Source organism: Vibrio sp. TRT 29B02, assembly GCF_050113655.1.
GTDB lineage: Bacteria > Pseudomonadota > Gammaproteobacteria > Enterobacterales > Vibrionaceae > Vibrio.
This window is the reverse complement of the sequence record NZ_JBNJOJ010000024.1, coordinates 1-57671: the sequence shown is the minus strand read 5'-3', so window position 1 is coordinate 57671 and position 57671 is coordinate 1. Positions and strand designations below refer to the sequence as shown.

58 protein-coding genes and 1 riboswitch (1 of these 59 running past the window's edge) are annotated in these 57671 nt (G+C 45.7%); of the genes, 20 read left to right on the top strand and 38 right to left on the bottom strand.

The window, feature by feature from the left end:
* The 13 genes from ACQEXT_RS15010 to ACQEXT_RS14950 form a co-directional block, all read right to left on the bottom strand.
* Positions 1–468, bottom strand: the 5' portion of a protein-coding gene (locus ACQEXT_RS15010) for a ParB/RepB/Spo0J family partition protein (protein ID WP_426952808.1). 414 nt of this gene lie to the left of the window's left edge; the window shows 468 of its 882 coding nt (coding positions 1–468); its start codon is at positions 466–468; the stop codon falls past the left edge of the window.
* A gap of 24 nt (positions 469–492) precedes the next feature.
* A complete protein-coding gene (locus tag ACQEXT_RS15005) occupies positions 493–1266 on the bottom strand; it encodes a ParA family protein (RefSeq protein ID WP_138972874.1) in 774 nt (257 codons plus the stop codon).
* Positions 1267–1280: 14 nt separating this feature from the next.
* Complete coding sequence (gene rsmG / locus ACQEXT_RS15000; RefSeq protein ID WP_426952805.1) at positions 1281–1913, bottom strand: 16S rRNA (guanine(527)-N(7))-methyltransferase RsmG; 633 nt, start codon at positions 1911–1913, stop codon at positions 1281–1283.
* Positions 1913–3808, bottom strand: a complete 1896-nt coding sequence (mnmG, locus tag ACQEXT_RS14995) for a tRNA uridine-5-carboxymethylaminomethyl(34) synthesis enzyme MnmG (RefSeq protein WP_331417313.1) — start codon at positions 3806–3808, stop codon at positions 1913–1915. Before mnmG ends, rsmG begins: the two co-directional genes overlap by 1 nt.
* Before the next feature lie 478 nt (positions 3809–4286).
* Complete coding sequence (gene mioC / locus ACQEXT_RS14990) at positions 4287–4721, bottom strand: FMN-binding protein MioC (protein WP_138972871.1); 435 nt, start codon at positions 4719–4721, stop codon at positions 4287–4289.
* Positions 4722–4773: 52 nt separating this feature from the next.
* Positions 4774–6135, bottom strand: coding sequence for a tRNA uridine-5-carboxymethylaminomethyl(34) synthesis GTPase MnmE (mnmE, locus tag ACQEXT_RS14985; protein ID WP_426952803.1), 1362 nt, complete (start codon positions 6133–6135; stop codon positions 4774–4776).
* 119 nt (positions 6136–6254) lie between these two features.
* On the bottom strand, positions 6255–7874 hold the full coding sequence (gene yidC, locus ACQEXT_RS14980) for a membrane protein insertase YidC (RefSeq protein WP_138972865.1): 1620 nt from the start codon (positions 7872–7874) through the stop codon (positions 6255–6257).
* A gap of 2 nt (positions 7875–7876) precedes the next feature.
* Positions 7877–8134, bottom strand: coding sequence for a membrane protein insertion efficiency factor YidD (gene yidD / locus ACQEXT_RS14975; RefSeq protein WP_138972864.1), 258 nt, complete (start codon positions 8132–8134; stop codon positions 7877–7879).
* A complete protein-coding gene (gene rnpA / locus ACQEXT_RS14970) occupies positions 8101–8424 on the bottom strand; it encodes a ribonuclease P protein component (protein ID WP_239928257.1) in 324 nt (107 codons plus the stop codon). The genes yidD and rnpA overlap by 34 nt, the downstream gene beginning before the upstream one ends.
* A 46-nt stretch (positions 8425–8470) precedes the next feature.
* Complete coding sequence (gene rpmH / locus ACQEXT_RS14965) at positions 8471–8605, bottom strand: 50S ribosomal protein L34 (protein WP_005378825.1); 135 nt, start codon at positions 8603–8605, stop codon at positions 8471–8473.
* Between the two features lie 230 nt (positions 8606–8835).
* Positions 8836–9573 carry an amino acid ABC transporter ATP-binding protein gene (locus tag ACQEXT_RS14960; protein WP_138972862.1) on the bottom strand — a complete coding sequence of 246 codons (738 nt, stop codon included), beginning with the start codon at positions 9571–9573 and terminating at the stop codon, positions 8836–8838.
* A complete protein-coding gene (locus ACQEXT_RS14955) occupies positions 9570–10241 on the bottom strand; it encodes an amino acid ABC transporter permease (protein WP_138972861.1) in 672 nt (223 codons plus the stop codon). Before ACQEXT_RS14955 ends, ACQEXT_RS14960 begins: the two co-directional genes overlap by 4 nt.
* Before the next feature lie 116 nt (positions 10242–10357).
* Entirely contained in the window at positions 10358–11104 is a 747-nt protein-coding gene (locus ACQEXT_RS14950; RefSeq protein WP_138972860.1) for an amino acid ABC transporter substrate-binding protein, read from the bottom strand.
* Between the two features lie 408 nt (positions 11105–11512).
* Here ACQEXT_RS14950 and dnaA point away from each other — a divergent pair, with 408 nt between their 5' ends.
* The 5 genes from dnaA to ACQEXT_RS14925 all read left to right on the top strand — a co-directional run bounded on the left by dnaA (position 11513) and on the right by ACQEXT_RS14925 (position 18385).
* Complete coding sequence (gene dnaA, locus ACQEXT_RS14945) at positions 11513–12919, top strand: chromosomal replication initiator protein DnaA (RefSeq protein WP_138972859.1); 1407 nt, start codon at positions 11513–11515, stop codon at positions 12917–12919.
* A 53-nt stretch (positions 12920–12972) separates the two neighbouring features.
* Positions 12973–14073: a DNA polymerase III subunit beta gene (gene dnaN / locus ACQEXT_RS14940; protein WP_138972858.1), complete on the top strand. Its 1101-nt coding sequence runs from the start codon at positions 12973–12975 to the stop codon at positions 14071–14073.
* A gap of 1 nt (position 14074) precedes the next feature.
* Complete coding sequence (gene recF, locus ACQEXT_RS14935; protein WP_426952797.1) at positions 14075–15157, top strand: DNA replication/repair protein RecF; 1083 nt, start codon at positions 14075–14077, stop codon at positions 15155–15157.
* Positions 15158–15170: 13 nt separating this feature from the next.
* Positions 15171–17588 carry a DNA topoisomerase (ATP-hydrolyzing) subunit B gene (gene gyrB, locus ACQEXT_RS14930; protein ID WP_426952795.1) on the top strand — a complete coding sequence of 806 codons (2418 nt, stop codon included), beginning with the start codon at positions 15171–15173 and terminating at the stop codon, positions 17586–17588.
* A gap of 362 nt (positions 17589–17950) precedes the next feature.
* The gene (locus ACQEXT_RS14925; protein WP_426952793.1) at positions 17951–18385 is read left to right on the top strand and encodes an Hsp20 family protein; all 435 of its coding nucleotides are present in this window, start codon (positions 17951–17953) and stop codon (positions 18383–18385) included.
* Between the two features lie 201 nt (positions 18386–18586).
* Here ACQEXT_RS14925 and ACQEXT_RS14920 read toward each other — a convergent pair whose 3' ends face one another.
* From ACQEXT_RS14920 to glyQ, 3 genes are all read right to left on the bottom strand, one after another.
* Complete coding sequence (locus ACQEXT_RS14920; RefSeq protein ID WP_426952792.1) at positions 18587–19837, bottom strand: valine--pyruvate transaminase; 1251 nt, start codon at positions 19835–19837, stop codon at positions 18587–18589.
* 290 nt (positions 19838–20127) lie between these two features.
* A complete protein-coding gene (gene glyS, locus ACQEXT_RS14915; RefSeq protein ID WP_426952790.1) occupies positions 20128–22194 on the bottom strand; it encodes a glycine--tRNA ligase subunit beta in 2067 nt (688 codons plus the stop codon).
* A 2-nt stretch (positions 22195–22196) separates the two neighbouring features.
* On the bottom strand, positions 22197–23120 hold the full coding sequence (glyQ, locus tag ACQEXT_RS14910) for a glycine--tRNA ligase subunit alpha (protein WP_138972852.1): 924 nt from the start codon (positions 23118–23120) through the stop codon (positions 22197–22199).
* A gap of 211 nt (positions 23121–23331) precedes the next feature.
* A riboswitch (yybP-ykoY riboswitch) is annotated at positions 23332–23470 on the top strand.
* 90 nt (positions 23471–23560) lie between these two features.
* Between glyQ and ACQEXT_RS14905 the strand changes: the two genes are divergently transcribed.
* Complete coding sequence (locus ACQEXT_RS14905; RefSeq protein WP_331427152.1) at positions 23561–24118, top strand: TMEM165/GDT1 family protein; 558 nt, start codon at positions 23561–23563, stop codon at positions 24116–24118.
* 158 nt (positions 24119–24276) lie between these two features.
* Positions 24277–24537 carry a hypothetical protein gene (locus ACQEXT_RS14900; RefSeq protein ID WP_138972850.1) on the top strand — a complete coding sequence of 87 codons (261 nt, stop codon included), beginning with the start codon at positions 24277–24279 and terminating at the stop codon, positions 24535–24537.
* Between the two features lie 55 nt (positions 24538–24592).
* On the opposite strand, the gene tusA is transcribed toward ACQEXT_RS14900, so the two are convergent.
* Entirely contained in the window at positions 24593–24841 is a 249-nt protein-coding gene (gene tusA, locus ACQEXT_RS14895; RefSeq protein WP_138972849.1) for a sulfurtransferase TusA, read from the bottom strand.
* A gap of 134 nt (positions 24842–24975) precedes the next feature.
* Between tusA and ACQEXT_RS14890 the strand changes: the two genes are divergently transcribed.
* Positions 24976–25167: a hypothetical protein gene (locus ACQEXT_RS14890; protein ID WP_426952787.1), complete on the top strand. Its 192-nt coding sequence runs from the start codon at positions 24976–24978 to the stop codon at positions 25165–25167.
* Positions 25168–25321: 154 nt separating this feature from the next.
* Positions 25322–26263 carry a LysR family transcriptional regulator gene (locus tag ACQEXT_RS14885; protein ID WP_269378283.1) on the top strand — a complete coding sequence of 314 codons (942 nt, stop codon included), beginning with the start codon at positions 25322–25324 and terminating at the stop codon, positions 26261–26263.
* Between the two features lie 59 nt (positions 26264–26322).
* Here the strand turns inward: ACQEXT_RS14885 and ACQEXT_RS14880 are convergent, their stop codons facing one another.
* The 6 genes from ACQEXT_RS14880 to ilvG all read right to left on the bottom strand — a co-directional run bounded on the left by ACQEXT_RS14880 (position 26323) and on the right by ilvG (position 33802).
* Positions 26323–27303: an MDR family oxidoreductase gene (locus tag ACQEXT_RS14880; RefSeq protein ID WP_331417326.1), complete on the bottom strand. Its 981-nt coding sequence runs from the start codon at positions 27301–27303 to the stop codon at positions 26323–26325.
* Positions 27304–27523: 220 nt separating this feature from the next.
* Positions 27524–29053, bottom strand: coding sequence for a threonine ammonia-lyase, biosynthetic (gene ilvA, locus ACQEXT_RS14875; protein ID WP_138972845.1), 1530 nt, complete (start codon positions 29051–29053; stop codon positions 27524–27526).
* A gap of 3 nt (positions 29054–29056) precedes the next feature.
* A complete protein-coding gene (ilvD, locus tag ACQEXT_RS14870; RefSeq protein WP_138972844.1) occupies positions 29057–30898 on the bottom strand; it encodes a dihydroxy-acid dehydratase in 1842 nt (613 codons plus the stop codon).
* 12 nt (positions 30899–30910) lie between these two features.
* Entirely contained in the window at positions 30911–31858 is a 948-nt protein-coding gene (gene ilvE, locus ACQEXT_RS14865) for a branched-chain-amino-acid transaminase (protein WP_426952785.1), read from the bottom strand.
* 11 nt (positions 31859–31869) lie between these two features.
* Positions 31870–32154 carry an acetolactate synthase 2 small subunit gene (gene ilvM / locus ACQEXT_RS14860; protein ID WP_138972842.1) on the bottom strand — a complete coding sequence of 95 codons (285 nt, stop codon included), beginning with the start codon at positions 32152–32154 and terminating at the stop codon, positions 31870–31872.
* Position 32155: 1 nt separating this feature from the next.
* Positions 32156–33802 carry an acetolactate synthase 2 catalytic subunit gene (gene ilvG / locus ACQEXT_RS14855; RefSeq protein WP_426952784.1) on the bottom strand — a complete coding sequence of 549 codons (1647 nt, stop codon included), beginning with the start codon at positions 33800–33802 and terminating at the stop codon, positions 32156–32158.
* 476 nt (positions 33803–34278) lie between these two features.
* On the opposite strand from ilvG, the gene ACQEXT_RS14850 reads away from it, so the two are divergent.
* A complete protein-coding gene (locus ACQEXT_RS14850) occupies positions 34279–35802 on the top strand; it encodes a YifB family Mg chelatase-like AAA ATPase (RefSeq protein ID WP_426952783.1) in 1524 nt (507 codons plus the stop codon).
* 45 nt (positions 35803–35847) lie between these two features.
* Here ACQEXT_RS14850 and ACQEXT_RS14845 read toward each other — a convergent pair whose 3' ends face one another.
* Positions 35848–36837, bottom strand: a complete 990-nt coding sequence (locus tag ACQEXT_RS14845) for a DUF2860 domain-containing protein (RefSeq protein ID WP_426952782.1) — start codon at positions 36835–36837, stop codon at positions 35848–35850.
* A 182-nt stretch (positions 36838–37019) separates the two neighbouring features.
* Here ACQEXT_RS14845 and ACQEXT_RS14840 point away from each other — a divergent pair, with 182 nt between their 5' ends.
* Entirely contained in the window at positions 37020–37904 is an 885-nt protein-coding gene (locus ACQEXT_RS14840; protein ID WP_138972838.1) for an acyltransferase, read from the top strand.
* 56 nt (positions 37905–37960) lie between these two features.
* Here ACQEXT_RS14840 and ACQEXT_RS14835 read toward each other — a convergent pair whose 3' ends face one another.
* The 5 genes from ACQEXT_RS14835 to ACQEXT_RS14815 form a co-directional block, all read right to left on the bottom strand.
* A complete protein-coding gene (locus ACQEXT_RS14835; protein ID WP_426952780.1) occupies positions 37961–38563 on the bottom strand; it encodes a thiol:disulfide interchange protein DsbA/DsbL in 603 nt (200 codons plus the stop codon).
* A 27-nt stretch (positions 38564–38590) separates the two neighbouring features.
* A complete protein-coding gene (locus ACQEXT_RS14830; protein ID WP_138972890.1) occupies positions 38591–39577 on the bottom strand; it encodes a serine/threonine protein kinase in 987 nt (328 codons plus the stop codon).
* A gap of 52 nt (positions 39578–39629) precedes the next feature.
* Entirely contained in the window at positions 39630–41048 is a 1419-nt protein-coding gene (ccoG, locus tag ACQEXT_RS14825; RefSeq protein WP_426952778.1) for a cytochrome c oxidase accessory protein CcoG, read from the bottom strand.
* Between the two features lie 254 nt (positions 41049–41302).
* Positions 41303–41569 carry a YihD family protein gene (locus tag ACQEXT_RS14820; RefSeq protein WP_138972833.1) on the bottom strand — a complete coding sequence of 89 codons (267 nt, stop codon included), beginning with the start codon at positions 41567–41569 and terminating at the stop codon, positions 41303–41305.
* Positions 41570–41667: 98 nt separating this feature from the next.
* Positions 41668–41835 carry a hypothetical protein gene (locus tag ACQEXT_RS14815; RefSeq protein ID WP_269378302.1) on the bottom strand — a complete coding sequence of 56 codons (168 nt, stop codon included), beginning with the start codon at positions 41833–41835 and terminating at the stop codon, positions 41668–41670.
* A gap of 293 nt (positions 41836–42128) precedes the next feature.
* On the opposite strand from ACQEXT_RS14815, the gene ACQEXT_RS14810 reads away from it, so the two are divergent.
* Together ACQEXT_RS14810 and trhA are read left to right on the top strand one after the other, a co-directional pair.
* Positions 42129–42926, top strand: coding sequence for a sporulation protein (locus tag ACQEXT_RS14810; protein ID WP_331417337.1), 798 nt, complete (start codon positions 42129–42131; stop codon positions 42924–42926).
* Between the two features lie 92 nt (positions 42927–43018).
* On the top strand, positions 43019–43672 hold the full coding sequence (gene trhA, locus ACQEXT_RS14805; protein ID WP_426952775.1) for a PAQR family membrane homeostasis protein TrhA: 654 nt from the start codon (positions 43019–43021) through the stop codon (positions 43670–43672).
* Here trhA and ACQEXT_RS14800 read toward each other — a convergent pair.
* The 6 genes from ACQEXT_RS14800 to def form a co-directional block, all read right to left on the bottom strand.
* A complete protein-coding gene (locus ACQEXT_RS14800; protein ID WP_426952774.1) occupies positions 43669–44220 on the bottom strand; it encodes a DUF3157 family protein in 552 nt (183 codons plus the stop codon). The genes trhA and ACQEXT_RS14800 overlap by 4 nt on opposite strands.
* Positions 44221–44229: 9 nt before the next feature.
* Positions 44230–45675 carry a TrkH family potassium uptake protein gene (locus ACQEXT_RS14795; protein WP_331417339.1) on the bottom strand — a complete coding sequence of 482 codons (1446 nt, stop codon included), beginning with the start codon at positions 45673–45675 and terminating at the stop codon, positions 44230–44232.
* Positions 45676–45684: 9 nt separating this feature from the next.
* A complete protein-coding gene (gene trkA / locus ACQEXT_RS14790; protein ID WP_331417340.1) occupies positions 45685–47061 on the bottom strand; it encodes a Trk system potassium transporter TrkA in 1377 nt (458 codons plus the stop codon).
* A gap of 56 nt (positions 47062–47117) precedes the next feature.
* On the bottom strand, positions 47118–48398 hold the full coding sequence (gene rsmB, locus ACQEXT_RS14785) for a 16S rRNA (cytosine(967)-C(5))-methyltransferase RsmB (RefSeq protein ID WP_426952772.1): 1281 nt from the start codon (positions 48396–48398) through the stop codon (positions 47118–47120).
* An 89-nt stretch (positions 48399–48487) separates the two neighbouring features.
* Complete coding sequence (gene fmt, locus ACQEXT_RS14780) at positions 48488–49435, bottom strand: methionyl-tRNA formyltransferase (RefSeq protein ID WP_426952770.1); 948 nt, start codon at positions 49433–49435, stop codon at positions 48488–48490.
* Positions 49436–49461: 26 nt separating this feature from the next.
* Positions 49462–49980 (bottom strand): peptide deformylase, encoded by a 519-nt coding sequence (gene def, locus ACQEXT_RS14775; RefSeq protein WP_138972826.1) that lies wholly within the window; start codon positions 49978–49980, stop codon positions 49462–49464.
* Positions 49981–50261: 281 nt separating this feature from the next.
* Between def and dprA the strand changes: the two genes are divergently transcribed.
* The 3 genes from dprA to ACQEXT_RS14760 are packed head-to-tail and all read left to right on the top strand — an operon-like array spanning position 50262 to position 52465.
* The gene (gene dprA / locus ACQEXT_RS14770; RefSeq protein WP_426952768.1) at positions 50262–51383 is read left to right on the top strand and encodes a DNA-processing protein DprA; all 1122 of its coding nucleotides are present in this window, start codon (positions 50262–50264) and stop codon (positions 51381–51383) included.
* 2 nt (positions 51384–51385) lie between these two features.
* A complete protein-coding gene (locus ACQEXT_RS14765) occupies positions 51386–51865 on the top strand; it encodes a DUF494 family protein (RefSeq protein ID WP_269378311.1) in 480 nt (159 codons plus the stop codon).
* Between the two features lie 15 nt (positions 51866–51880).
* Positions 51881–52465, top strand: coding sequence for a topoisomerase DNA-binding C4 zinc finger domain-containing protein (locus ACQEXT_RS14760; protein WP_426952766.1), 585 nt, complete (start codon positions 51881–51883; stop codon positions 52463–52465).
* Between the two features lie 38 nt (positions 52466–52503).
* On the opposite strand, the gene ACQEXT_RS14755 is transcribed toward ACQEXT_RS14760, so the two are convergent.
* Positions 52504–53637, bottom strand: a complete 1134-nt coding sequence (locus tag ACQEXT_RS14755; RefSeq protein WP_331427158.1) for a 5-(carboxyamino)imidazole ribonucleotide synthase — start codon at positions 53635–53637, stop codon at positions 52504–52506.
* 4 nt (positions 53638–53641) lie between these two features.
* A complete protein-coding gene (gene purE, locus ACQEXT_RS14750; RefSeq protein ID WP_138972821.1) occupies positions 53642–54127 on the bottom strand; it encodes a 5-(carboxyamino)imidazole ribonucleotide mutase in 486 nt (161 codons plus the stop codon).
* Positions 54128–54319: 192 nt separating this feature from the next.
* Here purE and ACQEXT_RS14745 point away from each other — a divergent pair, with 192 nt between their 5' ends.
* From ACQEXT_RS14745 to ACQEXT_RS14730, 4 genes are all read left to right on the top strand, one after another.
* Complete coding sequence (locus ACQEXT_RS14745; protein ID WP_138972820.1) at positions 54320–54877, top strand: L-threonylcarbamoyladenylate synthase; 558 nt, start codon at positions 54320–54322, stop codon at positions 54875–54877.
* A 21-nt stretch (positions 54878–54898) separates the two neighbouring features.
* Positions 54899–55816, top strand: coding sequence for an oxygen-dependent coproporphyrinogen oxidase (hemF, locus tag ACQEXT_RS14740; protein ID WP_331417347.1), 918 nt, complete (start codon positions 54899–54901; stop codon positions 55814–55816).
* 75 nt (positions 55817–55891) lie between these two features.
* Complete coding sequence (gene aroE, locus ACQEXT_RS14735) at positions 55892–56725, top strand: shikimate dehydrogenase (RefSeq protein WP_426952764.1); 834 nt, start codon at positions 55892–55894, stop codon at positions 56723–56725.
* A gap of 2 nt (positions 56726–56727) precedes the next feature.
* Entirely contained in the window at positions 56728–56994 is a 267-nt protein-coding gene (locus ACQEXT_RS14730) for a DUF1488 domain-containing protein (RefSeq protein WP_331417349.1), read from the top strand.
* Here the strand turns inward: ACQEXT_RS14730 and ACQEXT_RS14725 are convergent.
* Entirely contained in the window at positions 56987–57535 is a 549-nt protein-coding gene (locus ACQEXT_RS14725; RefSeq protein WP_331417350.1) for a gamma carbonic anhydrase family protein, read from the bottom strand. The two genes, ACQEXT_RS14730 and ACQEXT_RS14725, sit on opposite strands and share 8 nt — an antisense overlap.
* Positions 57536–57671 lie beyond the last annotated feature (136 nt).

Here is a 57671-nt window from a genome sequence, read left to right as displayed (position 1 = left end):
CTGGTGAGTAAGATTAAACTCTTCCTGAAGACGATCTAATGCCACCGCTTCTTCGATAACATTCAGATCTTCGCGCTGAATATTTTCGATCAATGCCATTGCGATTGCTGCGCGATCGTCGACATTTTTCACCACACACGGCACTTGTTTTAAACCGGCTTTACGGGCAGCTCGCCAACGACGCTCACCAGCAATAATCTCGAATTTATCGCCTTGAACCTGACGCACAACGATAGGCTGAATAATTCCTTGAGACTCGATTGAAGCGGCGAGCTCTTCCAGAGCTTCTGGCTCCATCTCTTTACGTGGTTGATAAACGCCAGGTTTCAGGGAGTTAATATTCAAATCAGTCAGATTGCCATCCGATGAAAGCTCTTGGCTATGCAAGGCACTCATTTGCTTTTCGCGCGCTAGTGAGCTGGTTGAAAGCAGGGCATCAAGCCCTTTACCTAAACCACGTTTAGACATGAGACGGAATTCCTTTGGTTGTCGTTATGCAGGGACTTCTTCGCGGCGAAGCATCTCTCCCGCCAAGGCTAGGTAAGCTTTTGCGCCCGCAGAGTATTTGTCGTAATACATAGCAGGCTTACCATGACTTGGCGCTTCTGCTAAGCGAACATTGCGAGGAATAACAGTGCGGTACACCTTGTTGCCAAAGTGCTTTTTAAGTTGATCAGATACTTCGTTTGATAGCCTGTTGCGAGGGTCATACATAGTGCGCAACAACCCTTCAATTTTTAGATTCTCGTTAACAACAGCTGCCAACTTGCTAATCGTATCCATTAACGCGGTTAAACCTTCTAGTGCAAAATACTCACACTGCATTGGAACCAAAACCGAATCAGCGGCGGCCATAGCGTTGATTGTAAGAAGGTTTAGAGAAGGAGGACAATCGATAAAGATGAAATCATAGTTATCGCGAACTGATGCCAACGCATGCTTTAAACGAACTTCACGAGCAAAGACTTCCATCAGCTTGATTTCAGCGGCCGTCACATCGCCATTCGCAGCAATTAAGTCATAATTGCCCGAGGTTTTACGGCATACAACTTCGTCAAACGGAACTTCTTCAACTAAGAGTTCGTACGCAGTGGCATCGACCTGATACTTGTCGACGCCACTCGCCATCGTGGCATTGCCTTGCGGGTCGAGATCAATCACCAAGACCTTACGTTTGGTCGCGGCCATCGATGCGGCTAGGTTGATACATGTTGTTGTCTTACCAACCCCGCCTTTCTGGTTGGCGATTGCTACAATTTTTCCCACAATGAACCTCGCTTTTATTCCTTGCGCGATAAGATTACTAGATGACGCTCACCTTCCAATTGAGGAACGCTCAAAGCTTTGATGTCGGTCACAGAACACCACTCAGGTAGCTGTTCAATCTCACTCTGTGGTAATTGTCCTTTCAGAGCAAGAAAACACCCGCCATCCGTTTTTGGCAGATGATGACACCACTCAACCATATCGGTCATCGATGCAAATGCTCGGCTCAGTACAGCATCAAACAGCTCTTCAGGTTGATACTCTTCAACTCGACTTTGAACCGGAGTCACGTTTTCAATTTTAAGTTCATGCAGAACCTGCTTGATAAAGCGGATGCGCTTACCAAGGCTATCAAGTAGCACGAATTGTTTGTCTGGGTTCATTATCGACAAAGGAATGCCAGGCAAACCAGGGCCGGTACCTACGTCAACAAAGGAACTACCTTGTAAGTGAGTACTAACAACAATACTGTCCATAATATGCTTAATAAGCATCTCTTGTGGATCTCGAACAGATGTTAGGTTGTAAGCTTTGTTCCACTTGTTGAGCATTTCAACGTAGCCAACGAGCTGATCACGTTGCTGCTCTGAAACTTCAAGCGTCGTTTGAGCGATTAGCGAGTCGAGTTGAGTGCGTAATTGAGACATTACTCTTCCTCACCTTTTTTCAGCATGCCATGCTTTTTCAAATGAACCAGCAAAATCGAAATTGCCGCAGGCGTGATACCAGAAATACGAGAGGCAATGCCTAAGGTTTCTGGTTTGGCTTCGCTTAATTTAGCAACAACTTCATTAGATAAACCTTTAACAGAACGGTAATCAAGATCAACAGGAAGCTTAGTGTGCTCATGACGAAGAGATTTCTCAATCTCTTCTTGCTGACGTTTGATGTAGCCTTCGTACTTAACTTGAATTTCCACTTGTTCAGCAGCTTGTTGATCCTCAAGCGCCGGAGCGAACGCTTCCAATTCTGTCAGTTGCGAATAACTGATCTCTGGACGACGAAGAAGATCTTCACCACTCGCTTCACGAGCCATTGGTGTTTTCAAAAGATCATTAAGAGCATCAACACCTGTAGAATTAGGATTCATCCAAATCTCTTTTAGACGCTGACGTTCTGTCTCCATATTGTCGATTTTTTGGTTGAAGCGGGCCCAACGAACATCATCAATTAAACCTAAATCTCGAGCTTGGGCAGTCAAACGTAAATCCGCGTTATCTTCACGCAATAGCAGACGATATTCAGCACGAGAAGTGAACATACGGTAAGGTTCTTTCGTTCCCATCGTCGATAGGTCGTCAATAAGCACGCCCATGTATGCCTGATCACGACGAGGGCTCCAGCCTTCTTTGTCCTGACTGTACAAACTCGCGTTAAGACCAGCCATCAAGCCTTGTGCTGCCGCTTCTTCGTAGCCTGTCGTACCATTGATTTGGCCAGCAAAGAACAAACCATTAATAAATTTGGTTTCGTAAGTCTGTTTCAAATCACGAGGGTCAAAGAAATCATACTCAATAGCGTAGCCTGGGCGAACGATATGAGCATTTTCAAAACCTTTCATTGAACGAACAATTTGTACCTGAACATCAAATGGTAAACTTGTCGAAATACCATTTGGATACAACTCATGAGTATCAAGACCTTCAGGTTCGATAAAGATTTGGTGGCTGTTCTTATCGGCAAAACGCATCACTTTGTCTTCAATTGAAGGGCAGTAACGAGGTCCAATACCTTCAATAACACCAGCGTACATTGGGCTGCGATCTAGGTTATTACGAATAACGTCGTGCGTCTGTTCGTTAGTATGCGTGATGTAACATGGGATCTGACGTGGATGCTGCGAGCGATTCCCCATGAATGAGAAAACAGGCGCAGGGTTATCACCATGCTGAACTTCTAACTCTGAAAAATCGACACTACGGGCATCAATACGTGGAGGTGTCCCCGTTTTTAGTCGGTCTACTCGGAATGGCATTTCACGAAGACGATCAGCAAGGGCGATCGATGGTGGATCTCCAGCACGACCACCTGACGAACTTTCCATACCGATGTGGATCTTACCACCGAGGAATGTTCCTACTGTCAGCACAACCGCTTTGGCTTGAAAGCGAAGACCCATTTGTGTCACGACACCGACCACTTGATCCTGTTCTACGATCAGATCATCAACCGACTGTTGGAACAACGTCAAATTTGGTGCATTTTCGAGTGTGCGACGGACGTACGCTTTGTATAACGCGCGGTCTGCTTGAGCGCGAGTTGCACGTACCGCAGGGCCTTTAGATGCGTTAAGTGTTCTAAATTGAATACCCGCATGATCGATCGCTTCGGCCATTAGGCCACCCATAGCATCAACCTCTTTCACTAAGTGGCCTTTACCGATGCCACCAATCGCTGGGTTACATGACATTTGGCCAAGTGTATCGATGTTGTGCGTGAGTAAAAGCGTCTTTTGCCCAGTACGAGCAGATGCGAGTGCGGCTTCCGTTCCTGCGTGACCGCCACCCACAACAATGACGTCAAATTTTTCGTGATAAAGCATGAACCGACCTCAGATATTCAATAGAGAGTTGGATAGAGAAAAAGAGCGCTATTCTACCTTCTTTCAACGAGAGAGAAAATGCTTTTGACTCTTTTCATACAAAGGAGCAAATCACTTATATATATAAGATCTATATATATGATCTTTTATTAGATCTATTATTAAGATCGGCCTCTTCTGTGGATAACTCAAAAATGATCAACAAGATCATGGATCTTATTTGGATCATATCATGTGATCTTACCTTGATCAGATCGAGGATTAGCTGGGATCAAAAATGATGGTTATTCACAGGGGTAAAAAAGGATCAGAGTTGTTATTGGGATAACTATAGGTTAATCACCGGATAGATCTAACTTTATCCACAGCCTGAGCGGCTAAAATATGAGCAAACAGTACACGGGGAAGTAAGAAAAGTTATTCACAAAGCAGTAGTAGATAGGAAAAGTGGCCTTGAGAATGGCCACTTTGTTAGCGATTAGAGTTGCGGAATTAGCTCATTCAGCCATTCTTCTGCTGCATCTTCAGGCACATCATGACTGAGTACATCGATGGTTAAACAATCAGTAATAGCCGTTGCGCCTATGTCTTCAAGAAGTTGGTGGGCATGCAAACCTGCGGCACAGAAGGTGTCATAACTTGAGTCCCCAATCGCGATTGTCGCAAACTTCACTTCACTCATTTTAGGTGGGGTATCTTGTAGCGCTTGAATAAATGGACGGATATTATCTGGATATTCACCCGCACCATGAGTCGACGTGATAATCAGCCAAGTACCTTGATTCTCTATCTCAGATAGCTCAGGTTGGTTATGGACCTGAGTTTCGAAGCCATTCTCAACTAAGATATCACTGAGGTGGTCACCTACGTATTCTGCGCCACCTAGCGTGCTGCCTGTAATAATATGGATCATGAATGTTCCTTTTTAATGACGAAAAACGCGGCTGGTGGAGCCGCGCTTGATGTTATTTACCGATACAGAAAGAAGAGAAAATACGACCGAGTAGGTCATCAGAACTAAACTCGCCAGTGATCTCTCTGAGATGCTGCTGGGTGATGCGTAGCTCTTCAGCTAAGATTTCTCCGGCCATGTAACCCTCTAGTTGCTGCTGGCCTATATCTAAGTGTTCAGCGGCTCTGTCTAGTGCTTCTAGGTGGCGACGTCGAGCCATAAAGCCTCCCTCATGCCCACCAGCAAAGCCCATACACTCTTTGAGGTGTGTGCGCAGAGATTCAACACCCGCTCCTGTTTTGGCTGATAGACGAATAAGAGTAGGATCATTGACATGACATATACCCAGCTCCTCACCCGTTTGATCGGCTTTATTGCGGATCACCGTCATACCAATATTGCTTGGTAAACGATCGACAAAATCTGGCCAGATCTCGATCGGATCGGTGGCATCGGTTGTCGTACCATCCACCATAAACAGTACGCGGTCAGCTTGACTAATCTCTTCCCATGCTCGTTCGATACCGATTTTCTCTACCTCATCAGATGCGTCACGTAGACCTGCTGTATCGATGATATGAAGAGGCATACCATCGATATGAATGTGCTCTCGAAGCACGTCACGCGTCGTACCGGCAATGTCCGTTACGATGGCGGATTCTTTACCTGAGAGTGCATTGAGTAAGCTTGATTTCCCCGCATTTGGTCGGCCTGCAATGACAACTTTCATCCCTTCGCGCATGATCGCACCTTGATTGGCTTCTTTACGGACCGCAGCAAGATTGTCGATAATCGTTTGTAAGTCGGCAGCAACTTTGCCATCAGCTAAGAAGTCGATCTCTTCTTCTGGGAAGTCAATTGCAGCCTCAACATAGATACGCAAGTGAATCAAAGATTCAACTAATGTGTTGATTCGTGATGAGAATGCGCCTTGAAGCGACTGTAACGCTGATTTTGCTGCTTCTTCTGAACTTGCATCAATAAGGTCAGCGATGGCTTCTGCTTGTGCTAGGTCTAGCTTATCGTTGAGAAAGGCGCGTTCAGAGAACTCACCAGGACGTGCTGTTCGTATCCCTGATATTTTTAGGATACGTTTGATCAGCATATCCATAACGACTGGTCCACCATGCCCCTGAAGTTCTAATACATCTTCTCCGGTAAACGAGTGGGGATTTGGGAAAAACAGCGCAATACCTTGATCAAGTTGGCTACCATCTTCGGCGGTAAATGGCAGGTATTCCGCGTATCGAGGACGAAGTTCTTTGCCGGTAATTTCCAGCGCAACCTTTGATGCCAATGGGCCGGATACTCGAATAATGCCGACGCCACCACGACCAGGGGCGGTTGCTTGAGCAACAATGGTATCAGTTGTCATAAATGTGCCTGTCTTATTTGTATGCCGATAGTGGCAAATCATGTTTAGCTGAATTGTAATCAGCTCAAATAAAAAAGGCGACCTTTAGGTCGCCTTTCACAGTTAATTCCGCTTAAAGGTTACTTAGAGTGTAAGCCTTTTTTCTCCAGCGCTTTGTAAATTAGCGACTGTTGAATTAGCGTTACTACGTTCGATACTAGCCAGTAAAGAACCAAACCTGATGGGAAGAACAGGAAGAAGAAGGTAAACATAACCGGCATGAAGGTCATGATCTTCTGCTGCATCGGATCCGTTACTGTGGTTGGGCTCATCTTCTGAATCATGAACATAGATGCACCCATCAGCAGTGGCAAGATGTAGTACGGGTCTTGGGCTGAAAGGTCTGTGATCCAACCAAAGAATGGTGAATGACGTAGCTCTACAGATTCCATTAGCGCCCAGTACAGTGCAATGAAGATTGGCATTTGTAGAATAAGAGGTAAACAGCCACCAAGTGGGTTCACTTTCTCTTTCTTATACAGTTCCATCATCTCTTGGCTCATACGCTGACGGTCATCACCAATGCGTTCACGCATTGCTTGCAGCTTAGGCTGAAGCATACGCATTTTCGCCATAGACGTGTATTGTGCTTTAGTTAGTGGATACATCGCACCACGAACAATAAACGTCAAACAGATGATTGCGACACCCCAGTTACCAACAAAGCTTTGGATAAATGAAAGTAATGAGTGTAGTGGTTTAGCAATAAACCATAGCCAACCGTAATCCACTACTAGATCTAGATTTGGTGCAACTTCAGCCATCTGGTCTTGAAGTTTAGGACCAACCCAAAGTGTTGCTTTAAGGTTAGCACTGTCACCATCTGCAATCGTTTTGTTCGGCATGCGCACACCGATGTCACCAAGATTACCGATTACACGTGTGTAAAGGTTAGTACCTGGCTCATTGCGTGGAATCCATGCTGATGCGAAGTAGTGTTGAATCATGGCTGCCCAACCTTGGCCGTCAACTAGGTTGAGAGACAGGTTGCGATCTTGCATATCTTCGAAGCTGTACTTCTTGTAACGAGTATCTTCTGTTGAGTACGCACCACCACGGTATGTTGGCATTGTGATGCTGCCACCAGCGTCAAGTAGATTTTGACGTAGGTGAGCGTACATACCGAATGTCGCATTGTTGCCTGACTTGTTGACGATATCGTATTCAACGTCAACAGCGTAGCTGCCACGTTTAACAATGAACGTCTTCGTGTACTCAAGGCCATTGGCAGTAAATGTCATTGGGACGCGTAGTTCGTCCTGGCCATCAGTTAGAGCGAAGCTATCACCGTTTACTGCGTATAGAGGGCGGTTAGTGCTGCTAAGGTCGATACCTTGAGGACCAACTAGACCACTCTGAGCAATGAACTGGTGTCCTGGCTCGTTTTTAAGCAGTACGAATGGATCCGATGAATCCAACTCGTTTGAGTATTGGTTAAGGTCTGCCTGAATAACATCACCACCAACCGTATCAATCGACAGAGTCAATACATCAGTTGTCACGGTAATCATTTTAGCAGAAGCTTGCTGCGCTGGAGCTGGATCTAGCTCGTCCGCAAAAGATGGTGCAGGTAGAGTACTGCTTGATTGAGCCTGCTCAACCGGCTGAGGCGTTGGATTCTTTGCAACTTGCCATTGCTGGAACAATAAGAAAGAAACCAGTGCTAGCGCGATTAACAGGATATTACGTTGAGAATCCATCGTTATTTATCTCTGTCTTGTTTTTGGACTGGTGGAACGGGGTCATACCCCCCTTCATTCAAAGGATGGCATTTTAATAGACGTTTGCTTGATAACCAACACCCTTTTACAAAACCGTGAGCTTTCAACGCTTCAATGGCATAAGTAGAACAGGTTGGAGTAAAACGACAACGCGGTCCAATAAGCGGACTAATTAGGCCTTGATAGAGACGGACAAATCCGATCGCTAACCACGTGAAGGGCGAGACAGACGCTGCCATAACTTATCAAATAGTTTGAATATTTCTTCATTGCTCAAATCTTGCGCGCTTTTCTTGGCAATAACAACAAAATCTTTGTTAGCAAGTTGATGTTGATTGTTACGAAAGCTTTCACGAGCAAGGCGCTTAAAACGGTTACGACCTACTGCGGTTTTGATCTGTTTCTTGGGAACGGCTAAACCTAGTCGAGGATGAGATAGGCTATTTTTACGAGCAATGATGGTGAAATGAGGTGAGCCAGCTCGATGAGCTTGCTGAAAGACATTTTGATAATGCTCGGGAGTTAACAAACGTAACTCCCGATTGAACGTGTACGTATTCAAAATAAACTAATGATTATTTTGATAGGCGCGCACGGCCTTTAGCACGACGTGCATTAATTACTTTACGACCGTTCTTAGTTGCCATGCGAGCACGGAAACCGTGAGTACGCTTGCGCTTTAGAACTGTAGGTTGAAAAGTGCGTTTCATGATAATTACCTTTACTGATCAGTAGTTTTAGGTCAATGTTAACCCGGCGTGGGCGCTTAACGTCTTCTTTATATATAAAGAGGACTAACCGACGCCTCTCAACAAAGAGGCGGAATTGTAATCACAGTCACACAAAGTGTCAATCTCTGTGCGAGTGCTAAATTCCGGCCGAGCGATTATACGTAGTGTGAGCAAAATCTCAAGGATCGATCGATCCTTGTTGATGATCTTTACTCAGCGCCTACCTGTCGTAGGAACTTTTGCAAACGAGGATCTTGTGGATTAGTGAAAATATCCTGTGGAGAACCTTGCTCAACAATTGTTCCTTCCGCCATAAAGATCACTCTATCAGCGACCTCTCTAGCAAATTGCATTTCGTGTGTCACCACCAACATAGTCTGGTGTTTTGTCGCTAAGTCCTTCATTAAATTAAGAACTTCGCCAACCCATTCGGGATCAAGTGCTGATGTTGGTTCATCAAATAGCAGCAGCTCTGGTTGAAGTGCCATAGCTCGACCAATACCCACACGCTGTTGTTGGCCCCCTGAAAGCGCAGCTGGATAACTATCGCCTTTATCGCCTAGGCCGATATCATCGAGAATCTGCTGAGCGCGCTGTAGTGCATCACTCTTCTTCCAACCGCGCACGGTAACTAAGCCTTCAGCAATGTTCTGTCTCGCTGTCATATGCGCGAATAGGGCATAGTTTTGGAATACGAAGCCTGTTTTACGTCTCAGAGCCAATACTTCTGATTTAGAGTGTTTTTCAGCGTTGACGCTGACGTCATCGATGGTAATGATGCCTTTGTCCGCATTCTCTAAAAAGTTTACAGTGCGCAAAAGAGTCGATTTTCCAGTGCCACTCGAGCCGATAATGACAATGATCTCACCCCGGTTGATCTCAATATCAATGCCTTTTAATACTTGTGTATCACCAAAGCTTTTATGGATGTTCTCTAATTTGATCATCTTACGTATGCCTTATTCAGTTTAGCTTCAGCCCAGATTTGAATACGAGTCAGGATAACCACGACACCCCAGTAGATTAGCGCTACCGCCAAGAAGGCTTCAAAAAATCGGAAACTCGATGAGGCTTCCATTTGCGCCTTAGCCATGATTTCAGCCACACCTAAGGTAAAAGCAAGCGAGGTTGATTTAATCATATCGATGAAGTAGTTCATTAGTGATGGTAGTGCTACGCGTGTCGCTTGCGGTAGGATGATACGGCGCATCGCTTGAGTCGTCGTCATGCCGACTGACAAGCTAGCTTCCATCTGACTGCGATCGATACCAATGATGGCTGCTCGAATGCTTTCGGCCATATATGCAGCGAAGTGTAAAGTTAAGCCGATGACCGCTGCACTAAATGCATCTAACCCAACTAACCATGGGAAGACTTGAGGTAATCCGTAGTAGAGCAGAAACAACTGCACCAATAGAGGCGTACCGCGGAAGAAGCTAATATAAAGCTGGCTCAGTTGATCGAGAACCGGGATGCGAAACACGCGAATATTGGCCAGAATCACGGCAAGGAACAGTGAAAATACCAGTCCCCATGTCGCCATTTCCATGGTTGTGCCTAAATACTTAAGCAGTATCGGCATCAGATCCAGCATGTAATTAAAATCGAATCCCATAAACGTGTCCCATTGATTAAATAAATGACGGCATTAGAAAAGCAAAACCCACTGCAAATGAAGGGAGGCAGTGGGTTAAGGTGTCCTATCTCAGATGAGATAGAGAGTATACAGGCTTACTGAGTAATGTCAGCGCCGAACCATTTTTGAGAGATTTTCTCTAGAGTACCGTCAGCACGCATTGCTGCAAGCGCTTGGTTTACTTCAGCTTGAAGCTTTTCACCCTTTTCGTTATTAACGAATGGCCAAGCGTTTTGAATGGTTTCGAATGGTTGGCCAGCAAGTTCTAGCGGCAGGCCTGTTTTCTTGATCAGTTCAAGTGCTGACAAGCGATCCATGATAAACGCATCAGCGCGACCTAAAGCAACATCGTGTTCGATACCTGTATCGTAAGTTTTGATGTTGATCTTGCCATCTTTATCGTAAGCACGCAGCAATTGCTCAAAGTTTGAACCAAGATTTACTGCTACTGTTTTACCCGCAAGGTCTTCGATGCCCTTAATGCTATCGTTACCTTTGCGAATGGTGATTTGAGCACCGTCTACCACGTATGGGTCAGCAAAAAGGTATTTTGCTTTACGTGCATCAGTCATAGTGATTTGGTTAGAGATAGTATCAATGCGCCCCGTCTCTAGCAGACCAAATAGACCAGAAAAGTTAGCTGTTACATATTCTACGTTGTAGTCGTTGCGTTTGCCGATTTCATCCCATAGATCGACTTCAAAGCCTTGTAACTTATCTTGCTGAACAAAGGTAAACGGGAAGTAACGACCCGACATGCCAACTTTTACTTCAGTAGCAGCTTGTACAGTAGCCGCAGAAAGCGCGATAGCTGCAACGGCAGCCTTAATCCAGTTTTTCATTTTACAACTCCACATGATTATGGGGATAAATACTACTGTCAGTTTAGATGAATAGATAAATAACCAAGAGAAATAAACTAGAAACTAGAGTAATAAGCTGTCTGTTTTTCCATCAGTGGTGGAAATTATTGGTGAATAAAGACACAAATCCGCATGAAATCAAGCGAAGAGAAAACGCTTAATTCACAGACTTATCACCAACCCAAAGATCAAGCCAATATTGGAGATATGTGGATCAATGTGTGAGTAAAAATGGGGCAGGTTGTGAGGATCCATCGAATAATGTCGAAAATATTGTGAATAACTTGGATCTTATTCACTGGATCGTCGATCATTTGCTGGCGATCTTGGTTATCAACAGGTAAAATTGCCAATCTTTTCAGATCAATTACTTCGAGTGGGGGCACCGTGTCATCTTCGCTTTGGTTGCAATGTTTGCAACAGCTTCAAGAAGAGCTACCAGCAACTGAATTCAGCATGTGGGTTCGTCCGTTACAAGCGGAGCTCAATGACAATACGCTCACTTTATTTGCCCCAAACCGTTTCGTATTGGACTGGGTACGTGACAAATATCTAAACAACATTAATCGTCTGTTGCAGGAATACTGTGGTAACGACGTACCAAGCCTACGTTTTGAGGTAGGTAGCCGTCGTGTGGCAGCGCCGACCCCTGCACCGAAACGTACACCTGCGGATGTGGCGGCAGAATCCTCTGCTCCTGCGCAACTTCAAGCACGTAAACCTGTTCATAAAACTTGGGATGATGACGCTCAAGCGATTGCTGACATCAACCATCGCTCAAACGTTAACCCAAAACATAAGTTCACCAACTTTGTTGAAGGTAAATCGAACCAGTTAGGTTTAGCGGCTGCGCGTCAGGTGTCTGATAATCCTGGCTCAGCGTACAATCCGCTATTTTTATATGGTGGTACAGGTTTAGGTAAAACACACTTATTGCATGCGGTAGGCAACGCGATTGTTGATAACAAGCCCAATGCAAAAGTCGTTTACATGCACTCTGAGCGTTTTGTTCAAGATATGGTTAAGGCGCTCCAAAATAACGCGATTGAAGAGTTCAAGCGCTATTACCGCAGTGTCGATGCACTTCTTATCGATGACATTCAGTTCTTTGCCAATAAAGAGCGCTCACAAGAAGAATTTTTCCATACCTTCAATGCCTTACTGGAAGGTAACCAACAGATCATTTTGACATCTGACCGCTATCCGAAAGAGATCAGTGGTGTAGAAGATCGTCTTAAATCGCGTTTTGGTTGGGGTCTAACGGTTGCGATCGAACCACCTGAGCTAGAAACTCGCGTCGCGATCTTGATGAAAAAAGCGGAAGATCACCAGATTCACCTCGCTGACGAGGTTGCTTTCTTTATTGCTAAGCGTTTACGTTCTAATGTTCGTGAGCTGGAAGGGGCATTGAATCGCGTTATTGCAAACGCCAACTTTACCGGTCGTCCAATTACTATCGACTTTGTTCGTGAAGCGCTTAGAGATTTGCTAGCGTTACAAGAGAAGTTAGTTACCATTGATAATATTCAAAAAACGGTAGCTGAATACTACAAGATTAAAGTCGCGGATCTGTTATCTAAGCGCCGTTCTCGTTCTGTTGCGCGCCCGCGCCAACTTGCTATGGCTCTTGCGAAAGAGCTGACTAACCACAGTTTGCCAGAAATTGGTGATGCATTTGGCGGTCGTGATCATACGACTGTACTTCATGCATGTCGTAAGATTGAGCAACTGCGTGAAGAGAGCCACGATATTAAAGAAGATTACTCGAATTTGATTCGTACCCTTTCTTCTTAATTCGCAGTATCCTTAGCAACGAAATAACCAACGAATTCGGATAAGAGCATCCTATGAAATTTTCCATTGAGCGTAGCCACCTGCTTAAACCTCTTCAACAAGTCTCAGGTGCGTTAGGTGGTCGACCAACATTGCCAATTTTGGGCAACCTACTGTTAAAGGTAGAAGATAACGTGCTATCGATGACGGCGACGGATCTTGAAGTTGAGCTGATTAGCCGTGTGACATTGGAAGGTGAATTCGAAGCTGGCAGCATTACCGTTCCTTCTCGTAAGTTCCTCGATATCTGCCGTGGTCTTCCTGATGACTCGGTGATTACTTTTGTGTTGGAAGGTGATCGCGTTCAGGTTCGTTCTGGGCGTAGCCGTTTTTCGCTATCCACACTTCCTGCGAATGATTTTCCAAATATTGAAGATTGGCAAAGTGAAGTTGAGGTATCACTGACTCAAGCTGAGTTGCGTGGTTTAGTGGAAAAAACGCAGTTTTCTATGGCAAACCAAGATGTGCGTTACTACCTCAATGGTATGTTGTTTGAAATCGATGGTACCACCTTACGCAGTGTTGCGACGGATGGCCATCGTATGGCGGTATCACAAGTTCAGCTAAGTGCTGATTTTGCACAAAAACAGATTATAGTACCGCGTAAAGGTGTACTGGAGCTGGTTAAATTACTCGATGCACCTGAGCAGCCTGTTGTTTTGCAGATCGGTAGCTCTAATGTTCGTGCAGAGGTGAATAACTACGTATTTACTTCGAAGCTCGTTGATGGTCGTTTCCCTGATTACCGACGCGTAATGCCACAGAGTACGACCAAAACACTTGAAGCAGGCTGCGATGAGCTACGTCAAGCTTTCTCTCGTGCTGCTATTCTATCGAACGAAAAATTCCGTGGTGTTCGAGTGAATCTTGCTGATGCGGAAATGCGTATTACCGCGAACAACCCAGAACAAGAAGAAGCTGAAGAGATGTTAGATGTCAGTTTTGAAGGTGAACCTATCGAGATTGGTTTTAACGTGAGCTACGTTCTCGATGTGCTTAATACAATTCGTTGTGAGAAAGTACGAGTGTCAATGTCGGATGCCAACGCCAGTGCGTTGATTGAAAATGCCGATGATGACAGTGCGATGTACGTGGTAATGCCAATTCGACTCTAGCATGCCGCTTTCACGTCTTATTATTCAGCAATTTCGAAACATTAAAGCCTGTGATATTGAACTATCAGCAGGCTTTAACTTTCTTATTGGGCCCAATGGAAGTGGCAAAACTAGCATTCTCGAGGCCATCTACCTGCTTGGGCATGGTCGCTCTTTTAAGAGTTCTCTGACAGGCAGAGTGATTCAAAATGACTGCAATGAGCTGTTTGTTCATGGGCGTTTTTTGAACTCGGATCAATTTGAGCTACCAATTGGCATTAATAAGCAGCGTGACGGCTCAACAGAGGTTAAAATAGGCGGTCAGTCTGGACAAAAGTTGGCACAACTGGCACAAGTATTACCTCTGCAGTTGATCCACCCTGAAGGGTTTGATTTGCTGACCGATGGTCCTAAACATCGCCGTGCATTTATTGACTGGGGTGTGTTTCATACCGAGTCTGCATTTTATGATGCATGGGGTCGTTTCAAGCGTCTCAACAAGCAAAGAAATGCGTTATTAAAAACAGCAACCAGTTATCGAGAGCTGAGTTACTGGGATCAAGAAATGGCTCGTTTGGCTGAGAATATTAGTCAGTGGCGTGCGACATATGTCGAGCAAATGAGGGTAAAGGCTGAAGAAATTTGTCAGACATTCTTACCCGAATTTGAGATTCAACTGAAGTATTATCGTGGATGGGATAAAGAGACGCCATACCAAGATATACTGGAAAAAAATTTCGAGCGTGATCAAGCATTAGGGTACACATTTAGTGGTCCTAATAAAGCGGATTTACGCATCAAAGTGAATGGCACACCTGTTGAGGATGTACTGTCACGTGGTCAGTTAAAGTTAATGGTTTGTGCATTGCGTGTGGCTCAGGGACAACATCTTACTGAAATGACTGGCAAGCAATGTATCTACTTAATTGATGACTTTGCATCTGAATTAGATAGCCAACGTCGTAAGCGCCTAGCGGATTGCTTGAAAGCGACGGGGGCTCAAGTTTTTGTAAGCTCTATTACTGACAGTCAAATTGCAGATATGCAAGACGAAAATGGCAGGATGTTCCATGTGGAACATGGCACAATAGAGCAAAATAAATAGCGGAAGAAAACTCATGTCTGAAAATTACGATTCATCGAGTATTAAGGTACTAAAGGGTCTGGATGCGGTTCGTAAGCGTCCTGGTATGTACATCGGCGACACGGATGATGGCACCGGTCTGCACCACATGGTTTTCGAGGTGGTGGATAACTCAATTGATGAAGCGTTAGCAGGTCACTGTAAAGACATCATTGTGACAATTCATGAGGATAACTCAGTTTCTGTAAGCGATGATGGTCGTGGTATTCCGACAGAATTGCACCCAGAAGAGAAAGTCTCTGCGGCTGAAGTTATCATGACAGTACTTCATGCTGGTGGTAAGTTCGATGATAACTCGTACAAAGTTTCGGGTGGTCTACACGGTGTAGGTGTTTCAGTAGTAAACGCCTTGTCTGAAAAAGTAACGCTAACGATTCATCGTGGCGGTCATATCCATACGCAAACCTATCGTCATGGTGAGCCTGAAGCGCCACTAGCAGTGATTGGTGATTCAGATAAAACGGGTACGAAGATCCGTTTCTGGCCGAGTGCAGAGACTTTTACTAACACGGAATTCCACTACGATATTCTCGCTAAGCGTCTACGTGAACTGTCTTTCCTAAACTCAGGTGTCTCGATTAAATTGATCGACGAGCGAGAAGAAGATAAGAGTGACCACTTCATGTTTGAAGGTGGTATCCAAGCATTCGTTGAACATCTTAACACCAACAAAACCCCAATCATTGACAAGATCTTCCACTTCGACTTCGAACGTGAAGATGGCATTGCTGTTGAAGTTGCGATGCAGTGGAACGATGGTTTCCAAGAGAATATCTACTGTTTCACCAATAACATTCCTCAGCGTGATGGTGGTACGCACTTGGCCGGCTTCCGTGCGGCATTGACTCGTACCCTGAACACTTTCATGGACAAAGAAGGCTTCTCTAAGAAGGCAAAAACAGCGACATCGGGAGATGATGCTCGTGAAGGTCTAACCGCTGTTGTATCTGTTAAAGTTCCAGATCCGAAATTCTCTAGCCAAACTAAAGACAAACTGGTCTCTTCTGAAGTGAAGTCTGCGGTAGAGTCTGCAATGGGTGAAAAACTGTCTGAGTTCCTAGTTGAGAACCCAACAGAAGCGAAGATGGTTTGTTCTAAAATTATCGATGCGGCACGTGCTCGTGAAGCGGCGCGTAAAGCTCGTGAAATGACTCGTCGTAAAGGCGCGTTAGACCTAGCGGGCCTACCTGGTAAACTGGCAGACTGTCAGGAAAAAGATCCAGCGCTGTCTGAACTCTACATAGTGGAGGGTGACTCGGCAGGCGGCTCCGCAAAACAAGGCCGTAACCGTAAGAATCAGGCTATCCTACCGCTTAAAGGTAAGATCCTGAACGTTGAGAAAGCACGTTTCGACAAAATGCTTTCTTCTCAAGAGGTTGCAACGCTTATTACCGCTCTTGGCTGTGGTATCGGTCGTGACGAGTACAACCCAGATAAACTGCGTTACCACAACATCATCATCATGACCGATGCTGACGTCGATGGTTCGCACATTCGTACGCTTCTATTGACCTTCTTCTACCGTCAAATGCCTGAACTCATTGAGCGTGGCTACGTGTACATTGCTCAGCCACCGCTATACAAAGTGAAGAAAGGCAAGCAAGAGCAGTACATTAAAGACGAAGATGCGATGAACCAGTATCAAGTGGCACTGGCTCTAGATAGCGCATCTCTACATGTGAATGCACAAGCACCAGCATTGTCTGGTGAAGCATTAGAGAAGTTAGTTCAGCAGTACAATGCGGGTATTAAGCTGGTGGATCGTATGAGCCGTCGCTACCCACGCGCACTGGTGCATGAGCTTATCTACGTACCACGTTTAACGGCAGAGCAATGTAATGACTCTGCTGCTGTCGAAGCTTGGACGAAAACTCTCGTTGAGCAGTTGAACGCGAAAGAAGTCGGTGCTAGCCAATACAGCTTCGAAGTGGAACAGCATGCAGAGCTTGGTCTAAGCCTACCTAAGATCATTGTACGTACTCATGGTGTGACGCACGAACATGTACTCAGCATTGATCTGCTTAACTCGAAAGAGTTCGGAAAACTTGCGACGCTGTCTGAAGCATTAGACGGTCTAATTGAAGAGGGCGCTTACATCAAACGTGGTGAGCGTACTCAGCCTGTTGTTAGCTTTGTTGAGGCTTTAGAGTGGTTAATTAAAGAATCTCGTCGTGGTCTTAGCCTACAGCGTTACAAAGGTCTAGGTGAGATGAACCCAGATCAGCTTTGGGAAACCACAATGGATCCAGAAACGCGCCGTATGATGCAAGTAACGATTGAAGATGCCGTAGGTGCTGACCAATTGTTCACGACTCTAATGGGTGACCAAGTTGAGCCGCGTCGTAACTTCATCGAAGAGAATGCACTGAAAGTAGCTAATTTGGATGTATAAAGTTCCTAGTGACTAGCAGTGAGTCCCTAGAAAAAGCGCAGGTCGAAAGATTTGCGCTTTTTTACTTTTATCCCTTGAAACTCATTTACCCCAACCACATATCTATGGTTGAAGAGGAAAGCTGTCTTGCTCAAAAGAGAAGAAACAGAACCTCTGGACCGCTGATAAGGTATCGCTCAAGAGAGGATGACCTTAAAGGCACACAATTTAAAACTTGATTCGTTGCTATGTCCCCGTGCTTAGACCTAACAGAGGCAGCCAGAGGAATAGTCAATGAGTCCCTTAGTCGGCAAGGCTACGATCATAGTATCGAACCACGCAAACTCACGACTAAGACTATTGCTTACTAAAAGGATAGCACTATGAGAACTGTAGATTTCACTCCACTATACCGCAATGCAATTGGCTTCGATCGTCTGTTCAACATGATGGAAGCGAACTCTTCGAAGAACTCTTCAGGTGGTTACCCTCCATACAACATTGAGCAGCAAGACGATAATCACTACCGTATTACTATGGCTGTGGCGGGCTTTGCTGAAGATCAGTTAGATTTAACTCAAAATGACAACATGCTGATCGTCAAAGGCGAGCGTAAAACCGAAGAAGAGAAAAAATACGTTTATCAAGGTATTGCAGAGCGCGATTTCGAGCGTAAGTTCCAGCTAGCAGACTATGTAAAAGTTGTCGGAGCGAGCATGGAAAATGGTCTTCTCCACATTGATCTTGAACGCGAAATCCCTGAAGCGATGCAACCACGTAAGATTGCTATCAATGGTCAAAAACTCATTGAAGGTTAATATTCCGTCTCATAAATGAGAGCTGAGAGTGAAAGAGCGCCTATGAGCGCTCTTTTTTATTGCTCTCAATTCTATCCATCAGTAGTTTCTGCGTCGACAATTAATAAACTTGGAAAATAGAATGAGAAAAGTGGTATTGGCAGCGTTGATTGTTGCTGTCTCTGGTTGTTCTAGCTTTGGGCTGTTTTACTTCTGATGAAATTAAGCCTCTTGATAGGCTCGCGCTACTTCTTCAGCGATAATATCGATACCTTTCTGCATCATCTCATCATCTTGCACATAGTTCATACGTAAACACTGGTGAGCGTGTTCCCAGTCATCTTCCTGACCGATAAAGAAATACTCTCCAGGTACAATCAAAACCCCACGAGCTTTAAGACGCTGATAAAGTTCCATCGTTGTGATTGGAAGTTCATCAAACCATAACCAAAGGAAAATAGCGCCTTCCGGTTTATGAATACGAAAACGCGGATCGGTAATTGCGTTTTGCAGCAGTTCAACAGCACGAAGTGACTTTTGTTGGTAGAAAGGTTTAATTACCTCTGAACTGAGTTTCAGTAAGTTCCCTTTTTCAATCATATGATGAGCGATCGCTGGCCCTATGCTCCCCGGTGCTAAACTGATAATGCCATTCATATTCGTCAGTGCTTGAGTTATTTCTTCATTGGCGATGACAATCCCGCAGCGAACACCCGGTAGACCTAGTTTTGATAGGCTCATGCATAAGATGGTGTTCTTATTCCAAAATGGCTGTACATCTTCGAAGATGATATTTGGGAATGGCAGTCCGTAAGCGTTATCGATAATCAGTGGAATGTTGTTTTCACGTGCGAGTTTGTCCAACTTGTGAATCTCTTCATCCGTTAGAACATTACCTGTAGGGTTAGTCGGGCGTGATGCACAGATAGCCGCCACGGACTCATCAACTTTAAGTTGCTCAAAGTCGACGTGATATTTGAATAGGCCATTATCGAGTAATTCTATCTCTGGGTGGTAAGAGATAAAGATGTTCTCATCAACCCCAGCATCGCCATAGCCGATATACTCAGGAGCCAAAGGCAGCAGAATTTTTTTGTGCGAGCCATCTGGCTGCTGACCTGCAAGCAGGTTAAATAAGTAGAAAAAACCACTTTGACTGCCATTTGTTAGACTGATGTTCTTCTCGCTGATATCCCAACCATAAGTCTCTTTCAATAAGTTAGCGAGTGCTTTAACAAATGCATCTTTGCCTTGCGGACCATCATAATTGGCCATGGCTGCGATCAATTCGCCACTGGCGAGCATCTCTTCACTGGTTTGGCGAAAGTCTTCGAGCATAGCTGGAATTGCGGCTGGGTTACCTCCACCGAGCATAATGGCTCCTGGGGTACGCAGACCATCATTTAAATCATCCATCAATCGTGTGATACCAGAATACTGATTAAATTTTTCACCAAACTTCGAGAATTGCATTTGTAGTTATACCTAATTCATTGTGATTGCTTTAAGTGTAATGAGTTACTAGAAACAGCTAGTAAAGCGAATAATCCTTGAACATACCTTAATGTGAGTACAACGCAAAGAGCCAATCTAAGCATGGCAGAAAATAATTTACTTTCTGATCACAAATCCAGTCTCATCGGATCGATGTTTGGAGTGTTATCGTGAGCAATCTGTCGCGAGTTCGCTGGAAGGCAAAGAAAAAAGGGAAGCATTTGCTTCCCTTACTCTTGGTGATTTTAATCGATTCTTACGATTAATGCTTACTTCTGTAGTAGTGAGATATCAGCAATTTGCAAGAATAGGTTACGTAGATTATTCAGTAGCGTTAGACGGTTTGTCTTAAGCGCTTCATCATCCGCCATAACCATTACGTTATCGAAGAACGCATCAACAGGTTCACGTAGGTCTGCAAGCTTGCTTAATGCTTCTTGGTAGTTACCTGTCGCAAATGCTGGCTCAAGAGCTTCAGTCATCACTTCTACGCTTTCAGCTAGTGCTTTTTCTGCGTCTTCTTGGAGAAGAGCTAGGTCTATCTCTGCTGCCAGTTCACCATCGAATTTAGCAAGGATGTTACCGACACGTTTATTCGCTGCTGCCAGTGCTTCTGCCGCTTCCAATTCACGGAAGTGAGATACCGCTTTAACACGTTGGTCAAAGTCTGCTGGTTTGGTTGGACGACGCGCTAGTACTGCTTGGATGATATCTACGCTAAAGCCTGCATCTTGATACCAAGCGCGGAAACGACCCAACATGAACTCGATAACATCTTGCTCAACGTTGTCATTGGTCAGCTTGTTACCAAACTGGATTTTTGCTTCGCGGATAAGATCAACGAGGTCTAGGTTGTAGCCGTTTTCAACGATGATACGTAGTACACCTAGAGAAGCGCGGCGAAGTGCAAATGGGTCTGAGCCTTTAGGTGCTTGGCCAATACCAAAGATACCGACGATAGTGTCTAGTTTGTCCGCCATAGCGACTGCTGAAGAGATACCTGTGCTTGGTAGGTCGTCACCAGCAAAACGAGGCATGTATTGCTCGTACAGCGCCAGTGCAACTTGTTCATCTTCACCGTCATGCTTGGCGTAATGCATGCCCATAACCCCTTGAGTATCGGTAAATTCGAATACCATTGAAGTCATTAGGTCACACTTAGCCAATAGACCTGCGCGAGTTGCTTTTTCAACATCAGCGTCGATCTGCTTAGCGATGTAGCCAGCAAGAGCGGTAATACGGTCAGTTTTGTCTTTGATCGTACCAAGTTGCTTTTGGAAGATAGCTTGTTCTAGCTCAGGAAGACGATCGATAAGAGGACGCTTGCGGTCAGTGTTAAAGAAGAATTCTGCATCCGCTAGACGTGGACGTACAACCTTCTCGTTACCTTCGATTACGTAGCGTGGCTCTTTTGATTCGATATTCGATACAAAGATGAAGTTTGGTAGCAACTGCTTGTTTTCATCGTATACAGGGAAGTACTTTTGGTCACCTTTCATGGTGTAAACCAAAGCTTCAGAAGGCACTTTTAGGAACTTTTCTTCAAACTTTGCCGTAAGTACAACAGGCCACTCAACAAGAGAAGTCACTTCTTCTACTAAGTCGTCTTCTAGATCGGCAATACCACCAACGGCGGCCGCTGCTTTTTGTGCGTCAGCGAGAATGATCGCCTTACGTGCTTCGTAATCTGCCATTACTTTACCGCGTTCTTCTAGAATCGCTGGGTACTGCTCTGCAGAGTCGATAGTGAACTCTTGTTCACCCATGAAGCGGTGACCACGGATAGTGCGGCTTGACGCAACTCCAAGGATTTCACCTTCGATCAGATCCGAACCCATAAGCATGGTTAGCGTTTTCACTGGACGGATAAATTGTGTTGCTTTATCGCCCCAACGCATTGGTTTTGCGATTGGTAGATCAGCAAGAGCTTTAGCAGCAAGTTCCACAACGATTTCTGAGGTTGCTTGGCCTTTTACTTCTTGTTTGAACAGTAGCCATTCACCCTTGTCCGTGACCATGCGCTCAGCTTGGTCAACTGTGATACCACAGCCGCGAGCCCAGCCTTGTGCTGCTTTGGTTGCGTTACCTTCAGCATCGAAAGCAGCAGCAACAGCAGGACCACGCTTTTCAACGACTTTGTCTGCTTGACCTTCAGCCAGTGCTGATACTTTAAGAGCTAAACGACGAGGAGCGGCATACCATTTCACTCCTTGGTGTTCAACGTCTGCACCTTTTAGCTCAGCTTCGAAATTTGCTGCGAACGCTTCTGCTAATGTACGAAGTTGCGTTGGTGGTAGCTCTTCTGTACCGAGTTCAATTAGAAATTCTTTAGCCATGATTACTTCTCCTCACCTTCTTTTTTACACATAGGGAAGCCAAGCGCTTCGCGAGATGCGTAGTAGGCTTCTGCAACTGACTTAGTCAGGTTGCGGATACGAAGGATGTAACGTTGACGCTCTGTTACAGAGATTGCTTTACGTGCATCAAGTAGGTTGAAGGCGTGTGCCGCTTTCAGGATGCGCTCGTAAGCAGGTAGAGGAAGAGGTTTCTCAAGCTCTAGTAGTTGCTTAGACTCTTTTTCACACTGATCGAAGAAGCTAAATAGGAAATCTACGTCTGCGTGCTCAAAGTTGTACGTTGATTGCTCAACTTCGTTTTGGTGGAAGATATCACCGTAAGTGACTTTGCTACCGTCTGGAGCGACGTTCCACACTAGATCATAAACAGAGTCCACTTCTTGAATGTACATCGCTAGACGTTCGATACCGTAAGTGATTTCGCCAGTCACTGGTTTACACTCAAGGCCGCCCACTTGCTGGAAGTAAGTAAACTGAGTCACTTCCATGCCGTTTAGCCATACTTCCCAACCAAGACCCCATGCACCTAGTGTTGGGTTTTCCCAGTTATCTTCTACGAAGCGGATGTCGTGAACTAGCGGGTCGATACCAAGAACTTCAAGCGAGCCTAGGTACAACTCCTGAATGTTATCCGGAGATGGTTTTAGAGCTACTTGGAACTGATAGTAGTGCTGCAGACGGTTCGGGTTTTCACCATAACGGCCATCGGTTGGACGACGTGAAGGTTGAACGTAAGCTGTCGACATTGGCTCTGGGCCAAGTGCACGTAGACATGTCATTGGGTGAGAGGTGCCTGCACCTACTTCCATATCTAGAGGCTGAACGATTGTGCAGCCATTTTGTGCCCAGTAATCCTGCAGCGCGAGGATCATTCCCTGGAAGGTTTTGATATCGTATTTTTGCATAGTAATTCGCGCGATTCTTGTGTCTAAAATTGATAAAAAATAACAATCAAGTATACCCAGATATTAGGCATGGGAGTAGAGGTAATCTTGACTAATTGATAGGCAAAAATCCCCTTTAATAGAATTTTTCTGCCTTATCTAACCAAATTTTCCTAAAAGGGAGTTTATTTGTAGTTTCCTACTTGAGAATCGCTAAGGGGAGCGATAGAATTCCGCTGTCTTTGGGGAGTAGCTTACCTATTTATCAACACTGGGATAATAGGTTCGTTCGTCAACATAATTGATGCAAAATCATCATGGCGTTCGAGACGAGTAGTGACAGATAACCATCAAAAACGTCACTCGTGTTTAGCAAGACCTTAGACAAATCATCATGAACCGGGGTGGGGCATGAGGTTTGTCTTTGGTTAAAAATAATCCCTACCTCAAAAGAGCATGTCTTGAGCGTTTTAGCTATTTCTATTACCACCGTCGCACTGGCGGAAATCGGTGATAAGACTCAATTATTGTCACTCCTGTTAGCGAGTCGATACCGTAAACCTATACCTATTATCGCAGCCATTTTTCTTGCCACTATTGCCAACCACGCGTTAGCAGCATGGCTAGGTGTTGTCGTTGCTGATTATCTTTCACCGCAAGTTTTAAAATGGGTGCTGGTGGTCAGTTTCGTCGCTATGGCCGCCTGGGTACTGATACCAGACAAACTTGATGACGATGAACAGATTTCGAATCGAGGACCTTTCATCGCCAGTTTTATTGCATTTTTTGTCGCTGAGATCGGAGATAAAACGCAAATCGCAACCTCAATTTTAGGTGCGCAATATGCGGATGCTCTGAGTTTGGTTGTTCTTGGCACCACAATCGGTATGCTTTTGGCCAATGTGCCCGTGGTACTGATCGGTAAACTGTCAGCAGACAAAATGCCACTGGATTTGATCCGAAAAGTGACCGCTTTGCTATTCATCGCCTTAGCGACTGGTGCTGCAATTTACTCGTAGTTTGCTAAGGATATGGTGTTAAATATCAATAGCTAGCCTTTAAAATGCGTCAGTTCAAAGTATGGATTGAAATCGTTCGTAGACGTGATCGCTGACATATTAGTGTCATGTTTGTCATGGTAATTTAACCGTGTGATTGATAGCGAGAGGGCGATACGATGCTTACACGTTATACGGGGATCACCCCTAGAAGTCAGAGTTACTTGTTCACCTTTGGCCTTGTGTTGTGTTTGCTGGCTATGGTGCTAACGGACATGTGGTTGCCCATTGTTGCGGGTACGTTCATTTTGACTGGCTTGACGGTTGAGGCTTGGATTCGAGTCGCTCACATAATACCGATGCATGAAGAGATGCGTGCCATGAGAAAGCAGATCAATAAACTTCAGGCTGAAATTCACACCATAGAATACGACGAATAAAGTAACGGCTGCCCTAGGGCTGCCGTTTTTTCATCTCTTGCTAATGGCCTCTATGCTATGCCATTCCTTTCTTAATTAAATATAGGTATGGCAGTTGTTCTGTCTGAGAGCCGATTAACTGATGATCCATAAAGCGACAGAAACTGGGAATGTCTCGGGTTGTTGATGGGTCATCAGCTTTAACAAGCAGAACCTCACCATCTTGCATGTTTCGAATTGTCTTCCTGACCATCATCACTGGCTCTGGGCAGCGTAGTCCTTCTGCCTCTAATGTTTGATTTGCCTGCTCGATATTGAATGTCATGGTCGTATCTTTGGTTACTTAATTTGGCCTAGATAATACTAGTGAAGAAAAAATATTCAATAACCCCTTGGCAAACGGATCATTTTGTTTTAACTTAGTTAACAAGTTGGTAACATTTGAACGAGGGAGCTATTATGTTGACAGCATTAGATCGGTTAACAATCTATTCAGTGTTGTGCTTTATCTCTTTCTGCGCTCTTGTTTTACGTTCACCAGCAGAATCGTCTTCGTTTATGCCGCTACTCGGCATGGGTACGACGGTTGTAGGGATCTGGCTCGAGATGCATCGCTGGCCGAGCGCATCTGAAGAGCAAGAGAATGGATGATTGCGCTTCCAACCGTCATTCATTTCTGTCACTACGCTCAACTACATTCCGACACTATCCCCAGTTTTCTTGGGCTTCCCCGCTGAAAAGCGGGATTTTTTTTGCCTGAAAAAGGTACAATTGCAGACACCTTTTCAAAAAATGATGGTTAAACGTGGAATTAGAAGACATTTATCGTCGTGACCTTAGCTTGTTGGTGGCTCTTCGTGTTCTTATCGAGGAATGCAGCGTCAGCAAAGCGGCAAACCGCCTCAACCTCAGTCAATCGGCTATGAGTCGAGTGCTTGGGCGTTTACGTGAAATGCTCTCCGATCCACTGTTTACTCGGCAAGGTCAGCACTTGATTCCAACGCAAAAAGCGCTGGAAATCGATCAGGCTTTGGGTGAACCTCTCGAATCTCTTCGCCAGTTGTTGTCACCATTAGAGTTTGAGCCAAGGAGCTGCGATCAGACGTTCAATATAGCGACCACAGATTACGCGATGCAAACCATACTGCCCTTTGCTCTACCGCGAATCTATCAGGAAGCGCCGAATGTTTCGTTTAACTTCCTACCTTTGCAACATGACAGACTCGCTGATCAACTGACTTATCAAGGGGCAGACTTAGCCATCTGCCGACCTATTGGTCCAGTCGAACCACTACGCAGTGAAATTCTTGGTCGGGTAGGTGTGCTTTGCTTGCTCTCAAAACAGCATCCTTTAGCAGATAAAGAGATGAGCCTATCGGATTATTTGACCTATCCACATGCGATGATAGCGATAAGTGATGGAGTTAAGGCACTGATTGAGCAGGCTTTGATTGATCAACCTGAGCGGAAAATGGTGTTAAGGGCATATCATCTTGAGGCGGCATTGGCGATTGTGGATACCATGCCAATCATTATTACCGTGCCTGCTGATTTGGCGTACTTAGTTGCTGAACGTTATGACTTGCTCATCAAGCCGTTGCCATTTCAGTTTACGCCCTTTGATTATTCAATGATTTGGCATCCTCGCTGTGAACATTCACCTTCTCAGGAGTGGCTGCGTGGGATAGTTAAAGAAGAATGTAGTCGTTTAATTGCCAAGCGAATAGAAGATATTGGGTTAGATTAGACAGGCAGAATCAATAAGAGCCAGCATTACAGGTGCTGGCTCTTTGAGTTTTGCTGTCGCTAAAGTTTGATCACCACTCGACCTGTTACTTGACCGTTGGTGATATCTTCAGCGTATTTTGGCGCATCTTGAAGCTCAATCTCTGTACATGCTTGTTCAAAGTAGCTCTCTGGAAGGAGCTCAACCAGTCTCTCCCACGCCGCAATACGTTTTTCGGTTGGGCACATTACCGAGTCAACGCCTTGTAGACGTACGTTACGTAGAATAAACGGCATGACGGTTGTTGGTAGGTCAAAGCCGCCAGCAAGCCCACATGCTGCTACAGCGCCGTTATAATCCATTTGCGCAAGAACTTTCGCTAGCACTTTACTGCCTACGGTATCAACCGCACCCGCCCAAACTTGTTTTTCTAGTGGACGCGCAGGTTCTTCAAACTCCGCTCGATCAATGATTCGGCTAGCGCCAAGTTTCTCTAGTAGTGGACCATTTTGTTCGACACGTCCGGTGACAGCTGTTACTTGATAGCCCAAAGCTGCCAGCAGCGATACGGCAACCGAGCCAACCCCGCCACTCGCACCTGTTACAAGTACTTCACCGGACTCTGGTGTGATACCAGCATCAAGCAGAGCTTGCACACACAACATGCCAGTAAAACCTGCGGTTCCTACCATCATGGCTTTTTTACTGTCGATACCTTTTGGTAGTGGGACTAGCCAGTCTGCTTGTAAACGAGCACGCTGAGCCATGCCACCCCAGTGGTTTTCACCCACACCCCAGCCGGTGAGTACAACTTTGTCACCCGCTTGGTAGCGGTTGTCTTCAGAGCTGACAACGGTTCCCGCCATATCAATACCAGGCACCATTGGAAAATTACGGATAATTTTGCCTTTACCAGTGATAGCCAAACCATCTTTGTAGTTGAGAGATGAGTAATCGACGTCGATTAGGACTTCACCTTGAGGAAGTTGTGATTCATCGATTTGCTCGATGGAAGCAATAGTGCGTTTGTCTTCTTGGTTTAGGATCAGTGCGTTAAACATTTGTCGTCTCCACCACGGGCAGCAATTAAAAAACAGAATTGAGTGTAGACCTAAATAAGGCATGACTAAAATGAAACTTTAGCATTATATCTATGCGTATCACGCATTCTGTCCAATAAGCTGACAGGTTAGTGCTCACGGTTCAGAGCGAAAAATCACTAAAGCCAAATAAAAAAGCCTCTTACTGAAAGCAAGAGGCTGAGTATTGAGGGTATCCTAACTAGGAAAGGAAGAACTTATACGACGGGTTGTCGGTTTCGTCTTTGCATTGATAACCCAATTCACGCAGATGAGCTGAGAATTGAGAGAGATCTGACTCATCCAATTCAAAGCCACACAGTACTCGACCATAGTCAGCACCATGGTTGCGGTAGTTGAACAGGCTAATATTCCAGTGTGTCCCTAAGGTACTTAAAAATTTAAGAAGAGCGCCGGGGTACTCAGGAAACTCAAAACTATAGAGACGTTCTTTCAGTGGTTTAGATGGCTTTCCACCAATCATGTAGCGAATATGCAGTTTTGCCATTTCGTCATCTGACAAATCAACCACTGGGTAACCGCCGTTACGTAGATCATGAATGATATGTTCTAACTCTTCTTGACCACCCTGCAGACGAACACCGACAAAGATATTCGCTAAAGAATCATCATTGTAACGATAGTTAAACTCAGTGACAGCACGGCCACCAATTAAGTTACAAAATTCGAAGAATGCCCCTTGGCGTTCAGGAATCGTGACAGCTAACAGGCCTTCACGTTTTTCACCGAGCTCGCAACGCTCGGAGACGTAACGCAGACCGTGGAAGTTAGTGTTTGCGCCTGATAAAACGGTTCCAAGGTTTTTACCCTTGAGTTCATTCTTTTCTGCAAATTTCTTTAGTCCAGCCAGAGCGAGTGCACCAGAAGGTTCGGCAATCGCACGGGTATCTTCAAAGATATCTTTTACCGCAGAGCAGATTTCATCGCTGGATACCGAGATGTGTCCATCGATGTATTTTTGACAAAGGCGGAATGTCTCTTCTCCGATACGTTTTACGGCTACGCCGTCAGCAAACATACTCACTTGGTCTAAAACGACAGGCTCTCCTGCGTCTAGAGCGGCTTTCAGACAAGAGGAATCTTCAGGTTCAACAGCAATGACTTTTATCTCAGGCATCAGTTGTTTGACTAGAACAGCAACGCCTGCAGCAAGACCACCACCACCAACAGGGACAAAGATGTAATCGAGATGACCATTTTGTTGCAGCATCTCCATGCCAATTGTTCCCTGACCAGCAATGACCAAAGGGTGATCAAACGGAGGAACAAAGGTGTAACCATGCTCAGTAGACAAACGTTCAGCTTCCGCTTTAGCTTCATCAAAGTTGCTGCCATGTAGAACCACATTGCCGCCAAATCCGCGTACCGCTTCTACCTTGATATCCGGTGTCGTTTTAGGCATGACAATGGTAGTCTTTATGCCTAGTTTCGTGCCCGATAGCGCCATGCCTTGTGCATGGTTGCCTGCCGACGCAGCGATCACGCCTGCTGATTTCTGTTCATCGTTCAAACTCGCGACCATATTGTACGCACCTCGCAGTTTGAACGAGTGCACGGGTTGGCGGTCTTCACGTTTAATTTGAACGTTATTGCCAATACGAGCCGAAAGACGGGGCATATCCTGAAGTGGCGTAACGGTCGCCACTTCATAAACTGGAGCTCTTAAGATCTGGCGCAGATAGTCTGCGCCAGTTTGTTGCGTAAGCGTCATAAGCTAGCCCTCTAGCTTAGATTTATCTCGTACCGCACCTTTGTCAGCACTGGTAGCCATACTCGCGTAAGCTTTTAGTGCAAATGATACTTCACGTTGACGATCAGCTGGTTTCCAGCCAAGTTCGTCTTGTTTTGCACGGCGCTCAGCAAGTTCCTGTTCTGAAACCTCAAGAGAGATTGAACGGTTAGGAATATCAATTGCGATCATATCGCCTTCTCTTACCAGACCGATAGCACCACCGTTGGCTGCTTCAGGAGAAGCGTGACCGATAGATAGTCCCGATGTTCCGCCTGAGAATCGACCGTCAGTCAGCAGGGCACACTCTTTACCTAAACCCATCGATTTGAGGTAAGTCGTTGGGTACAACATCTCTTGCATACCAGGGCCACCTTTAGGGCCTTCGTAGCGGATAATGACCACATCACCAGCTTTCACTTTGCCGCCCAGAATACCTTCAACGGCATCTTCTTGGCTTTCAAAAACGACAGCCGGACCGGTAAATTTAAGGATGCTTTCATCCACCCCTGCTGTTTTCACGATACAACCATCGAGAGCGATGTTGCCTGAAAGAACGGCTAAGCCTCCCTCTTGGCTGAAGGCATTCTCTTTCGTGCGGATACAACCTTCTTTGCGGTCATCATCAAGGCGATCCCAACGGCAATCTTGTGAGAATGCTTTGGTCGTACGAATGCCAGCAGGGCCCGCGCGGAAGAATTTTAGAACCTCTTCATCTTCGGTCTGCATGATGTCGTATTTGGCTAACTGCTCTTTCATAGAAAGACCCAGTACGGTATGTGCGTCGCTGTGTAGCAGTCCTGCGCGGTCAAGCTCACCAAGGATAGCCATTACACCACCAGCGCGGTGCACGTCTTCCATGTGGTATTTCTGCGTAGATGGCGCCACTTTACATAGATGCGGTACCTGACGAGATAGGCGGTCGATATCTTCCATATCAAAGTCAACCTCACCTTCTTGTGCAGCAGCCAATAGGTGCAGGATGGTATTGGTTGAACCACCCATTGCGATATCCAATGCCATCGCGTTTTCAAATGCGTCAAACGTTGCAATGTTGCGTGGTAGTGCAGATTCGTCATCTTGCTCGTAGTAACGACGTGTCAGTTCAACAATGCGTCGACCTGCGTTAAGGAATAGCTGCTCACGGTCTGCGTGCGTTGCCAGCATTGAACCGTTACCCGGCTGAGATAAGCCTAGAGCTTCAGTCAGACAGTTCATTGAGTTAGCTGTGAACATACCTGAACATGAACCACAGGTTGGACACGCTGAACGCTCGATCTGTTCGCTTTGTTCGTCAGAAACTTTCGGGTCAGCCCCTTGGATCATGGCATCAACAAGGTCTAGTTTGATGATTTGATCAGAAAGCTTGGTTTTACCCGCTTCCATAGGGCCGCCAGAGACGAAAATTACCGGGATGTTGAGGCGCATTGACGCCATTAGCATCCCCGGCGTGATTTTGTCACAGTTCGAGATACAGACCATGGCATCAGCACAGTGAGCATTGACCATGTATTCTACTGAGTCAGCAATCAGTTCACGTGATGGTAGCGAGTAGAGCATGCCACCGTGACCCATCGCGATGCCATCGTCTACCGCGATCGTATTAAACTCTTTAGCGATACCGCCTGCTTTCTCAATTTCACGAGCGACTAACTGCCCCATGTCTTTCAGGTGAACATGACCTGGTACAAATTGGGTAAATGAGTTCACTACCGCAATGATTGGTTTACCAAAGTCTTCATCTTTAACACCGGTCGCACGCCATAAAGCGCGTGCACCCGCCATATTGCGTCCATGAGTGGTGGTTGCTGATCTATATTTAGGCATCTTACTACTTCCTTATTTTGCCGGTGCGTTCTCTGGGTAAACGTAATCTAGCCAACCCCATTTATCTTCCGTCGTACCGTTGAATAGGCCGAAGTAAGCTTCTTGCAGCTCTTTAGTGATAGGGCCGCGTTTACCGCTACCCACTTCAATTTTGTCGACCGTCGCAACAGGAACGATTTCCGCGGCGGTACCTGTCATGAATACTTCGTCTGCAAGGTACAGTGCTTCACGAGCGATGTTAGCTTCACGCACTTCGTAACCACGATCTCGAGCGATGGTCATAATGGAGTCACGAGTAATGCCTGGTAGGATCGCGCTGGTTGCTGGTGGAGTACAGATAACACCATCTTTAACCACAAAAATGTTTTCACCAGCACCTTCAGATAGGTAACCATCAACGCTGAGTGCGATGCCTTCAGCATATCCGTGGCGACGAGCTTCACCACCAACCAGTAGAGAAGAAAGGTAGTTACCACCAGCTTTTGCTGCGGTTGGAATGGTATTTGGTGCAGCGCGGTTCCAGCTAGAAATCATGGCATCTACACCTTTTTCTAGCGCATCTTCGCCTAGGTAAGAACCCCAAGGAAAGGCAGCAATGATGAGATCCATCTCTGTGCCGACTGGTGGACAAACACCAAGGCCAACGTTACCTACAAAACCGAGTGGACGGATGTAAGCGCTATCCAGTTTGTTTTGACGCAGAGTTTCACGCGTTGCTTCCATGATTTCTTCAATCGTGTATGGAATCGGGAAACGGTATATTTTTGCTGAATCTTTCAGACGCTTCGCATGCTCTAGATGACGGAAGACAATTGGACCATTTGGTGTGTTGTAGCAGCGTACGCCTTCAAATACTGAAGTGCCGTAGTGCATCGCGTGAGTCAAAACGTGTACGTTAGCCTCCGCCCAAGGAACCATCTCACCATTAAACCAAATGTAATCTGCTGTTTTTGTAGCCATTATTGCCTTCCTTATGCACAAATCTTTTGTTGTAAGTTGTTATTTGGTAATTCATCTCGCGCAATTTGCGTGACTTCAACGGTGCGCACGTCCCAAAGCTTCTCGATCTGATTGGTTAGGAACGAGATTGGGCGGTCGCTATCAACGATGATCTCTACGCTGGCGATTCTGCTTTCGTGGTTTTGTGTGCCTGCCACCTGTTTAACAGTGAAGCCACGGTGACGAACAACGCGAAGTACACGTTCTAGCAGAACGGGTTTGTCGTCTGCTTTAATGTCGATTAAGTATCTTTCCATGTTATGTGTTCTCCAGCATGTCATTGTTTGATGCACCTGGTGGTACAAGTGGCCAGACATTTTCTTCCTCATCGATTAAAACATGAAGAAGGTATGACGTGTTACTTTCTAGCATCTCTTTTAGTGCTGGCTCAACTTCTTCTTTCTTGGTGATGGTTTTACCAGGAATATCAAAGGCTTTGGCTAGCATTACAAAATCAGGGTTATCATCTAAGATAGTTTCGCTGTGGCGGCCATCGAAAAACAATGATTGCCATTGGCGCACCATGCCTAAGCGTTGGTTGTTGAGTAGTACGATTTTTACAGGAATTTGGCGACGTTTTAGTGTCCCAAGCTCCTGCACATTCATCATAAACGAACCATCACCCGTAATGAGAATAGACTGATCATCAGGACGAGCTACTGCGGCGCCCATTGCTGCTGGCAAGCCAAAGCCCATGGTGCCAAGTCCTGCTGAAGTGATGAAGTTCTGTGGATCACGAGGCTGAATATGCTGAGCTGCCCACATTTGATGTTGGCCAACATCTGTTGAAACAATCGAGCTATCTGGCATGAGATCAGAAAGTTGTTTGAGCAGTCCCGGTGCATAGATCAGATCACCTGGATGGTCATAGCGCCACTTAAACCCACTGCGCAGACTTTCACTGTGTTTAACCCAAGGCGTAATATCTTGAGTGAGTTCAAGATGAGGAAGAACGGCTGGAATTTCTGCACGAACTGGAGCGTTTGCTTGGCGAAGTTTATGGATTTCAGCTGCGTCGATATCGATATGGATAACTTTGGCATTGGGAGCGAAAGTATCGAGCTTACCTGTCACACGGTCATCGAAACGTGCACCAACAGCAATCAAAAGGTCACATTCCTGAACAACAAGGTTTGCAGCCTTGGTTCCGTGCATACCTAGCATACCTAGGTAATGTGGGTCGTGACGTTCGATAGTGCCTAAGCCTTTCAGCGTACTCACTGATGGCATAGGGTTTAGACGCAAGAATTCGCGCACAGCATTGGTTGCGTGACCTAGTTGTACGCCACCACCAACATAAAGAACAGGACGAGAACTTTGTGAAAGAAGCTCCTGAGCTTTCGCTATTGCTTCTTGGCTGGCAACGGGCATTGCAGGTGGGGTAAATGGTGGTAGTAGCTCAACAGGAGCTTGCCCAAGCTGTACATCTTTAGCGATATCGACAATGACTGGGCCTGGACGGCCTGTTTTCGCTACTTCAAACGCTTCGGCCAATGTGGGGGCGAGGTCATTGATGTCAGTGACGAGATAGCTGTGTTTGGTACAGGATAGTGACATCCCTATGACATCCATTTCCTGAAAGGCATCAGTACCAATGTGCGAACTCGCAACCTGACCAGTAATGGCAACTAGCGGAATAGAGTCCATGAAAGCATCGGCCAAACCTGTCACTAAGTTTGTAGCACCGGGGCCTGAAGTGGCCATGCATACGGCGACACTTTGTGTTGCTCTAGCCATACCAATTGCAGCCATTGCTGCACCTTGTTCATGGCGACAGAGGATATGTTCAACGCCACCATCATATAGTGCGTCATAGATTGGCATAATGGCACCGCCAGGGTAACCAAAAACGGTTTTGATTCCTTGCTGTTGTAGAGCAGCTACGACTAGCTCTGCACCTGTCATCCTCTACCCCCTCGGCTGTCCTTATCTTGATGTTGTGTTTTATTGCACGTCATGTGCGCTCCCATTCTTCCTGCAAGCTCTATTTATGAGCTTTAAATTTATGTCAGCCAAATTTTTCAGCGACTAATTGTAAAAAAACCCCCGGACTTTGCAGTGCGGGGGTTTTTTCTATTCTGTGGTTATCTTTCGCCCACTAGACCCCGCGCGGTGTCAATAATGACCACGATAATCAGGGCAATCAGTGCGTTAGTGCGGGCGTTAAAGTTCATCTTATTTTCTATAGTTATGTGTGCCGAATAGGGCACGAAAATGTTTGCGTCTCTAGTGGTAACATACATATCCGTTAAATGACAAGCAAAAACTCATTCTTTTTTCACATTCTTTCAGCATCTAGCCAAGCTATATAACAACCTTGATAAGAAAATGAACTAACTATCAGGGGGATAAATAATGAGCATCTACAAGATGGATTCACTATGGGATTAGCCATTATTCACAGTCGAGCCTGTGTGGGTGTTGAAGCACCTTCGGTGACAGTCGAAGTACATATTAGTAATGGTATGCCCGGTTTTTGTTTGGTTGGGTTACCCGAAACGACGGTTAAAGAATCACGAGATAGAGTTCGCAGCGCCATTGTTAATTCACGCTTTGAGTTTCCCGCTAAACGAATTACGGTGAATCTTGCTCCTGCCGATCTTCCCAAAGAGGGAGGAAGGTTTGATCTGCCCATTGCGTTGGGTATCTTGGCCGCTTCAGAGCAAATACCTACCGTCGCGTTATCTGAGCGAGAATTTATTGGTGAATTGGCACTGTCAGGTGAACTGAGATACGTCAAAGGTGTTCTACCTGCTGCTTTAGCCGCAAATCGTGTCAAACGTAGCTTAGTTGTACCACATCAAAATGGTGATCAGGCGGCGTTGGTTGGGGCGGAACGGCATAAATCAGCTCACAGTCTACTTGAAGTGTGTGCAGACCTTTCGGGCCAGCAACCCTTGTCTCTTCACCAAAGCGAATACCAGGAGAGTCAGTCGCATTTACAGCGTGACATGCAGGACATTATTGGTCAGCAACAAGGCAAACGCGCCTTGGAAATAGCCGCTGCTGGCAACCACAATTTGCTTTTTCTAGGCCCTCCAGGGACGGGTAAAACGATGTTGGCGTCGAGGCTGTGTGACTTATTACCCGAGATGTCGGATCAAGAAGCGCTAGAAACCGCTTCGATAGCCTCACTGACACAACAAGAGATTAATGTTCATAATTGGAAACAGAGGCCATTTCGCGCTCCACACCATACAAGTTCAATGGCAGCCTTAGTGGGAGGTGGCTCTATTCCGAGACCGGGTGAAATTTCGCTCGCCCACAATGGTTTGTTGTTTCTTGATGAGATGCCAGAATTTGAACGCAAAGTGTTGGATTCTTTGCGGGAACCTCTTGAGTCCGGTGAAATTATTATTTCACGCGCGCAAGGAAAAACGCGATTTCCGGCACGTTTTCAGTTGGTTGGCGCTTTGAACCCTAGTCCTACGGGGTATTACGAGGGCAATTTATCTCGAGTTAACCCACAAGTTATTTTGCGCTATTTGAGTCGTTTGTCAGGGCCTTTACTTGACCGATTCGATATGTCGTTGGAAATCCCTGCCTTACCAAAGGGGACCCTAGCAGAGGGGGGTGACAGAGGAGAATCGACCTCGGTTGTCAAACAGCGAGTGCTGCTAGCGCGTGAAAAAATGCTCTCGCGTGCCAACAAGGTTAATGCTTTACTCACTAGTCGAGAAATCGAGCGTTATTGTCCACTGCAAAAGCAGGATGCGCAGTTTCTAGAGAATGCTTTGCATCGATTGGGTCTATCGATTCGTGCTTATCACCGAATCATTAAAGTTGCTCGTACCATTGCTGATTTAGAAGATTCACCCCAAATAGAGCGTAATCATCTTGCTGAGGCCCTTGGTTATCGTTCTATGGACCGACTGCTGCGACAACTTACCGAACAAGCGGTATAGATTGAATGGAAGCCCACAGAAGGTGTTCAGTGGGCTTTCCGATGCTTAAAACTTGTAGTTAACACCTATGGAGAATATTAACTGTTGTTCTTGGTAAAAGTTGATGTTTGAGTCTTTTTGCCCATAACCCGCAAACGAGATCAGAGACCAATCACGCAAGCCCATTAATTGTTGGTACTCATAGGCCGCAAACAGGCTAAATTCATCATCAGCACGCGTTGTATTGTAAACCGGATGAGAGGCGTCGTAACTGAAGTGCGTGTAGCCAGCTGTGAGAGCAAACTGGTGACGCTCCATTACTTTAAATAGGGATAGTTCGCCTCTCCATGAAGTAAAGGAATAGGCATCCCCTTCAGCATCCGATTTTACCAACGTAATGGAGGGGGCTAAAAATGTACCGGGTTGGATGCGCATCCGATAGTCACCTTTTAGATAGAGTTTGTCTGCATCTCTTTTTAAAAGGTGAGCCGATGATACGTAGCCAGAATCTAGACCTGAACGTTCGTTCTCTACTTCCTGACTGGCATAAGCGGTGTCCAAGCTAAAGCCAGAATTATTAATATTGCTGAATTTTAGACGGAAGGCATTGCCTTTCTCGTCGGTTACGCTTCTTGCTGAACCTGTTTTAAAAGGATCTGACCATGTTTCACCAGACATGATTGTCGGTAGGAAAGAGGCATCTATCACTGTTCCATTTGCCAGCAGTTGCTTATAGCCCAACTCTAACGCTAAGGTACCTACTGCGATATCTTCTCTAGATGTACCCACATATAGCTGTCTATCTAGCTGGCTTCCAAATGTATAGGCGATGCTACCGAGAGGTACAGGGATAAAGCTGCTGTCACTTTCACCTTTTTGGTTGTTGTCATTAATGGTTGCGTTGGCATCGGTATTGAAATTGGATGTTGAAGAAAGGTAACCGGCGCTCAACGAAATTTCACCACTGATACCAGCGGTGTCTGACAACTGGGCCATCGCTGGAGCAGCGCAGAAGCAGAAAATGGCAGTTGAGAGCATGATAGGTTTGGTGCTCATTGTGAGTTCTCCAAAAGTGTAATGCTAAATAAGGTGACATCACCGGAAATAGTGTTGATTAACTACTCTGACCATAGCCAGATTAGTTTCAAACTTTCCAATGGCTTGTATAATTACACGCTGTTTTATTATCCATTAGTAAAACTATATTAAATTTTCTTCAAATCTCATTATTAAGCGTTATGTTGGCACATTTACTTCTTATTCTGAATGTTTCCTTAGTTATCTTAAACTCAGCTTTGTGTTCGGTAGCTATCTGTATTATCGCTGTATTCAAGCTTCTTCTTCCAACTGCGGCGCTGAAAGCGAAAGGCACCCAATTAGCCAATAAAGTGATGTGGCTATGGGCGACGATTAACTCGGCCATTCTGAATGTTTCGAACCAAGTTGAATGGGATGTTCAGGGGGGAGATGAGCTGAAGAAAGACGGTTGGTATTTAATGATCAGTAACCACCTGAGTTGGACTGATATTGTCGTGTTGTGCTGTGTGTTTAAAGATCGCATTCCAATGCCCAAGTTTTTCCTTAAACAACAATTACTCTATGTTCCTTTCATTGGAATGGCTTGCTGGGCGTTGGATATGCCATTTATGCGCCGTTATTCGCGGGAGTATCTGATTCGTCATCCAGAAAAGCGTGGTCAGGATCTCGCAACCACTCGTCGTTCATGTGCCAAATTTAAACACACGCCGACAACAGTGGTGAATTACGTAGAGGGGACTCGTTTTACACCGCAAAAGCAGCGTAAGAGTACAGCTGGCTATGACTATCTGCTCCAACCTAAAACAGGTGGCATTGCCTACACGTTAGCGGCGATGGGCGACCAGTTTGATAATATTATCGATGTCACACTGGCTTACCCTGACAATACAGAAAAGCCATTTAAAGATGCTTTGATGGGAAGAATGCAAAGAATAGTGGTTCGTACTCAGGTTCTGCCTGTTGATGAAAAAGTGCGAGGTGATTACTTTAACGACAAACCGTATAAACGTCAGTTTCAGCAATGGTTGGGAGATGTTTGGAAGGAAAAAGATGCTGTGCTCAAGGAGCTGCATCAGGAAAAGTAATTGCATCATTGGGATCAAAAAGGGAGCCGTATGCTCCCTTTTTTGATCTGTAGCGATTACTTCAGTGTCAGTAGATAGTTGACCAATGCAAAGTATTCATCAAGCGTTTTAATCGATTGAGCCTGTACTAAGTATTTGTTGTTGACCACAACGGCTGGCACACCGGAAAGACCGCTATCTTTGAACTGCTTGTCGAAACGACGAACCATAGAATCCACAGCAAAACCATTGAACGCAGCATCGAACTTGTCTGCATCGACACCTTCATCAAGGAAGATTTGGCGTAATTCCTCATCATTCTTTGGTGCTTTGCGCATGTTATGAATTCGGTCAAACAGCACAGGTGTCATCTTGTCTTCGATCTTTAGCACAATCATGGTGGCGTAAGCCTTGCTCATTGACTCTCCCATGTTGCCGCCCATAGAAGAGACGTGGTTCTTCTGGAACTTAGCATCCTTAGGTAGCTGCGCTTTTAGCTGCTGAATGATAGGCTCAAAGGTATTACAGTGAGGGCAGTAGAACGAGAAAAACTCAGTCACTGTCGGTTTCTTTGAAGCTTCAAGTTCAAGGACTTTATAGTGTTCACCTTGACTAAATTGTGCAGCATGAGCCGATAAGCTCAGCATCATTGTTGCGACGAGTGCAAACAGCTTTTTCATTCTTAACTCCATGTGTAATTATTGTTGTTACCACTGTGGCATGAGTGAAAGTGGTGGTTCATTGAGGGCAGATATCTGCTCTTTGAACCCGAGAACCTGACTTTCCCAATATTTTGGATCATTAAACCATGGAAAGGCGAGAGGAAATGCCGGGTCCTGCCATCTTTTTGCTAGCCATGCCATATAGTGCACCATACGTAGACCACGCAAAGGTTCGATTAGTTTCAATTCATTGAGATTAAAGTCATTAAATTCTTGATACGCTTCTAAGATGATGTCGAGTTGCATTATTTTGTCAGCCCGATCCCCACTCAGTAGCATCCATAGATCCTGAATGGCAGGGCCATTGCGAGCGTCGTCTAGGTCGACGAACATAGGACCATCTCTCCACAGAATGTTGCCTGGGTGGCAATCGCCATGCAGACGTATCATGCTGGTGGAGTCCGTCCAGTGCGTCTCGAGATTGCTGATCAGCAGGTCAAGATCATTGAAAAAGGCGTTTTCCAAATGCATGGGAATAAACGTTGAGTTTTGCAGTAATTTGCGCGGCTGATAAACATACTCTTCGAGACCAATAGTGGGTCTGTGTTTGAATACCTGCTTTGAGCCGACTTTGTGGATACGACCTAAGAAACGGCCAACCCCTTCCAATTGTTCTAGGTTATCCACTTCAAATTGACGACCACCAACACTGGCAAACAGGGCAAATAGATACCCCTGATAGTGATGCAGAGTTTGACCATTAATGACGACGGGTGGCGCGACGGGAATTTCTGATTCGATCAGCTCAAGCGTAAAATGATGCTCTTCCTGAATCTGTTCCTGACTCCAACGCTCTGGGCGGTAGAACTTCACCACATAGCGCTGACGTTCTTCATCAGTGAACTGATAGACGCGGTTTTCATAACTGTTAAGTGCTAAAAATCCCGACTCGGCGCGGATCCCGATACTCTCTAGCGCATACCACATAAAGTCTGGGGTGAGCGCATCAAAGTTAAAAGCTTGCTGTATCATAAAATAAAAGAGGCTCATTGCTGAGCCTCTTTCCATTGGGTGAGTAGACAGTCTAGAGCTTCTTAATGAAGCGACTTTCTACGGCAATAGTGAAGTCTTCGCTGTCCGACAGTATAAACTGAATTGTTGAAACAGGAGAGCTGAGTTTGTCAGGGTTAACACCTAGGCTCATCGGAAGGTTAAGTACCTCACCAGGAGCTACCTGTACCGTCTGTTTTCCATACCAAGAGACATCACTCAGTCCTTCAACATTGAGCTGATACTCTTGCTGTTGCTGAGTTTTATTGATGATCTTTAGAGTGTATGTGTTTTCTACTTCGCCTAGCCCATTCACTCTGAATAACTGGTTACGATCGCGAAGTACGCTTAGACCCGCAGGATCGACGCTAGCGACTTGAACAAAAAATAGACCAATCATAACGAGTAGAACGGCTCCATAACCGATCAGTTTAGGGCGAGCGACCTTGGTGTGCTTGCCTGATAAACGATGTTCGGTCGTGTAGCTGATCAATCCTTTGTCATAGCCCATTCGTTCCATCGTGTTGTCACACGCATCAATACAGGCACCACAGTTGATACATTCGTACTGTAGACCATCACGAATATCGATACCTGTAGGGCAGACCTGCACACACAGGTCACAATCAATACAATCACCCAAGCCTAGTGCTTTTGGATCGGCTTTGCGCGAACGAGGACCACGTGTTTCTCCACGTTTAGTGTCATAACCGACGATAAAGGTATCTTTGTCGAACATGGCTGACTGGAAACGAGCGTATGGGCACATGTGAATACACATAATTGAACGCATCCAACCTGCGTTGGCATAGGTACAAATTGCAAAGAATAACACCCAGAATACTGGCCAGAACTCAGCGTTAAAGGTGAAAAAGCCGACGACGAGTTCTTTGATTGGCACAAAGTAACCGGTAAAAGTAAAGCCTGTGGCCAGCGCAATCGCCCACCAAGCGAGATGTTTTGCTGTTTTGCGCATTGCAAGATTGGCTGTGAGCTTGCCAGAGTCTTGTTTGCGACGTTTATTAGCACTGCCTTCGAGCTTTTCTTCAAACCATATGTACATAAAGGTCCAGACGGTTTGTGGGCAGAGGTAGCCACACCATACACGGCCTAAGAAGGTCGTGAGGAAAAATAGGCCAAATGCGGCGATCATAAACAGCAGTGCAAGTAGTGTGAGGTCTTGCGGGTAAAGGGTTGTACCGAAAAAGTTAAACTGCTGATGGCCAATGTCTAACAAGATGGCTTGTCGGTCTCCGTAAGAGAGCCAAGGAATGAGTGCGAAAAATAGCAGTAGGAACCAACCACCATAGCGGCGTAATTTTTGAAAGGTACCTTTACTTTCGCGAACATAGATTCGGTTGCTTGGGTTAAACCTGTCCCCCTTAGTTTTATGAGTCTTAGGGTTAAAGGTCTTGGGAGTCACATCTTTGATATCGATTTTATCCTGACTCATTACGCTTCCTTCTTTAGGCTAATTGGCGAGATTTCTTATGTTCTCGCTCAGTAGACATTGCTGACTATTATTTTAGTAATCTCTTATGTTCGGCGATTATATACGCTATAACATTATTATTTCTTTAACACTATCAACCTTTAACAACAAAAATCATTACAGTTTTAAAAATTAATCGCCTAACAGTTTGGGTTTTAAGGGCAGTATGCGTATAAAAAAAAGCGACCACTGGTCGCCTTTGGGAGAGATCTTTTTTAGTCGATGATTCCACGAGCGCGTAAAATCGCCGTTTTAAAATCATCTTCTTGGTCTTTTTTCAGACCAGGGATCATTTCATCTTTGCTGCTGTTGCGCATTTTTAGGTGGTAGATCAGTACGTCATCGGTCAACTCTTCAAGTTTCCCGTGGTAACCCGCTTCTTGCGCTAGTTGGACGATAAACTGCAGCAGGTTCATTTCCTGATCTTTTTGCCACTCAGGTTCGAGCAGTTCGAGCAGTTCTTCAATTCGATGGCATTTCATTGGTTTTCTCCACACAACTTATAATGATTTGTCGCTAAAGGTAACAAATAGGTGCGGAGAAGGTAAGAAAAAAGCGCAGCCTAGACTGCGCTTTTTAATTAAGCTGCTTTAACCACTTTAGGAGAAGCGGCAGCCATCAAGGCTGTTTTTTCAACTAAAGTCATGGTAGTAGCGACTTGTTTTGCCATTGGAGCGGTCGCAAAACCACTACGACGGCGCATCGCACTACGATTTGTGTGCGAAAACCTGACTGCTGTTGGGCGCATCGAGTTACCTAACTGTCAGGCATATCCATTGCCAATGTAATGGCCTGATTAACTATGAGTTGAGCTCCATTACTGAAGTTTGGCTCTTCTGGCGCACGCCAATCCAAATAATTAATCAGGAATATTGATATGCAAGCACATCAATAAATAGATTAGCATTATCAGTAAGATTGGTCGATATCTAATCGATGTGTAGATGCTGCAATAATGTGAACAAGTCACTAGTAGTGAGACAGCAAACAAGATTAGTATGAAAACATTGTTATAGTCTCGTGTTTGCCAAGGAGGTGTGTATGTCGTTGTTTAAGAAAACGCTGGCGACGTTTGGTATTGGCTCAGCAAAGGTCGACTCTGTGCTTCAGCAAGAAGTGCTGTATCCGGGACAAAAACTCAATATTACGATTCATGTCTACGGTGGCTCGACTGCGCAAGAGATTGATAACATCGATCTCAAGCTATACTGCCGCTATATCAAAGAGGTTCCTGCTAACCACGATAAAGAGAAAGCCAATGCAGGGCGAATGCGCCGTGTACCGGCAAGTTATGCGTTAGCTGAGTGGTCACTTCCATATGCGTTCACCATTGAACCAGGCGAAAGTCGAGACTTCTCTGTAGAACTTGATGTGCCTTGGAATACTCCAGTCACGATTGGTGATTCCAAAGTCTGGCTTGAAACTGGTCTAGACATCGCAATGGCTAAAGATCCAACCGATAAAGATATCCTGACGGTACGACCTGATCCTCTTCTCGATGGTATTTTTACAGCACTGGAAGAACAAGGCTTACGTATTCGTCAGGTGGAGTGTGAAGCTGTAGACGGTTTTGCCATGCCGTTTGTGCAGGAGTTTGAGTTCGTGCCAACCACGGGGCCGTTTCACGGTCGCTGGCGAGAGTTAGAAGTGGTTGCTTATCGTAGTGAAGACGAGCTGCAATTGTGGTTTGAGATTGATCGCCATCGAGAAGGCGCCAAAGGTATGCTTGCAAGCTTACTGGGTATCGGTGATCTCAAGCGTCAGATGTCGATTCCGTTGCATACATCAGCTCAAGAAGCGGGGCAGAAAGTTATCGAGTATTTGGATAACCACTCTTAACCAAAAAGTAACCATTTTCAGCTTACAAGTGTAAGCTTAATGTGCCATACTCCTGAGTAATTATTCCAATCGTTACTCAAGAGTAAGGTCAAATGTCTGCGAATCCAGCCGTTGCATACAGTGTTAAAGAAGAGTTTGCCAATACGATCACCCACGCTTTTGGAATGGTGCTGAGTATTGTTGGCTTGGTACTGTTACTGCTCAAATCTACAGAACACAACGCCGATACGCTGACAATTACCAGCATGAGTATTTACGGCGGCAGCATGATTGTGCTGTTTCTTGCTTCTACTCTCTACCATGCCGTCCCCTATCAAAAAGCGAAACGAGCGCTTAAAACTTTCGACCATTGTGCTATCTACTTACTTATAGCGGGTAGCTATACACCGTTTCTTCTGGTGAGTTTGCGTACACCTTTAGCAATCAGTTTGATGGTGGTGATTTGGAGTATTGCTCTGTTTGGCATCATTATGAAGATGGCGTTTGTCTATCGGTTTAAACGGCTTTCTCTTGCCACGTATCTGATCATGGGTTGGTTATCATTGATAGTGATTTATCAATTAGCGATGCATTTAGCGCTTGGAGGGCTAACTTTGCTTGCTGCTGGTGGAGTGATCTATTCGTTGGGAGTGATCTTCTATGTTGCTAAACGCATCCCCTACAATCATGCAATCTGGCATGGCTTTGTTTTAGCAGGATGCGCTTGCCATTTTTTCGCGATTTATCTTTATGTCGATCCTGTTTAACGGGTTTCGACTTTGATGATTTTTGCGTTGATTTGGTACTGTTCAGCGCGTTCAACAGGGATCTTGATTGTTTTACCTGCGACGGCCTGTTGAGGTCTTAGGTAGGTATCAGCAAGGCGCTTGATGGAAGTCCAAACCGCAAATGTTTGTTCAGAGATAACCTCTCCAGACATGTTTAATAACTCTACCTCTACTTCAACCAGTACGACAGACTGAGTGCTTTGGTTCGTCAAAGAGGTCTCAATAACCAACTGATCAGATTGATACTGTGCAGCTCCAAGCAGTACATCAACGCCAGAGTCAGATAGCTGCATTACTGGTTTTTGGCTACCAAGTTGAATTACGCTGCCCACTTGTCGGTTAATCACAGGAATAGCCGCGACGGTTTTTACTGGGATAGACGGTGTATCAGTTGACGCTTCAACTATGTATTGCCAGGTAAAATCATCATTCAGCTGTACTTGGCGCCCATCGGCAAGAGTGACTGTCTGCGCCGCGTAAATCATAGTGCTCGCAAGCAAGCATGAAAGTCCAATCGTCGTTTTCATATTTATTCCTTAACGTCGCCAGAAGGCAGGGAAGAAAAGCACCAGTAGAGTCAGTATCTCTAAGCGTCCCATTAACATTCCCAGGCTGAGGAGCCATTTAGCAGCGTCAGGTAGGGGAGCAAAGTTGCCTGTTGGTCCGATAATAGAACCCATCCCAGGCCCAACGTTTGCAACCGCAGTAATAGAGCCCGAAATACTGGTAATTGGGTCAAGGCCCATGGCACTCAGTCCCCCAGCAATCGCGATAATAGTGATAAAAAAAGTTAAGCCGAAAGCCACTACTGAACGCACGATATCATCATTGACCGGACGGTTGTTGTAGCGTTGAACAAATACACCAGAAGGGTGAATTAGTTTCATCATCTGCTTGTTGAGTAGGGTTACAGCAATCTGAAAGCGGAAAACTTTGATGCCGCCAGAGGTAGAACCGGAGCAGGCGCCTGCCATCATTAAGAACGCAAATAGAGTGGTTGGCAGAGCTCCCCAAGCGGTGAAATCTTCAAGACCAAATCCGGTGGTAGTGACAACGGAGACGATGTTAAACATGGATACTCGCAGGGCATCGAGCACCGCGTAGCCATCTCGAATCACCAACCAGGCAGATATAATTAGACTGCTTATAAGAAATAAATAAGTGAATCCACGCACCTGAGCATCATTGAGCAGCTCATTCAAGCGACGTTTTCTGATGACGGCAACGAACAGTAAGAAGGGCAGTCCACCTAAAAACATAAACAAGGTCGCGACCCAATGAGCACCATTTGAGAAGTGGTTCATTGAGCCATCAGAAGTGGAGTAGCCACCAGTCGATAGCGTGGTAAAGGCATGGTTAATGGCCTCAAATAGATTCATTCCTGTTATTAGGTAGCCAACAATACACAAACCCGTTAACGCCAGATAAACCGCAACAATGTTTTTAGCCACTGTTTTGGCTCTTGGGCTACTTTTATCTGACCAGTCTGATGATTCGGTATGGAAGAGCTTCATACCACCAACGTTTAACATCGGAAGAACCGCAACAGCCATGACGATAAAGCCAATGCCTCCCAGCCACTGCAATATTGAACGCCACAGCAGGATACTTGGCGCCATATTGTCTAGCCCACTTAGCACCGTAGACCCAGTAGTAGTGATGCCTGACATGGTTTCAAAGTAGGCGTCAGTGAAACTGATATGATTGATAAACACGAATGGTAAGGCGGCAAAAGCACTGGCGATAGTCCATACCAAACTGGTGATCAGAAACATGTCACGCACACTGAGTTTAAAGTCTCTCGTTCGCCCGACACTCAGGCAGCAGAAGGCGGCTAAATGGGTGATTAGCACAGCTTGACCAAATTCGAGAAAACCCGAAGTACCAGTGATAAAGGCGACTAAGGTGGGGACGTACATAAATAGGGCTAGTTTAGAAAGTACTAACCCTATTACAAAAAGTACGGGACGAAAGTTAACCATAACCCGAGCCTATAGGAAGAATGGACTTGGCTGGAATAGTGCTTCTACGTCTGGTACGTACTTCTTATCAACGAGGAACATCACTACGTGATCATCCTGTTCGATAACCGTACGGTCATGGGCAATGAGTACCTCTTCACCACGGACGATTGCGCCGATAGTGGTACCCGGTGGTAGTTTGATGTCGCCAATCGCTCGGCCAACCACCTTGGACGTGGTTTCATCGCCGTGGGCGATTGCTTCGATTGCTTCAGCGGCTCCACGACGTAGTGAAGATACGTTGACAATATCTGCTCGACGCACGTGGGTTAGCAGTGCTGATATTGTGGCCTGCTGTGGTGAGATCGCAACGTCGATAACACCGCCTTGTACAAGGTCAACATAGGCACCGCGTTGGATCAACACCATTACCTTCTTTGCTCCCATACGTTTGGCGAGCATGGCTGACATAATGTTGGTTTCATCTTCGTTGGTTAGAGCAATAAATACATCAACCTGATCGATGTTCTCTTCAGCTAGCAATTCTTGGTCGGCAGCATCGCCACAGAAAACAATGGTGTTCTCTAGTTCTTCAGACAGCGTTTCAGCTCGCTGATAGCTTCGTTCAATAAGTTTGACGCTGTATGACTGCTCAAGACGACGCGCTAGGCTGGCACCGATGTTACCCCCGCCGACGATCATGATGCGACGATAAGGTTTTTCAAGACGTTGCAGTTCACTCATGACTGAGCGGATATGATTGCTGGCGGCGACAAAGAACACTTCATCATCAGCCTCGATAATGGTTGTACCCTGAGGTCTGATAGGTCGACCTTGACGGAAAATCGCCGCAACACGAGTATCGATATGCGGCATGTGTTCACGCAATGCCGACAGCGCGTTACCCACTAATGGGCCACCGTAATAGGCTTTCACCGCAACCAGGCTGACTTTCTGTTCTGCGAAGCTCACAACCTGTAAAGCTCCTGGATACTGGATCAAGCGTTCAATGTAACTGGTGACGAGTTCTTCAGGTGCAATTAAATGATCGACGGGTACGGCGCCAGATTGGAATAGTGCTTCTTTTTCAGCGAGGTATTCTGGTGAACGAATACGAGCGATACGGTTTGGTGTATTAAACAGAGAAAAAGCCACCTGACAAGCGGCCATGTTAGTTTCATCCATGTTGGTTACTGCAACCAACATATCAGCATCTTGTGCACCGGCTTCGCGCAGTACGTCTGGGTGACTTGCGTGACCATTAACCACACGGAGATCGTATTTGTCTTGAAGCTCACGCAGACGATCTGAGTCTCTATCGACGATGGTGATGTCGTTGTTCTCACCGACAAGGTTTTCTGCCAACGTGCCGCCAACTTGACCCGCACCAAGAATGATGATTTTCATACCGTTTTCTCGTTTAACTACTTAAAAAGGCGACAGGGTTGCTGCCGTCCTATCACTTACGCGTTCTTAGTTAGGATGGCGTAATAGAAGCCATCCATATCCTCTTCACCTGGTAAAATCTGACGTCCAGGGTTACTCACATCTGAACCTTGCAACTGAGCGTCTGAAGTGCGAGCTAGGAAAGCTTTCACCTGCTCCTTGTTCTCTTGAGGTGTGATTGAACAGGTTGCATACACTAGAGTGCCACCCGGCTTCAGTTGTTGCCACATTGCATCAAGGATTTCGCTTTGTAGCTCGGCCAAGGCTGCAATGTCGTCAGCTCGGCGTAACCACTTGATATCAGGGTGACGACGAATAACGCCAGTCGCAGAACAAGGTGCATCGAGTAGAATGCGATCAAATTGCTCACCTTGCCACCAATCTTGCGGATTTCGTGCGTCACCGCAAATCACTTTGGCTTTGAGGTTCAAACGCTGCAAGTTATCGTGAACGCGCTTCAAACGTGTATCGTCGCAATCAATGGCAACCACTTCACAACCCTGAGTGCGTTCCAGAATGTGTGCTGTTTTACCGCCAGGGGCCGCACAACAGTCTAAGATCAATTCGCCATCTTGCGGTGTTAGGTAGTTAATCGATAACTGCGCGGCCGCATCCTGAACGGACACCCAACCTTTTTCAAAGCCAGGTAGTTTTGTCACGTCACATGGGGTGGCCAATTTTACGGCGTCTTTGGCTTCACTATGAATCGTGTTATCAATGTTTTCATTTTTAAGTAATTCAAGGTATTCATCACGCGAGTGGTGTTGGTGGTTAACACGTAGCCACATTGGTGCTTTGTTGTTGTTCGCTTCAACAATCTCTTGCCACTGCTCTGGATAGCTCTCTTGAAGTAACTTCAGTAGCCAACTTGGATGACCATATTTGCCAGCATTGTGACTCACCGCTATTGCGTCTAACTCTTGCTGATGACGCTGATAATTACGTAAAACTGCGTTGATCAAGCCGCGTAGACGTGGGCCTTTAAGAGTGTTTGTCCCCTCTACCGTTTCACCTACCGCCGCATGCGCGGGAATACGCATAAAGCTAAGTTGGTAGATACCGACCAGAATCAGGTGGTGAAAGACACGTTGTTTACCTTTGAGTGGCTTATCCATCAACTCGTTGGCAATGGATTCCAAGCGTGGGAGGTAACGTAGTGCACCATAACAAATCTCTTGTAATAGTGCGTGATCACGAGGCTTGATAGTTTGTTGAGCCGCAGGGAGTGCGCTCGAAAGAGAGTGACCTTTGTCGACCACTTGGAATAGGACGTTGGCTGCAGCAGCGCGAACATTCATGTTGAGTACCTTAATGGTGCGAGAGCATCTCTGCTCTCGAAAAGTTCGTAATAGTGAGCCCAATGATAATGACTGAGCTCGAATGGGGACTAGCTAAGTACGCTACCCACTTCAAACCAGTTTGCACGAGAGTTAAGAATATCTTGTACTGGCATGGCTTTTTTACCCGGTATCTGTAGCTGTTCTAGGACAAGTACACCTTTGCCTGTCGCGACATAGATACCAGACTTGTCTGCTTGCAAAATTGTGCCCGCAGGTTTCGCTGAAGTTTGCTCTTCAACACGGCTTTGCCAAACTTTGATGCTATTTTCAGCGGCATCAAAGTGGCTCATTGGCCAAGGATTGAACGCACGGACGCAACGCTCGATGTGTTGAGCCTCATCATTCCAGTTGATACGAGCTTCTTCTTTGCTGAGTTTTTTCGCGTAGTTTGCCAGTTCATCGTCTTGCTTTTCTGCCACAGCCGTACCATTCGCGATATCTGTTAGGCATTCCACCAAAGCTTGAGGACCAAGTTCTGCTAACTTCTCGTACATTGATGTGCTGGTGTCGTTAGCCTCAATAGGTAGAGTGGCAATTTTTAGCATATCGCCAGTATCAAGGCCGATATCCATTTGCATGATGGTCACGCCAGTCTCTTTGTCGCCCGCCCAAATAGAACGTTGAATCGGAGCCGCACCACGCCAGCGTGGAAGAATTGAACCATGAACGTTAATACAACCGAGTTTTGGTGTATCGAGTACCGCTTGAGGCAGAAGCAGACCGTAAGCAACCACAACCATGAGATCGGCATTCAGTTCTGCCAATTCTTGTTTCGCCTCATCTGATTTGAAGTTTTCTGGCTGATATACCGGAATGTTATGCTCAAGAGCGATATTTTTAACTGGGCTTGCTGTCAGCTTCTTACCTCGACCCGCTGGGCGATCTGGTTGAGTGTAAACAGCAATGATCTCGTGCTCCGAAGACAACAACGCCGCCAAGTGACGGGCGGCGAAATCCGGAGTACCAGCAAAAACAATTTTTAAAGGTTTGCTCAAGGTACCTTCCTTCTATTAGTTAGCGATTAAGCGTTCGTATTTTTCTCGTTGAAGCGTTTAATTTTCGCAAGCTTGTCTTGGATGCGTTTACGCTTTAGAGGCGAAAGATAATCTACAAAAAGTTTGCCTTCTAAGTGGTCAAGCTCATGCTGAACACAAATAGCTAATAGATCGTCAGCTTCAAAAGTGAATTCTTCGCCATCACGATTAAGTGCTTTTACCGTTACTTCAGCTGCTCGTGGCACAAGTGCACGTGCGCCAGGAACCGATAGACAGCCTTCTTCAATGCCATCTTCACCGCGTTTTTCGATGATTTCTGGGTTGATCAGAACCATAGGTTCGTCACGGGTATCGGAAACATCGATAACAACGATACGTTGGTGGAAATCTACTTGGGTTGCAGCCAAGCCGATACCTTCTTCGTCGTACATGGTTTCAATCATGTCATCAACGAACTTTTGAATCTCAGGTGTCACTGCTTCTACGGGCTTTGCCACTGTGCGCAGGCGATCATCTGGGAATGTTAATACTTGTAATACAGACATATACACTCGAATGTTGAACTGTGCCAAATCAGGATAAACCTTGTTGGCTCAATTCTAGACATTTTACATCTCAAATGACAGCATCAATGCGGCTTTTTGAGTCGCTTCTTGTTCATGAAGCGAGTGATGTCGATGACACAACCACGCAACTAGAGCTGCTAATTGTGGTGGTTTTGTTAAGTGATTGAGTGCTTGGTGCATATTTACGGGGTAGGAAATCTTTAAACTTCAAGCTGCCTACGTACCCCTAAGGCAAGCTTGTAAAACATCAAGGAATAGCAGTGGTATCTGATGAAGAACTCAGTGCTTGGTTGTCACTGTATTTTACTCCCGGAATTGGCTCTAAGAGCTTTACTCGCTTATTGGAATACGATTCTCCCATCAATATCGTTACCTCTAAAGCGACTGCCTTATTAGCTCTAGGAATGAACGACAGGCAGGTTGACTATCTTCACCATCGCGCACGGAAAGACGTAGAGCAGTGTTTTGATTGGCAGGCGCAGATGGGCAATAACCACATCGTCACATTACTTGATCAAGGTTATCCCGAACTTTTAAAACAGGCTTCAGGTTCACCTGCAATTTTATTTGTTAAAGGGAGTGTTGAGAGCTTGTCGCAACCTCAAATAGCGATAGTGGGCAGTCGATCCGCCAGTCATGAAGGGCTTGATACGGCTCGTCAATTTGCCAAGCATTTGGTGAAGCAGGGTTTAGCTGTGACCAGTGGGCTAGCGCTTGGGGTCGATGGATACGCACATGATGGTGCTCTACAGGGGGGCGGACAAACTCTTGCCGTTCTAGGGTGTGGTTTACAGACCGTTTATCCTACACGCCACCGTGATTTGGCGGGTCGAATTCTTGATGCTGGAGGCGCGCTAGTTTCTGAATTGCATCCTCATGCCAAACCAAAGTCGGCACACTTTCCGCGTCGTAACAGAATAATTAGTGGCCTTTCTGTTGGTGTTTTGGTTGTCGAGGCGGCGGAAAAGAGTGGTTCCCTTATTACTGCTCGTTACGCTCTTGAACAAGGGCGAGAAGTGTTTGCCTTGCCAGGTTCAATTCACAATGTGAACGCGAGGGGATGTAACCTTCTAATTAAACAGGGGGCTTGCTTGGTATTAACGGTGGATGACATTGTGAGTGAAGTAGAAACGCTTTTGCAGTGGTCTAACAAAAGTGAGCCTCCGATTCAAAATGAGCTATTCAATGAAATTGGTGGTAAAGAACAATTGCCATTTCCTCAGCTGTTAGCTAACGTAGGAAGTAAGGCTACACCAGTTGATATTCTTGCAAACAGGACCAATATACCTGTGCAGGAAGTCATGATGCAGCTCTTGGAGCTTGAGCTCTCAGGGCATGTTGTTGCAGTTTGTGGTGGCTATATTCTTAAGGGGAGGGGCTAGCTATGATGATGGATATCCTAATGTATCTATTCGAGACCTACATCCATAGCGATGCAGATTTACAGGTCAATCAAGATGAGCTAGAAGAAGAGCTTCTTCGCGCTGGTTTTCATCAAAAAGACATATACAAAGCTCTCGTCTGGCTAGAAGAGTTAGCAGCACTGCAGCAAAGTGAAACTCACTCGGCGATTTCAGTGTGTAGCACTTCAAACTCAACTCGTATTTATACGGCTAAAGAGTGTGAACGTCTTAGCCTTGAATGTCGTGGTTTTTTAACCTTTTTAGAGCAGGTTAATGTGTTGACGACAGAAACTCGTGAAATGGTTATCGACCGTATTATGGGTTTAGAAACTGATGAGTTTGAGTTAGACGATCTGAAATGGATTGTGTTGATGGTGCTATTTAATGTGCCAGGTAATGAAAATGCTTATACGCTTATGGAAGAGCTGTTGTATACCAAAGAGCAAGGTATTCTGCATTAATCTTCAAGAGTAGATATGAGTAACAAAATAGATCATCAGTTGTTCTCTGCCCATGAACATGCGTTAGAGCATCAAGCATGTCCTAAGTGTCAGGAACAGCACCGTGAGGGTGAACTTCAGCTTCGTCATGGTAGGCATGGTCCTTTTCTCGGTTGCAACCAGTATCCGGCCTGCGACTACATTAAGCCATTGCATCAAAATGATGGCCATATCGTTAAAGAGTTAGGTGTAGCGTGCCCAGAGTGCGGTAATGAACTGGTTTTGCGTCAGGGTCGCTATGGCATGTTCATTGGATGCAGTCACTATCCCCAGTGCCAACATATTGAGTCGCTCGAAAAGCCAAAACAAGAGCACACGCCACAAACGTACACTTGTCCTGAATGCCATAAAGGACAGCTTGTCGAACGTAAAACGCGCTTTGGCAAACTCTTTTATGCTTGTGACAACTATCCAAAATGCAAGTTTGCCGTGAATCAACCCCCAGTTGCAGGCAGTTGCGAGCAATGTGGTTATCCACTATTAGTCGAGAAGAAACTCGCCAGTGGCAATAAGCGCCAGTGCGCAAATCGTAAATGTCATCACACCCAATCAGAGCAATAAAAAACGGCGCATAAAGCGCCGTTTTTGCTTCTTATTCTCTATTCCGAGAAGTGCTCGGCAAATTCATGCACCGCAGGAAAAGCTTGCTTATCAAGCAGGTTGGCCAGCGCGCATAATTTGCGTTGAAGTTCACCGTTGTAGTCACCACAGACATTGATATGTCCCATCTTGCGTCCAGCACGTTTCTCTTTGCCGTACCAGTGGATATGACACCCATCCATCGCAAGCACTTCTGTTGGTAGTGTATCTTCACCTAAGATGTTGATCATTGAGGTCGAACGGATCAGTTTTGTACTGCCAAGTGGTAAGCCACACACTGCACGTAGATGGTTTTCAAACTGACAGGTTTCTGCACCTTGTTGAGTCCAGTGACCTGAGTTGTGTACTCGTGGCGCGATTTCATTGACCAGCAGGGTGCCGTCGACATCAAAAAACTCCAGCGCTAATACACCCACATACTCGAGTCGCTCTGCGATCGCAGTAAACATCGCCTTTGCTTGTTCTTGCAGTTCAGTATCTGCAATCGCGGTTGAGAGAGTCAGCACGCCGTCTGTGTGGATGTTCTCTGCGAGTGGGTAGACGGCGATTGAACCATCTTTACCACGAGCACCAACCAAAGAGACTTCTCGGTTGAAAGGAACAAACTGTTCTGCAACGATCGCTTGTGTAGGCGTTGCCGCAATGCAATCAGCCATCTCAGTCCAGATTTGCTCTACTTGAGCCATCTCTTTCAAACGCCATTGACCTTTGCCATCATAGCCACCTAGCGCACTCTTGAGCACCATTGGAATACCGACATGGTCGATAGCCTGATCGAAATCTTCGCGCGTCTCGATCACATAATACTTAGCATTGCGAACATCCGCTTGATCGAGAAGCGACTTTTCAAGTCGACGATCGCCGCCAGCTTTAATCGCTTGTGTTGATGGGAGAAACTTTCCGCTTTGCTCGCAGATCTCAAGAATAGGATGTGGAATATGTTCAAACTCTGCGGTGATGACATCCGCTTTTTCGATCGCATTTTCCAACCCGTGGCCAATAACAGCTTGTGTTAGTGGGTGAACAATATTTTCACTACCGACATCGTAGGCAGAGATCTCAATGTTAAGAGGTGCACCAGCAAGTGACATCATTCGCGCCAGTTGGCCTGCGCCTAACACTAAAACATGCATCGACTTAATCCTCTGCTGGATTTGGGTTTGCTAGAACGGTTTCAGTTTGCTCACGACGGAAAGCTTCCACTTTCGCCATGATTTCTTCATCGTGAGTACCTAGGATTTGAGCGGCGAGAATGCCTGCGTTTGCTGCGCCAGCCTCACCAATAGCAAGAGTACCAACGGCAATCCCTTTCGGCATCTGAACGATGGAGTACAGTGAATCCAATCCACTCAGTGCACGAGACTGAACGGGTACACCCAGTACAGGTAGAGATGTAAAGGCTGCCGCCATACCTGGTAGATGTGCTGCGCCACCTGCGCCAGCAATAATCACTTTTAGCCCACGTTGCTTTGCGGTGGTTGCGTAATCTGCAAGAAGCTGAGGGGTACGGTGCGCTGACACAACTTTGGTTTCGTACTCAACGCCAAACTTGTCTAGCATTTCTGCGGCTAGCTTCATTGTTGGCCAATCTGATTTTGAACCCATGATGATACCGACTTTCATCTCAAACTCCTTCAAAGCACATAGAATAGTGAGCAAATAATTTGAGCGCATTATACGGGGATTTTCGATCGAAGCAAACGTTTGCGTTGGGTTTGAAAGCGACGCCTATGAATTTGTCGACAAATAGCTTTAGTGTGTGGTTGCGAATATTTGTACACTTGTGCGGATTGATGATTAATAGGAAGTGATTTGGTGGATAACTTTGATAAGGCGCTCAGCGCTTTGCGTAATGGTGAAGTCATCGCTTACCCAACCGAAGGCGTGTTTGGGGTCGGATGCGATCCCGATAATCCTCAAGCCATTGATAAGCTACTAAAACTCAAACAGAGACCAAAGGACAAAGGGCTGATTCTCATCGCAGCAAGTTATCAGCAGTTGCTGCCTTATATTGATGAATCTCAGTTGACGCCAAAGCAGTTAGAGCAAGTAAAGCAAAGTTGGCCCGGACCGGTAACTTGGATCATGCCTTGTAGCGATAAAGTCTCTGTCTGGGTTTGCGGTCAATATAATTCGATTGCAGTTCGTGTGAGTGATCATCCTTTGGTACAAAAGATGTGTAATGCATTTGGAAAGCCGTTAACCTCTACCAGCGCGAACTTGACCGGTCAGCCACCTTGTATGACGACTGATGAAGTCTACCAGCAATTGGGTAGCCAATTGGTTGCTGTCTTGGAGGGGGAAACAGGGGGGCGTAATAAACCCAGTGAGATTCGCGATGCTAAAACCTCACAAGTATTAAGACAGGGATAACCCTGCAGTTAAGGAAGTCGTATGTCAGCCATAGATAAACTAGCGGTTAAGCAGTTTTTAATGAAACTTCAGGATTCAATTTGTCAGCAGTTGGAAGAGGCTGATGGACAAGCGGTGTTTGTCGAAGATGCATGGCACCGTGAACCTGGAGAGAAATTGGGCGGGGGCGGCCGTACTCGTGTCATGAAAGATGGTGCGGTATTTGAACAAGGTGGAGTTAACTTCTCCCACGTTGAAGGGAAAGAGATGCCGGCTTCAGCAACAGCGCATCGTCCTGAACTGGCTGGGCGTCGTTTTGAAGCGATGGGGGTCTCTTTGGTTATGCACCCGAATAACCCTTATGTACCAACCTCTCACGCTAATGTACGTTTCTTTATTGCCGAGAAAGAGGGTGAAGACCCTATCTGGTGGTTCGGTGGTGGCTTCGATTTAACGCCATTCTACCCATTCGAAGAAGATGCTCAGTACTGGCACAATACGGCTAAGGAAGTGTGTGCCCCATTCGGTAGCGAAGTTTATCCAGAACATAAAGCTTGGTGTGACCGATATTTCTATCTCCCTCATCGCGATGAAACTCGTGGTGTTGGCGGCTTGTTCTTTGATGATCTCAACCATTGGGAATTCGACAAGTGCTTTGATTACATCAAGGCGGTCGGTGAAGGTTATACTCAAGCTTATTTGCCTATTATCGAGCGTCGTAAAGAGACTGCATACGGCGAGCGTGAACGTCAGTTCCAGTTATATCGCCGAGGTCGCTATGTTGAGTTTAACCTAGTGTTTGACCGTGGCACTCTATTTGGCCTTCAGAGTGGTGGCCGTACTGAGTCGATCCTAATGTCGATGCCTCCGCTTGCGCGTTGGGAGTATGCTTATCAAGTTGAACCTAACTCACCGGAAGCGGAGCTCTATGATCATTACCTTAAACCAAGAGAGTGGTAAGGCTTTCTTCCTTATATAGATAGTGATAGGGTCAACTTAACTTAGTTGACCCTTTTTATTTCTGCAGGTAAGGATATGACACAGCAAATAGATCGTTATGCCGTTTTTGGTAATCCCATTGGACACAGTAAATCCCCTTTTATTCATACTCTATTTGCTCGCCAGACTAACCAGTCTCTTACTTACACAGCAGAGCTTGCGCCTGTTGGTGAATTTAACAGTGCCGCAAAGATGTTTTTTTCTACTGGCGGCAAAGGGTGCAATGTGACAGTGCCGTTCAAAGAAGATGCTTACCAATTCGCGACACGACTGACTGAGCGAGCGAAACTCGCTGGTGCGGTCAATACCTTAAAGAAGCTGGATGATGGAGAAATCATTGGTGACAACACCGATGGGGAAGGGCTGGTACAAGATCTGTTGCAACACCAAGTGCCGCTGAAAGATGCGCGAATACTTATCATTGGTGCTGGTGGCGCAGCGAGAGGGGTAATAAAGCCATTACTTGATCAACAACCAAGTGAAATCGTTATTACCAACCGAACATTCTCCAAGGCGTTGCAGCTTGAAGAGATGTTTTCTCCATATGGACGGATCCAGTCCGTAGCAATGTCAGAGATAAATGATGGCTTTGATGTGGTGATTAACTCTACGTCGGCGAGTCTAAGTGGTGAACTTCCTGAAATCTCTCCTGATATATTTACTAAGCATACGCATGTCTACGACATGATGTACAGTGCGGGCAACACAGCGTTTAATCAATGGGCTATAGATAATAAGGTAGCCGCTGCCTACGATGGCTTGGGTATGTTGGTTGGTCAGGCCGCAGAAAGCTTTATGTTGTGGCGTGGACTTCGACCAGGAACCAAACAAATTCTGCGCGAGCTGCGTAAGAATCTAGAAGGAATGTAAAATTGAATCAGTCGATCCTATTTCCAGATCTACAGTCTTGGGATGAGCAACATAAAGAGATGACGTTCCCTGCTCAGCTGGCTGGGGCACTCATTGAATGTGTCATTACTCAGGCTGAATTGGAAAAATTATCCGGACAAACCATCAACAATGCCCAACAAGCCCTAGACCTCTTTACTCAATATCGTTTTGATCTAGAGGAACTTGCCGAGCAACTTATCGAAGATGAAGAGTTCAACGCTGATGGAAAAGTAGAGGTAACTAATTAAGTTCTTCTACCTGATGTAGGTAGTCCTCTTTGTTCTGTACATAGTTATCTGCAGACTTTTGCAAGAAAGCACGCTCGGCATCATTAAGAGGGCGTGCTTGTTTGATTGGGCTGCCTACATAAAGATAACCGCTTTGCAAAACCTTTCCGGGTGGAACCAGACTGCCTGCTCCTATCATTACCTCATCTTCTATTACAACACCATCCAGTACGATTGCGCCCATACCAACTAAAACACGGTCTTTGATGGTACAGCCATGAAGCATCACCTTGTGACCTATGGTTACGTCATTGCCAATAATAAGAGGGTAGCCTTCTGGGTTGGCTGCGTTTTTATGGGTAACATGAAGTACGCTTCCATCTTGGATATTAGTACGTTCACCAATATGGATATGGTTAACGTCTCCGCGAGCGGCCACCAAAGGCCAAACGCTAGAGTCATCGCCAATTTGAATGTCGCCAACTAAAATAGAACTACTATCTATATAGACGCGTTGGCCGATTTGGGGCTTGATACCTTTATAACTGCGCAGAGAGCTCATTTTATCTCCTAGTAAGAAGGGGGAATTTGCCAATATTGGCGTAGAAAAGTGACAAAAACAGATGGTTTTGAATAGAAAATACCCAAACAGCAAAAAAATCAAAAAAAACTCAAAAAAGCACTTGCCAATGTGATGG

Coding starts and splice junctions, on each gene's coding strand:
- rsmG (WP_426952805.1), bottom strand. CDS start 1,913: ATGTCTCAATTACGCACTCAACTCGACTCGCTAATCGCTCAAACGACG.
- mnmG (WP_331417313.1), bottom strand. CDS start 3,808: ATGCTTTATCACGAAAAATTTGACGTCATTGTTGTGGGTGGCGGTCAC.
- mioC (WP_138972871.1), bottom strand. CDS start 4,721: ATGATCCATATTATTACAGGCAGCACGCTAGGTGGCGCAGAATACGTA.
- mnmE (WP_426952803.1), bottom strand. CDS start 6,135: ATGACAACTGATACCATTGTTGCTCAAGCAACCGCCCCTGGTCGTGGT.
- yidC (WP_138972865.1), bottom strand. CDS start 7,874: ATGGATTCTCAACGTAATATCCTGTTAATCGCGCTAGCACTGGTTTCT.
- yidD (WP_138972864.1), bottom strand. CDS start 8,134: ATGGCAGCGTCTGTCTCGCCCTTCACGTGGTTAGCGATCGGATTTGTC.
- rpmH (WP_005378825.1), bottom strand. CDS start 8,605: ATGAAACGCACTTTTCAACCTACAGTTCTAAAGCGCAAGCGTACTCAC.
- ACQEXT_RS14960 (WP_138972862.1), bottom strand. CDS start 9,573: ATGATCAAATTAGAGAACATCCATAAAAGCTTTGGTGATACACAAGTA.
- ACQEXT_RS14955 (WP_138972861.1), bottom strand. CDS start 10,241: ATGGGATTCGATTTTAATTACATGCTGGATCTGATGCCGATACTGCTT.
- ACQEXT_RS14950 (WP_138972860.1), bottom strand. CDS start 11,104: ATGAAAAACTGGATTAAGGCTGCCGTTGCAGCTATCGCGCTTTCTGCG.
- dnaN (WP_138972858.1), top strand. CDS start 12,973: ATGAAATTTTCCATTGAGCGTAGCCACCTGCTTAAACCTCTTCAACAA.
- recF (WP_426952797.1), top strand. CDS start 14,075: ATGCCGCTTTCACGTCTTATTATTCAGCAATTTCGAAACATTAAAGCC.
- gyrB (WP_426952795.1), top strand. CDS start 15,171: ATGTCTGAAAATTACGATTCATCGAGTATTAAGGTACTAAAGGGTCTG.
- ACQEXT_RS14925 (WP_426952793.1), top strand. CDS start 17,951: ATGAGAACTGTAGATTTCACTCCACTATACCGCAATGCAATTGGCTTC.
- ACQEXT_RS14920 (WP_426952792.1), bottom strand. CDS start 19,837: ATGCAATTCTCGAAGTTTGGTGAAAAATTTAATCAGTATTCTGGTATC.
- glyS (WP_426952790.1), bottom strand. CDS start 22,194: ATGGCTAAAGAATTTCTAATTGAACTCGGTACAGAAGAGCTACCACCA.
- glyQ (WP_138972852.1), bottom strand. CDS start 23,120: ATGCAAAAATACGATATCAAAACCTTCCAGGGAATGATCCTCGCGCTG.
- ACQEXT_RS14900 (WP_138972850.1), top strand. CDS start 24,277: ATGCTTACACGTTATACGGGGATCACCCCTAGAAGTCAGAGTTACTTG.
- tusA (WP_138972849.1), bottom strand. CDS start 24,841: ATGACATTCAATATCGAGCAGGCAAATCAAACATTAGAGGCAGAAGGA.
- ACQEXT_RS14890 (WP_426952787.1), top strand. CDS start 24,976: ATGTTGACAGCATTAGATCGGTTAACAATCTATTCAGTGTTGTGCTTT.
- ACQEXT_RS14880 (WP_331417326.1), bottom strand. CDS start 27,303: ATGTTTAACGCACTGATCCTAAACCAAGAAGACAAACGCACTATTGCT.
- ilvA (WP_138972845.1), bottom strand. CDS start 29,053: ATGACGCTTACGCAACAAACTGGCGCAGACTATCTGCGCCAGATCTTA.
- ilvD (WP_138972844.1), bottom strand. CDS start 30,898: ATGCCTAAATATAGATCAGCAACCACCACTCATGGACGCAATATGGCG.
- ilvE (WP_426952785.1), bottom strand. CDS start 31,858: ATGGCTACAAAAACAGCAGATTACATTTGGTTTAATGGTGAGATGGTT.
- ilvM (WP_138972842.1), bottom strand. CDS start 32,154: ATGGAAAGATACTTAATCGACATTAAAGCAGACGACAAACCCGTTCTG.
- ilvG (WP_426952784.1), bottom strand. CDS start 33,802: ATGACAGGTGCAGAGCTAGTCGTAGCTGCTCTACAACAGCAAGGAATC.
- ACQEXT_RS14850 (WP_426952783.1), top strand. CDS start 34,279: ATGGGATTAGCCATTATTCACAGTCGAGCCTGTGTGGGTGTTGAAGCA.
- ACQEXT_RS14845 (WP_426952782.1), bottom strand. CDS start 36,837: ATGAGCACCAAACCTATCATGCTCTCAACTGCCATTTTCTGCTTCTGC.
- ACQEXT_RS14840 (WP_138972838.1), top strand. CDS start 37,020: ATGTTGGCACATTTACTTCTTATTCTGAATGTTTCCTTAGTTATCTTA.
- ACQEXT_RS14835 (WP_426952780.1), bottom strand. CDS start 38,563: ATGAAAAAGCTGTTTGCACTCGTCGCAACAATGATGCTGAGCTTATCG.
- ACQEXT_RS14830 (WP_138972890.1), bottom strand. CDS start 39,577: ATGATACAGCAAGCTTTTAACTTTGATGCGCTCACCCCAGACTTTATG.
- ccoG (WP_426952778.1), bottom strand. CDS start 41,048: ATGAGTCAGGATAAAATCGATATCAAAGATGTGACTCCCAAGACCTTT.
- ACQEXT_RS14820 (WP_138972833.1), bottom strand. CDS start 41,569: ATGAAATGCCATCGAATTGAAGAACTGCTCGAACTGCTCGAACCTGAG.
- ACQEXT_RS14815 (WP_269378302.1), bottom strand. CDS start 41,835: ATGCGCCCAACAGCAGTCAGGTTTTCGCACACAAATCGTAGTGCGATG.
- ACQEXT_RS14810 (WP_331417337.1), top strand. CDS start 42,129: ATGTCGTTGTTTAAGAAAACGCTGGCGACGTTTGGTATTGGCTCAGCA.
- trhA (WP_426952775.1), top strand. CDS start 43,019: ATGTCTGCGAATCCAGCCGTTGCATACAGTGTTAAAGAAGAGTTTGCC.
- ACQEXT_RS14800 (WP_426952774.1), bottom strand. CDS start 44,220: ATGAAAACGACGATTGGACTTTCATGCTTGCTTGCGAGCACTATGATT.
- ACQEXT_RS14795 (WP_331417339.1), bottom strand. CDS start 45,675: ATGGTTAACTTTCGTCCCGTACTTTTTGTAATAGGGTTAGTACTTTCT.
- trkA (WP_331417340.1), bottom strand. CDS start 47,061: ATGAAAATCATCATTCTTGGTGCGGGTCAAGTTGGCGGCACGTTGGCA.
- rsmB (WP_426952772.1), bottom strand. CDS start 48,398: ATGAATGTTCGCGCTGCTGCAGCCAACGTCCTATTCCAAGTGGTCGAC.
- def (WP_138972826.1), bottom strand. CDS start 49,980: ATGTCTGTATTACAAGTATTAACATTCCCAGATGATCGCCTGCGCACA.
- ACQEXT_RS14765 (WP_269378311.1), top strand. CDS start 51,386: ATGATGATGGATATCCTAATGTATCTATTCGAGACCTACATCCATAGC.
- ACQEXT_RS14760 (WP_426952766.1), top strand. CDS start 51,881: ATGAGTAACAAAATAGATCATCAGTTGTTCTCTGCCCATGAACATGCG.
- ACQEXT_RS14755 (WP_331427158.1), bottom strand. CDS start 53,637: ATGCATGTTTTAGTGTTAGGCGCAGGCCAACTGGCGCGAATGATGTCA.
- purE (WP_138972821.1), bottom strand. CDS start 54,127: ATGAAAGTCGGTATCATCATGGGTTCAAAATCAGATTGGCCAACAATG.
- hemF (WP_331417347.1), top strand. CDS start 54,899: ATGTCAGCCATAGATAAACTAGCGGTTAAGCAGTTTTTAATGAAACTT.
- aroE (WP_426952764.1), top strand. CDS start 55,892: ATGACACAGCAAATAGATCGTTATGCCGTTTTTGGTAATCCCATTGGA.
- ACQEXT_RS14725 (WP_331417350.1), bottom strand. CDS start 57,535: ATGAGCTCTCTGCGCAGTTATAAAGGTATCAAGCCCCAAATCGGCCAA.